This window comes from Micromonospora sp. WMMD987 (assembly GCF_029581435.1).
Taxonomy (GTDB): domain Bacteria; phylum Actinomycetota; class Actinomycetes; order Mycobacteriales; family Micromonosporaceae; genus Micromonospora; species Micromonospora rifamycinica.
Map to the genome: position 1 here is coordinate 6379453 of NZ_CP120861.1, position 55555 is coordinate 6435007.

Consider the following 55555-nt stretch of genomic DNA (forward strand, 5'->3'; position numbering starts at 1 on the left):
CCGGGGAAGGTCGTCGATGTGCCGGACGGCCAGCCCGCTGATCATCTCGCCGACCCGGGAGGCGTCGGCGTCGAAGAGCGCCGCGATCCGGAAACCCCGGCTGGCGAAGCCGTCGTAGCCGGCCAGGGCGTGACCGAGATTACCCACCCCGACCAGGGCGACCGCCCGGCGTTGGGTGAGCCCGAGCACGAACTCGATCTGGTCGACCAACAGGGCGACGTCGTAACCGACCCCCCGGGTGCCGTACGAGCCGAGGTGTGAGAGATCCTTGCGGAGCTTGGCCGAGTTGACCCCCGCCGCACCGGCCAGGCCCTCGCTGGACACCGTCTCGTGCCCGGCGTCGGCCAGGTTGTGCAGGGCGCGGAGATACTCGGGGAGCCGCGCGACGGTCGCCTCCGGGAGGTCCGGGAGCGCCGGTACGGCACCGGCGCGGTCGGACGCGCCTGGGTGACGGTGCTGACTCATGAGACTCCGTGCGGTGCGATCCTCGGCCGACTCCGGTGCCCGGCCCGTGGGGGACCCCCGCCGGAGGCCGGGAGAACCGGCCGTGCTAGCAGGGCGCGTTGGAACTACAGAGTAGGCGCTTGTGAAGACGTGCACAAATCGCGATCTTGCCGACTCGCGGCACCCCTCCACCGGTTCCTCCATCCCACAAGATCGATCGGGCACCGCAGCGGGCCACCGCGCGATTATTGCTCAATCGCGACTTCGCTCACCAATCGCGCGCAGCCGCTGACCCAGGGTGATCCGCGCCACCCTAGAGCTGGGGGGTGGTCAGGTCGCGCAGCAACCGCTCCTCCTCCACCCGCCAGTACCCGTGCTCCCTGCCGTCGAGCAGCACCACCGGCAGCCGGTCGCCGTACTCGCGCTCCAGCTCGACGTCGCCGGTGACGTCCTTCTCCACCCACCGGTCGCCGGTCACCGCGACCACCCGCTCCAGGGCGGCCTTGGCGTCCTCGCACAGGTGGCAACCGGGCCGGGTGATCAGGGCGAGCCGGGCGTCAGTGGACATCGGGACCTCCGGGTGAGGGCGGCCGGGCTCGGCCGCGACTGGGGGCGCGGTGGACGGGGCCGCTGCACACCCGGCGCACCGGGTGCCCGGCGTCGCGCCACGCCCGCCCAGTCTCGCCCGTCCCCGGATGCGGCACACCCCGGACGGCCGAGCCGGGCGTCGACCCGCCGCCGCGCGGTGGCTGAGTCTGACACGCCGCCGGCCGCCCGGCCAGACCCACACACCGTACGGTCACCCTGCGTCAACCACGACGGCCCACCGACCCGGCCGACCGACCGCCCGACACCCCCGCGTGGGGCCGGGAAACGCCGCCGGCCGACCCCGTCACGGGCCTCGTCGACACCCGGACGACCCCACTCTGAACTGGCCATTCACCCCCAAGCAAGCAGCGACGTGAAAGTCAACCGACGGCGACGGACAACCGGTCCGCCAGGTGTGTGCGGAGCACGCAAATACTTTGGCCCTGTGTAACGGACTTGCCACGCGCGGGTGACGTTGGCCCTATCATCACTCGGGTCGGCTCACCCCATTTGCCGTGAGTCGACACCCCTCAGCCCGAGGAGGCCCCCGTGCCTGTGCGCGCATTGGACCAGCACCTCAAGGGGAACTGCCGCGCGTCGGCACACCCCCACACGGCCCTGCCCGTCAAGGGCAGACCCGGCGCGGCGGCCTCCCGCCGCCACCCGGTCCCGGTCGTGGCGCACCCCGGGGAGGCCCGGTGACCGCCTTCGGCTACGCGGACCACTCCCCCGGTCTCACCGGGCCGGCACCCCGCGCCTCGGTCAACGAACGGATGGATCCGGCCCGCCCGGACCCGGCCTCCCGTCGGGTCCACCCGCGCCCGCACCACAACGAGGCGGCACCCCGGTCCACCGCGCCGGGCGGCAACGCCGCACCGGGCAGCCGGACGACCCTGTCCGCCCCGCAGCACGTCATGCCGACGCAGAGCAGACGGGCCGGCGAACCACCCGCCCCCGCCGACCCGGCCAGCGGCGAGACCGCCGTGATCCCGGCCGTCCCGGCCGACGACACCGCCGTGATCCCGGCCGTCCCGACCGGGGACGCCCCGCCGGACACCGCCCTGATCCCCGTCGTCCCGGCCGACGACACCGCGCTGATCCCGGCGGTTCCGGCCGACGGTCCGCCGGCCGCCGGCCCGCCCGCCGACGGCCCGCCGCCCACCGGCACCCCGCCCACCGGTTTCCCCAGCCGACCCGACCCGTCCGACCCGGCCACCGAGGTCTGGATGCTGGTGGAGCGGGCGCAGGCCGGCGAGTCCGAGGCCTTCGGGCTGATCTACGACCGGTACGTCGACACGGTCTTCCGGTTCGTCTACTTCCGGGTCGGCAACCGCCAACTGGCCGAGGACCTCACCTCCGACACCTTCCTGCGCGCCCTCAAGCGGATCGGCAGCTTCACCTGGCAGGGCCGCGACCTCGGCGCCTGGCTGGTCACCATCGCCCGCAACCTGGTCGCCGACCACTTCAAGTCCGGCCGTTACCGGTTGGAGGTGACCACCGGCGACGTGCTCGACGCGGACCGGGAGGACCGCGGGCCGGAGGGCAGCCCCGAGGCGGCCGTGGTCGAGCACATCACCAACGTGGCGCTGCTCACCGCCGTCACCCGGCTCAACCCGGAACAGCAGGAGTGCATCGTGCTCCGCTTCCTCCAGGGCCTCTCGGTGGCGGAGACGGCCCGCGCGATGGGCAAGAACGAGGGCGCGATCAAGGCGTTGCAGTACCGGGCGGTCCGGGCGCTGGCCCGGCTCCTGCCGGCCGGTTTCCAGCCCTGACCTGCGACGACGCTCACTGGTAGTGATTTCGCCCCCGGCTGCCCCGTAACCGGTACCCGCCGCGGAGCGTTTCTCCGGATGCGACCGGTGGTTGTCCGGCGCCCCCGGACCCGTCCCGGTCCGGAGCAGCGCCGCCGACCCCGACCCGGGTACGACGGCGCACGCCGCCACCGGTCGTGGGGAACCACCGCGGCCGACCGGCCGTCACCAGCGAGAGGGGGTGCCTGCGGTGGACAGCGACCTCTTCTCCCGTCGTCGGGCCGTACGCTTCGCCCAGCTTCTCGACGAGGCCGACGGCGGCCGACGCCACCACGTCCGCTCCCGCGCCGACGACCAGCTCACCGCGCTCGTCGCGGTCGGGCGACGGCTCGTCGCCGAACGACCCGTCGTCGAGGTGGACGCCGAGTTCCGGGCCGGCCTGCGGGCCATGTTGGTCGCCACGGCCGAACGGGACGGCACCGCCGACCCGGTCGCCGGGGCGGCCCCGAAGACCACCGTCCGGGGTGCCCTGCTGGGCGGGGCGACCGCCCGACGCGCCCGCGCCCGGGGGGCCATCCTGGTCGGCATCGCGGCCGGGGCGGTCGCCGTCTCCGGCATCTCCGCCGCCAGCGAGAACGCGGTACCGGGCGACGCCCTGTACGGCATGAAGCGCTCGACCGAACGGGCTCAACTCGCCCTGGCCAGCTCGGACGTCAGCCGGGGGCAACTCTTCCTCGACTTCGCCCGGACCCGGCTCGACGAGGCGGCCACCCTGCGCGACGACCCGGCCGGGTTCAGCGCGGTGCTCGACGACATGGACACCGACACCCGGCAGGGCGTACGGCTGCTCACCACCGCGGCGGCGCAGCACGCCGACCCGGCGGCGCTGGACGCGGTGAACACCTTCGTCACCGGCCAGCGCCGGGCGGTCGGTGGTCTGCTCGACGGGGCCGGTTCCGCCGAGCGGGACCGCACCCGGCAGTCCCTCGCCCTGCTCGACGCGATCCGCCGGCGCTCCGACGCGCTGCGCGCCGCGATCGCCTGCACGCTGCCCGCCCCGGTCGGCAGCGACGCCCTCGGCCCCACCCCGGCCACCTGCCCCGTCGGCCGCTGAGCGACACCGAGCCGCCCGCCACACTTCCCGTCTCGGCCGGTCGACCGGGGTCAGCCCCGGACTAGGCTCGACACCGGAGGGTCGGCCCGTCGCCGGAGGGAGGTGCGATGGTCAGCAACCGCAGGGTCACCGTCAGCACCGACGGCCGGGGCCACACCGCCGGTTGGGCGGACACCACGGTGCCCCCGGTGCCCACGGATTCCCGCGCCGCCGCGTTCTTCGACATCGACAACACGATGATGCGGGGCGCGTCGATCTACTGGTTCGCCCGTGGGCTGGCCGCCCGCAGCTACTTCACCACCCGTGACGTGGCCCGGTTCGCCTGGCAGCAGGCCCGGTTCCGGCTGCTGGCCACCGAGCACGCCGGCGACATGTCGCGGGCCAGGCAGGTCGCGCTCGCCTTCGTCGAGGGCTGGCGGGTCGACGACGTGGAACGGCTCGCCGAAGAGATCTTCGACGAGTTGATGGCACCGAGGATCTGGGCCGGCACCCGTCGGCTCGCCCAGCGCCACCTCGACGCCGGCCAGCGGGTCTGGCTGGTCAGCGCGGCGCCGGTGGAGATCGGCCGGGTGATCGCCACCCGGCTCGGCCTGACCGGTGCGATCGGCACGGTCGCCGAGATCGTCGACGGGGCGTACACCGGCCGGCTGGTGGGTGACCTGATGCACGGGCCGGCCAAGGCCGAGGCGGTCACCCGGCTCGCCGCGGTCGAGGGGCTGGACCTGGCCCGCTGCACCGCCTACAGCGACTCCCGCAACGACCTGCCGATGCTCGTCGCGGTGGGCCGGGCGGTGGCGATCAACCCGGACGGCGCGCTGCTGCGGACCGCCCGCAGGCGGGGCTGGGAGGTTCGTGACTTCCGCACCGGCCGCCGGGCGGCACGGATCGCCCTACCGTCGACCGCCGCGCTCGGGTTGCTCGCCGGCGCGGTCTCCGCCGGCCTCGCACTGCACCGACGCCGCCGCCCGGCCTGACCCGGGCACCCGGGACGACCGGGGCCGGTCAGGGGCCGAACGGGTCGGGGCGGCGTTCGAGCAGCTGGTGCAGGGTCTGCTGGATGGTCTCGCGGACCTGGTCGGCGAGGTTGAACACGACCAGCGGGTCGTCCGCCGAGTCGGTCAGGTGGGCGGTCGGGATCGGCGGACAGAACTCGATCAGCCACTTGCTCGGCAGCGGCACCATGCCCAGCGGCCCCAACCAGGGGAACGTCGGCGTGACCGGGAAGTAGGGCAGCTTGAGCAGCCTGGCCAACGGCTTGATGTCGGCCAGCATCGGGTAGATCTCCTCGCCGCCGACGATGGCGACCGGGACGATCGGGGTGCCGGTGCGCAGCGCCGCCGAGACGAAGCCACCCCGTCCGAAGCGTTGCAGCTTGTAGCGGTCGGAGTAGAGCTTGCCGATCCCCTTGAAACCCTCCGGGAAGACACCGACCAGCTCGCCCTTGCCGAGCAGCCGTTCGGCGTCCGGGTTGCAGGCGACCGTACCGCCGGTCTTGCGGGCCAGCTCGGAGACCACCGGCATCCGGAAGACCAGGTCCGCGCCGAGCAACCGCAGGTAGCGGCGGGTCGGATGCTGGTCGTGCAGGGCGGCGGAGAGGATCAACGCGTCCAGGGCCACCGTGCCGGAGTGGTTGCCGACCACCAGGCCGGCCCCGTCGGTGGGCACGTGCTCCAGGCCGGTCACCTCGGTCCGGAACCAGTCGCGGTAGAGCAGCCGCAGCAGCGGGTGGAAGACCGCCCCGGTCAGCTCCGGGTCGAAGCCGAACTCGTCCACCTCGTACTGGCCGGAGAGGCGGCGGCGCAGGAACGCCAGACCGGTGGCGACCCGCCGGTCCCACACGTCACCGGACCGGTCCGGGACCGCCGCCCCGGCAGCAGCCGGGTCGACGGCGGGCAGGTCGGCAGTGGTAGCCGCGTCGGCAGCCGCAGCCGGGTCGGCAGCGGCGGGCGGGTCCGGGACCGCCGGGGCGGGGGCGGCGGGACCGGAAGCGGTCGGGGCCGGCGGTGGGGCGGGGGCGGGCGGGACGGGTGGTGCCGACCCGTTGCGGGCCGCCCCGTCGTGGGCCGGTGGGGTGGGCACGGGTGGCGTGGTGAGCCGGCGGTGGCCGTTCGGTTCGGTCACGTGCGGTCCCGGACGGCGGAGCGGATCTGCCGGATGCTCTCCAGCACCGCCTGCTCGGCGACGGCGAGCTGTTCCCGGTCGACCACGACCCCGCCGTGGTGTGCCCGGATGAAGTCGTCGAACGCGGCGGCCGTGGAGCGCGGGGTGAAGCCGTACTCCCGGGTCAGCCGGCTGGTGTCGACCACCCGGCCGTGCACGATCAGGTCGACCTGGTCCAGGCCGTAGCGGCCGAAACCGAGGTTGCGGGCGATCGCGGCGGCTCCGGACAGGCCCGGCTCCCACACCGGCACGGCCACCCGGCCGGCCCGGCGGATCGCCTGGGACAGCGAGAGCACCCCCGGCCCGGCCACGTTGTACGTCCCCGGGTGGTCCTCGGCGATGGACCGGTGCAGCACCTCCAGGGCGTCGTCGAAGTGCACGAACTGGAGCCGGGGGTCGCGGCCGAAGACGGTGGGCACCACCGGCCGGGAGAAGTAGCGGGTGAGCGTGGTGTCGGCGGTGGAGCCGATGAACGGGGCGAACCGCAGCACCGTCGCGGTGACGTCGGGGCGACGGCGACGGAAGCCGCGCACGTACCCCTCGATGTCGAGGATGTCGCGGCCGAAACCGCCGCGCGGCACCTCGCGGGGCTCGGTCTCCTCGGTGAAGACCGCCGGGTCGCGGAAGGACGCGCCGTAGGCGGCGGTCGACGACCGGACCACGAGCTTGCGCAGCCGGGGTGCCCGCTGGCAGGCGGCGAGCAGCTGCATGGTGCCGATGACGTTCTGTTCCTTCATCGCCGACCGGCCGCCGTGCTGGGGGTCGGGGGCGGTCGCCAGGGCCAGGTGGACCACGGCGTCGACGTCCAGGTCGGCCAGCAACCCGCCGAGCGAGTCGAGGTCCAGGCGGATCCGTTCGACCCGGTCGAGCAGGCCGGTGATCTCGGGGCCGGGGGTGGCCGGATCGACACCGATCACCCGCTCGATGCGGGGGTCGGTGGCGAGCCGGGCGGCGACGTGCGCACCCAGGTAGCGGCCGACCCCGGTGACGACGACGACCCCCGGGGCACCTGGGGTGCCTCCGGGGGTCATCGCGCACGCCTTGACCGGCAGGAGGGACCGAGCCGGGATGTCCGCGGCCTGATCACCTGAGCCTCCGAGGGTCGACAGTTGGCAAGCGGCACCGCACGCCGGGTGGTGGCCCGGCGACGGGTCACTTGCCGAGACGGCGACGCTGGACGCGGGTCTTGCGCAGCAGCTTGCGGTGCTTCTTCTTAGCCATGCGCTTGCGGCGCTTCTTGACCACCGAGCCCATACGACAGCCTTTCAATGCAACGTTCGGGGCGGACCCTCGGCGTCGAGATGGTGACGCCGGTGGCCGCTTGCGGACAACGGACCTGGACCAGCGTGGTGGCAGCGGGGCGCACCGGCGTACGGTCAGGATCGACTCCAGGGTAGCCGGAGGGCCTCACCCGGACCAACGCGCCCCCGTCGATGCCCGTTACGTCACCCTCGGCGAGGTCAGGCCGTCTCCTGGAACGCCCCCCGCAGATAGTCGTGCACCGCGTGCTCGGGCACCCGGAACGACCGGCCCACCCGGACCGCGGTGAGTTCACCGCTGTGCACCAGGCGATAGACCGTCATCTTGGAAACCCGCATCACCGAAGCCACCTCGGCGACCGTGAGGAACCTGACGTCCGACAACCGTCCGTCGGAGGACTGCGACCCGGCCATGGCTCACCGACCCATCCCATGCCCGGCGCGCGCCACCCGACGGAGCTCCCGTGCGGGCCGGCAACGCGCGTGTTACCAGTACGGTAGCGGGACGCTTGTGACCTGCGCGATCCCTTCCGGCAACTGATCCTGGGAGAGCTCGCGTTCACCCGGTCGTGACCTGGCGTTTTCCACCCGGGTGCGCGGTACGTCCGAAACGACGGCCCGCTCCCGGCTCACCGGCGGACGGGCACCCGGCCGGCTCACTTCTTCGAGGCCAGCGCCCGGCCGAAGAACACCAGGTTCGCCGGACGCTCGGCCAGACGGCGCATCAGGTAGCCGTACCAGTCGTCCCCGTACGGCAGGTAGGTGCGCACCGTGTAGCCCTCGCCGGCCAGCCGGGCCTGCTCGTCGGGCCGGATGCCGTACAGCATCTGGAACTCGAACTCGTCCGGCCCCCGGTCGAACCAGCGTGCCCGGTCCTCGCCGATGGCGATCAGGCGCGGATCGTGGGTGGCCAGCATCGGGTAGCCGGCACCGGACATCAGCACGTTGAGACAGCGCACGTACGACTTGTCCACCTCGCGGGCCGACTGGTACGCCACCGACTCCGGCTCGGAGTACGCGCCCTTGCACAGCCGCACCCGCGACCCCACGCCGGCCAGCTCCCGGCAGTCCGACTCGGTGCGCCGCAGGTACGCCTGGAGCACCGCCCCGGTCGACGGGTGGTCCTTGCGCAGCTTGGTCAGCGCGTCCAGGGTCGAGTCGGTGGTGGTGTGGTCCTCCATGTCCAGGGTGACCGTGGTGCCCGCCCGGTCGGCCGCCACGCAGATCGCCCGGGCGTTGTCGTACGCCAGTTGCTCGTCGAAGCGCTGGCCGAGAGCGGACAGCTTCACGCTCACCTCGGCGGCCGGGGTCAGCCCGGCGGCGGCGAGCGTCCGCAGCAGGGCGAGGTACTCGTCCCGGGTGGCGACGGCCTGCTCGGGGGTGACGGTGTCCTCGCCGAGGTAGTCGAGGGTGACCGCGAGGCCGTCGGCGACGAGTGCGCGGGTCGCGCGCAACGCGTCGTCGGTGCCGGTGCCGGCGACGAACCGGCGGACGACGTCCCGGGTGAGCGGGGCCGTCGCGACGAGCCGCTCGACCTGGGATGACCGGGAGGCGGCGAGGATGACGGAACGGAGCATGGGCCGAGCGTATCGCCCGACGGCCCGACGACGCCCGGCGGCGGCCGGACCGTACCGGGCCGGATGCCCACCGCCGCACCGGGCCGGATGCCCACCGCCGGGCCGGGCCGCGTCGGGGCGGACGTCCACCGCCGGGCCGGCCAGGTTCCAACCGCGTCACAGGCCACTGTCCGGGGGCGCGCGGATGGCACCGATCGGTTACAACCATGAACGTGGAACGACACCCCCGTCGCCGGCTGCGGTCGGCCTCCGTGCAGCTCGGTGCGCTCACCGCCCTGGCGCTCGCCCTGTCCGGCTGCAACCTCACCTCCGACGACGACGATGACGACTGCGCTCTCGGCCCGGTCGGCGGTGGGGACACCGTCGCGCTCGCCATGCGGGTGCCGACCGCCGGCGGCCAGTCCCGGGCCGCCGCACCCGACCCGGGGGCGGGGGTGCTGCCGGAACGCGGTGGCTTCGGCACCCACCTCGCCTCCTGCGGAGGCTGACGGTGCGTCGGGAACGGGTCACCCCCCGGCCGGACTTCGCCGCCGTGATCCGCACCCAGGGCCTGGTGTACGCCGAAACCGAGCTGCCCGACGGCGAGCTCATGTCGTACTGGGACGAGACCGCCGCGTACGCCTTCGACCTCGACGAGGTGCTGCGGTTGGAGGAGGCCACGGAGGAACTGCACCGGATGTCGGTGGCCGCCGCCGAGCACGTGGTGGCCCGCCACCGGTACGCCGAGTTCGGCATCCCGGCCTGGGCGGCGCAGGCGGTGGCCCGGTCGCTGCACGAGCGCCCGCCCACCCTGTACGGCCGGTTCGATCTCGCCTACGACGGCTCCTGGCCGCCGAAGCTGCTGGAGTACAACGCCGACACCCCGACCGCGCTGGTCGAGGCGAGCATCGTCCAGTGGTACTGGCTGGAGGAGACCCGCCCCGACGCGGACCAGTGGAACAGCCTGCACGAGCGGCTGGTGGGGGCGTGGGCGAAGATCGGCGCCGGACTGCACGACCGGCGGGTGCACGTGTGCTGGTCCAACGAGGAGGAGTCCGGCGAGGACCAGATCACCGCCGGCTACCTGGCCGAGACGGCCCGGCAGGCCGGGCTGGACGTGACGCTGCTGCCGATCCAGCACGTCGGCTGGGACGGCCGGCGCTTCGTCGACGCCGCCGACCGACCCGTCACCACCTGTTTCAAGCTCTACCCGTGGGAGTGGATGCTGGCCGAGCCGTACGGCCGACCGGCGCTGGACCCGGGCACCCCGACCACCTGGATCGAGCCGGCCTGGAAGCTGCTGCTGTCCAACAAGGCGCTGCTGGCCGTGCTCTGGGAGCTGTTCCCGGGGCACGAGTACCTGCTACCGGCGTACCTGGACTCACCGCGTGGCATGCCGGAGTACGTGGCGAAGCCGCTGCTCGGCCGGGAGGGCGGCTCGGTACGCATCGTCACCGGCGACACGGAGATCAGCAATCCGGGGATCTATGGCGACGAGGGCTTCTGCTATCAGGAGTTCCGGGCGTTGCCGCAGTTCGACGGGGGTCGAATGGTGCTGGGAAGCTGGATCGTCGACGGCGAGTCGGCCGGGGCCGGCATCCGGGAGAGCGAGAGTCTGATCACCGACGGTTACGCGCGTTTCGTGCCGCACTACATCGACGCACCGCGCGTTCCGTGAGTCGTCTACCGTTGGTCGGGTGAACTTCGACGCGTACGCCCGGACCGGGGTCGACCTCGTCAACTCCCGGCTGGACGGCCTCGACGACCTGCGTGCCCTCTTCCCGGACGACAACGCCTGGATGCGCGACGAGGTCGCCGACCGGGACCTGGCGGTCTTCCGGCGGGCGCAGAAACGGCTGCGGGACGTCTTCGAGTACGGCACCTCGGGCCGCGACGCCCAGGCGGTGGCGGAACTGAACGCCATGCTGGAGGCGTTCCCGGTGCAACCGCGGATCTCCGGCCACGACTCCAGCGACTGGCACATGCACGTGACCAGCCGCGGCGCCTCGGTCTCGTCGGAGTACCTGGCCGGCGCGGTGTGGGGCCTGTCGGTCTGGCTCTGCGAGTACGGCAGCGCCCGGTTCGGGGTCTGCGCCGACGACCGTTGCGGCAACGTCTACCTGGACACCTCGTCCAACTGCTGCCGCCGGTTCTGCTCGGACCGCTGCGCCACCCGTTCCCACGTGGCCGCCCACCGCGCCCGCAAACGCGCCGCCGAACAACCCGCCCTCACCCCGGTCCCCTGACCCCTCTCGATCACCGGGGCGGGCCTGCGGAGGGCAGGCGCGGGTCAGGCGTTGAGGGGGCGGTGAGGTGGGCGCGGGCGAAGGCGAGCGACTCGCGCAGGTCGGCCTCGCGGACGGCGCGGCTCTTGGCGCCCCGGGTGGTGACCTCCACCGCGACCGAGCCGGTGAAGCCGCGCCCGGCCAGGGAGCGGAGCAGCTCGGCGCAGGGTTGGCTGCCCCGGCCGGGGACCAGGTGCTCGTCGCGGCCCTCGCCGGTGCCGTCGCCGAGGTGGACGTGGGCCAGGCCGGCGCCCATCCGGTCGGCCATCGCCAGCGGGTCGCTGTGCGAGGCGGCGCAGTGCGACAGGTCGAGCGTGTACGCCGGGTAGCCGACCTCGGTCGGATCCCAGCCGGGCGCGTACGGCACGAACTGCCGCCCGGCCATCCGGACCGGGTACATGTTCTCCACCGCGAAGTGCAGCCCGTCGAACCGGGTGGCGACGGTGCGCAGCCCGTCGGCGAAGTGCCGGGCGTAGTCGCGCTGCCAGGTGAACGGCGGGTGCACCACCACCGTCGGCGCCTCCAGCGTGTCGGCCAGCTCGGCGGCCCGGCGCAGCCGCTCCCACGGGTCGGGGCTCCACACCCGCTGGGTGACCAGCAGGCAGGGGGCGTGCACCGACAGCACCGGGACACCGTAGTGCGCGGCGAGCCCGCGCAGTGCCCCGGCGTCCTGGCTGACGGCGTCGGTCCAGACCATCACCTCGACGCCGTCGTAGCCGAGTGCCGCGGCGAGCTGGAACGCCGCCGCGGTCCGTTCGGGGAAGACCGAGGAACTGGACAGGAGCACCGGGACGCGGGAAGTCACATCCCCGAGGGTAGCCCGGTGTGCCACCACGCTTCGGGACGAGCAACCGCAAAAGCCCCGGGACCACCGGCGTACGTCACATCGGCACGAGCTGATCCAACCGTCTGAGGATGACACCCTCACGCAGCGCCCACGGACAGATGTCCACCGCCGACAGGTCGAACCGGCGCAGCACCGCCTCGGCCACCACCGCGCCGGCCAGCAGCTGGTGCGCACGGCCGGCGCTCACCCCCTCCAGCTCGGGGAGCTGGGCCGGCGGGATGTGCCGGACGAACCCCAGCACCTGCCGCACCCCGGTCCGGGTGAGGCTGCGGCGGGTCCACAGGCCCGCCGAGGAGGGTGCCGCCCCGGCCAGCCGGGCCAGCGTCCGGAACGTCTTGGAGCTGGCCACCGGGCGGTCCCAGCCCACCCCGGACAGCTTCTCCACCACCGCGTCGAGCTGCGCGTCGACGTACTCCCGCAGCTCCTCCACGGCCTCGGCGGTCGGTGGCGTCGACCCGGACGGGTCGACGTGCAGCCGCTCCCGGCTGAGCCGGCCGGCCCCCAGCGGCAGCGACACCGCCACCTCCGGGTCCTCGTCGATGCCGGCGGCCAGCTCCAACGAACCGCCGCCGATGTCCATCGCCAGCAGCCGCCCCGCCGACCAGCCGAACCAGCGCCGGACCGCGAGGAACGTCGCCCGCGCCTCGTCCGCGCCGGAGAGCACCTCCAGCCGTACACCGGTCTCCTCCCGGACCCGGGTCAGCACCTCGCCCGCGTTGGTGGCGTCGCGCACCGCGCTGGTCGCGAAGGCCAGCAGGTCGTCGGCGGCCAGGGCGGTGGCCGCCGCCCGGGCCGCGCCGACCGCCTCCACCAGCCCGTCGGCCCCGGCCCGGGTGAGTGCGCCGTCCGGCCCGATCTGCTCGGCCAGCCGCAGCACCACCTTCTCGGAGTGCGCCGCCCAGGGGTGCGCGCCGTGGTGGGCGTCGACCAGAAGCAGATGGACCGTGTTGGAACCGACGTCGAGCACACCCAGCCGCATGAGACGACCCTAGGGCCAATTCGTTTCCACGGCTCGCCGGCCCGGTCGACCGACCCCGCGTACCCTGGTCCGGGTGACGAGCCAGGTGGAGCTGCAGGTGCTGGTGGACGACCCCGGCGATCCGCGGAGCCGGGAGGTGCCCCTGGACTTCCCCCGGGAGTGGATCGAGTTCGTCGACCCGGGCGACGAGCGGCACCTGGTCCGCGCCGACCTCACCTGGCTGCTGTCCCGCTGGACGTGCGTCTTCGGCCGGGGTTGCCACGGCATCGTCGCCGGCCGGGCCGCCGACGGCTGCTGCTCGCACGGCGCGTTCTTCACCGACACCGACGACGAGAAGCGGGTCCGGGCCGCCGTCAAGCGGCTCACCCCGCAAACCTGGCAGCACTTCCGTCGGGGTACGAAGAACTGGACCGCGACCGACACCCTCGACGGCGAGAACCCGGCCCGGCGGACCGCCACCCGGGGCGAGGACGCGCCCTGCGTGTTCCTCAACGACGCCGACTTCCCCGGTGGGGGCGGCTGTGCCCTGCACGGCCAGGCGCTGCGCGACGGGGTGCACCCGCTGGAGTACAAGCCGGACGTCTGCTGGCAGCTGCCGGTCCGTCGGGACCAGCAGTGGACCACCCGGCCCGACGACAGCAAGGTGCTGGTCTCGACGCTGGCGGAGTTCGACCGGCGGGGCTGGGGCTCCGGCGGGCACGACCTGGACTGGTGGTGCACCTCGTCCACGGACGCGCACGTGGGCACCGAGCCGATGTACCTGTCGTACGCCCCGGAGCTGACCGCGCTGATCGGCGGGCCCGCGTACGCGAAGCTGGCCGAGCTGTGCGCGGCCCGGCTGCGCCAGGGCCAGGTCGCCCCGCACCCGGCCAGCGGCGGGCGGTGAGCCGGGGCGACGCTCCGTCGCCCCGGCGCACCGGACGGCCTACGGCTCGAACTTGTAGCCCAGTCCCCGCACGGTGACGATGAACCGGGGGGCGGACGGCTCCGGCTCGATCTTGGAACGCAGCCGCTTGACGTGCACGTCGAGGGTCTTGGTGTCGCCCACGTAGTCGGCACCCCAGACCCGGTCGATGAGCTGGCCCCGGGTGAGCACCCGGCCGGCGTTGCGCAGCAGCAGTTCCAGCAGCTCGAACTCCTTGAGCGGAAGCTGCACGGCCGTCCCGTCGACGGTCACCACGTGCCGTTCGATGTCCATCCGGACCGGGCCGGCGGCCAGGGTCGGCGCACCGGACTCGGTCACCTCGGGGGTCTGCCGGCGCAGCACCGCCCGGATCCGGGCCACCAGCTCCCGGGGCGAGTACGGCTTGGTGACGTAGTCGTCGGCGCCGATCTCCAGCCCGACCACCTTGTCGATCTCGCTGTCCCGGGCGGTCACCATGATGATCGGCACGTGCGAGCGCTGTCGCAGCTGCCGGCAGACCTCCGTCCCGGACATCTCCGGGAGCATCAGGTCGAGCAGCACGATGTCCGCGCCGGTCCGGTCGAACTCGGTGAGGGCGGAGGTGCCCGTCGCGGCGACGGACACCTCGAAGCCCTCCTTGCGGAGCATGTACGACAAGGCGTCGGAGAACGACTCCTCGTCCTCGACCACCAGTACGCGGCTCACAGGGGGTGTTTCCTTTCGTACGGTCAGGCCTGGCGGAGTTCGGCCGGGCCGGGCTCGATACCAGCGGACGGCAGTATCGTCTCCAGGTCGTCCGGAGGGCTGGCGGGTAGCCGGAGGGTGAACGTCGAACCCCCTCCCAGCGTGCTCGCCACCTCCACCCGGCCGCCATGGTTGCTGGCGATGTGTTTGACGATGGCCAGGCCGAGGCCGGTGCCACCGGTGGCGCGGGACCGGGCCTGGTCGGCCCGGTAGAACCGCTCGAAGATCCGGTCGACGTCGGTGGGGGCGATCCCGATCCCCTGGTCGGTGACCGAGACCGTGACGTGGTCGGCGTCGGCCCGGGTGGCGACCCGCACGACGGTGTCCTCGCCGGAGTAGGTGATCGCGTTCTCCACGAGGTTGGACACGGCGGTGGCGAGCTGGCTGTCGCTGCCGTAGGCGGTCAGCCCGCGCTCCCCCTCGGTCACCACCTGGATCCGGCGGGCGGTGGCCGAGGTGCGGGTCCGGTCGAGCACCTCGGCGATCACCCAGTCGACCGCCACGGGCTCCGGCGCGGGTTGCGGTTCCGCGCCCTGGAGCCGGGTCAGTTCCAGCAGCTCCTGCACCAACCGGCCGAGCCGGGTGGACTCGTGCTGGATCCGTTCGGCGAACCGGCGGGCGGCCAGCATGTCCTCGGAGAGTTCCGGTGCCCCGTCGGTCGGTTCGGTGGCGTCGACCAGGGCCTCGCCGAGGAGCTGCAACGCCCCGATCGGGGTCTTCAGCTCGTGGCTGACGTTGGCCACGAAGTCCCGCCGCACCCGGGCCAGCCGGTGCGACTCGGTGACGTCGGCGGCCTCGACGGCGATGTACCCGCCGCCGATGCCCATCGCCCGCAGGTGCACGCCGAGCGGGTTCTCCCCGGCGTTGTCGCGGCCCCGGGGCAGGTCCAGCTCGATCTCGCGCCGCACCCCGGTCCGCCGCACCTGCCCGGCGAGGGTACGGATCAGCGGGTGGGCCGCGATGGAGCCGGGGGTGGCGCCGGTACGCAGCAGGCCCATCGCCCGCGCGGCCGGGTTCACCAGCACCGGCACGTCGTCCGGGCCGAGCACCACGACGCCGGCGCGCAGCGAGTCGATGGTCTTGCGGCCGAGTCCGCTCAGCCCGCCGGACTGGTCGTCGGGAATCGCAGGCCTCCCCATGTTCCGGCGGGAGCTCTCGCCCCCGGCCGACGCCGGACGGCGTAGCCGGTCGCGGGCGGATCCCGGCAGCAGCAGCCCGGTGACCAGTCCGGTCACCAGAGCCACCACGATCGCCACCGCCCATTCCACCCGGCGATCGTAGGGTCATTGTTAACCTGGCTATCGCCCAGAACGGGACGAAAGACACTCGCTTCGGAAGAAATTCACTCGCGGTCCCCGCGCCGTTCATCCGGGTTCATCTCGGGTCCGCCACCCCCGCCTACCGTGGGTTCCGCACCTGCTCAACCCGTACGCCGATGGCCCGGAGGGCGGTCGGCGGCACCGACCCCAGGAAGTGACGATGCGCGACGAGTTCCGGGCCGACCTGCAGATTGTCAGCCAACTGCTGGTGGACATGGCGGAGGGGGTGCGCGCCGCGATGCGCCAGGCCACCCGCGGCCTGCTCACCGCCGACCGCGAGGCGTCCGAGGCCGTGATCGCGCGGGACGCCGAGATCGACAACCTCTACCAGCACGTCGAGGAACGGGTCTGCGACCTGCTCGCCCGGCAGGCGCCGGTCGCCTCCGACCTGCGCGCGATGATCACCGCGCTGCACGTGGCGGCCGATCTGGAACGGATGGGCGACCTGGCCGACCACGTGGCGAAGACCGCGCTGCGCCGGCACCCCTCCCCGGCGGTGCCGGCCGAGCTGCGGCCGGTCTTCACCGACATGGCCTCGGTCGCCGACCGGATGGCCGAGAAGATCGGCAAGGTGCTGGCCACCCCCGACGCCGACATCGCCGCCGAGTTGGACCGCGACGACGACGTGATGGACGACCTGCACAAGAGCCTGTTCGGCGTGCTGCTCGGCGACGACTGGCCGTACGGGGTGGAGACGGCCATCGACGCCACCCTGCTCGGCCGCTTCTACGAGCGGTTCGCCGACCACGCGGTCAACGCCGGCGAGCGGGTGGTCTACCTGATCACCGGCGAGACCGCCCCCGCCACGAGCTGACCGCACCGCCCGACCACGGGAAAGGGCTCCCGACCCGGCGGAGGTCGCCGGGGCCGGGAGCCCTTCCGGGTCGGGTCAGCGGCCCTGGTTGGCGACCGCGGCGGCGGCCTCCTTGGCGGCGTTGGGGTCGAGGTAGGCACCGCCCAGGGTGATCGGGCGCAGCTGCGGGTCGAGGTCGTAGCGCAGCGGGATGCCGGTGGGGATGTTCAGCTTGGCGATCGCGGAGTCGGAGATCTGGTCGAGGTGCTTGACCAGGGCGCGGAGCGAGTTGCCGTGCGCCGCCACCAGCACCGTCCGGCCGGCGAGGATGTCCGGCACGATCGAGTCGTACCAGTAGGGGAGCATCCGGGCCACGACGTCCTTGAGGCACTCCGTACGCGGCATCAGCTCGGTCGGCAGCAGCGCGTACCGAGGGTCACCGACCTGCGAGAACTCGTCGTCGTCGGCGATCGGCGGCGGCGGGGTGTCGTACGAGCGACGCCAGAGCATGAACTGCTCCTCGCCGTACTCGTCCAGGATCTGCTTCTTGTTCTTGCCCTGCAGGGCGCCGTAGTGCCGCTCGTTGAGCCGCCACGACCGGCGCACCGCGATCCAGTGCCGGTCGGCGGCGTTCAGCGCCAGCTCGGCGGTACGGATCGCCCGGCGCATCACGCTGGTGTGCACCACGTCCGGCAGCAGGTCGTGCTCGCGCAGCAACTCGCCGCCACGGCGTGCCTCCGCCTCCCCCTTGGCCGTCAGGTCGACGTCGACCCAGCCGGTGAAGAGGTTCTTCGCGTTCCAGTCGCTCTCGCCGTGCCGCAGCAGGACCAGCGTCCCGACGGTGGGCCCCTCGCTCGCAGTCATGCCGATCATCCTGCCGCACCCGGCGCGCGGACACGCGGGCGGTGGTGGTGACGACCACCACGTGGAAATTCCGGTGCCCGGGACCGTGCCCCGAAACTAGGTTGTAAGGCGCTTGAAGGAATACGGTCATTACCGGAGCGGGGGCGGGCGTGCGCGGGGTGGGAAACTGGTTCCGGGACACCACCGGCGGACTGCCGAGGACCTTCTGGTACCTCTGGGCCGGCACCCTGATCAACCGGCTCGGCTCGTTCGTGCTGATCTTCCTGGCCATCTACCTGACCCAGGCCCGGCACTTCTCCGCCGCCCAGGCCGGTCTGGTGATCGGCCTGTGGGGGGTCGGCGGCGCGGTGGGCACCACCGTGGGCGGCACCCTCGCCGACCGGTGGGGGCGGCGGCCCACCCTGCTCACCGCCCACCTGGGCGCAGCCACCATGATGCTCGCGCTCGGCTTCGCCCGGCCGCTCTGGGCGGTGGCGGCGGGCGCGCTGCTGCTGGGCACGTTCGCCGAGGCCGCCCGCCCCGCCTTCGGGGCCATGATGATCGACGTGGTGCCGGAGCGGGACCGGTTGCGGGCCTTCTCGCTGAACTACTGGGCGATCAACCTGGGCTTCGCCTGCGCCGCCGTGCTCGCCGGACTGGCCGCCGAGGCCGGCTACCTGCTGCTGTTCGTGGTCGACGCGGCCACCACCCTGGTCACCGCGCTGATCGTCTTCGTCCGGGTCGGCGAGACCCGACGTGCCCCGACGACCAGCGCGCTCAGGTCACCGGCCGGCGGGCCGCCGCGGGCGGGCGCGCTGCGCACCATCGCCGCCGACCGGGTGTTCCTGGGGCTCGTCGTGCTCAACCTGCTCGGTGCGCTGGTCTTCCTCCAGCACATCTCGATGCTGCCGATCGCGATGGGGGACGCCGGGCTCTCCCCGGCCACCTACGGCGCGGTGATCGCGCTCAACGGCGTGCTGATCGTGGCGGGCCAGCTCTTCGTCCCCCGGCTGATCCGGGGGCGGAGCCGGTCACACGTGCTCGCCCTCGCCGCCGTGGTGATGGGGGTCGGCTTCGGGCTGACCGCGTTCGCCGACGCCGCCTGGTTCTTCGGGCTCGCCGTGCTGATCTGGACGCTCGGCGAGATGCTCAACTCCCCGTCCAACGCCACCCTGATCGCCGAGCTCTCCCCGGCCGAGCTGCGCGGTCGCTACCAGGGCGTCTTCTCCCTCTCCTGGCAGCTGGCCGGCGCGATCGCCCCGGTGCTCGGCGGGCTGGTCCGGGAACACGCCGGCAACGCCACGCTCTGGCTGGGCTGCGCCGGGATCGGCGCGGTGACCGCGCTGGGCCACCTGCTCTCCGGGCCGGCCCGGGAACGGCGGGCGAGCATGCTGCGCGGCCCCGCCGCGCCGGTCGCCGACATCGCGCCACCGGTCCCCCAGGCCGCCGAGGCCGCGGTCACCGCACCTCCCGCGCCGGCCCCGTCCCGCGTCGCCGGCTGACGCCGACGGAGAGCGGGCAGACCCCGGCAGGGCGGGGTGGCGGGCCCGGGAGAGCGGGAAAAAACGGCAGAGCGCCCACCGTCGACCGGAACGTCGCGGTGGGCGCTCGTACCGCCTGCCCGGCGGCGGCGGGCGACCCTCACCCCCGTAAGCGTCGCCCGCTCGCGCCGCCGGTTCCCGGGTGGCACCGTCCCCCAACGGTGTGCTCCACCCATGTGCGCCCCGCTCGGTGCACGGATCTGATCGATCCGCCGCTCCCCCGAACGTTTCCGAGCGTAGCGCGGTGCAATAAAGTTAGTTCGCCCGGTTTCCGGATACAACCCGCGAGCACTGTCTCGCCGGTCACAACACCCCCGCCCTGAGCTGCGGTGTCGCCGTTCCGGGTCATCTGACTGCCAACACGCGGCTACCCGGCAGCCATTCCGGTAAACGCCTCAACCGTCTTCCCGATCGGGTGACTCGGTCCGGAAGAAGTTGCTCTGCCGGCCGTCCCGCAACTGCTCCTGGAAGATCAGGTTCAGCCGGCGGCCGTCGAACGTCCGGAACCAGTCGTCCCAGCTCACCACCTGCACCCGGCGGCTCTCCCGGTAACCCGGGAGGTCGAAGGTGAGCACCCCCGGCCGGCCGTCACGCTCGGTGCCGGCGATGGTCGCCGGCCTGGCTCCCCGGGCCGCGGCCCAGTTCCGGATCACCTGGTGGTTGGTGGTGACCAGGCTGCGCCCGGGCCGTTCCGGCCGGTCCGCCGGGGAGGAGATGAGCTGCGCCGACCGGACCGACCGGGAGGTGGACCGCCCGGTACGGAGGCCGGCTCCGGCCTTCGCCGCCGACCGGGCCGGGCTGCTCCGGCGGGCCGGGGCGGCCTTGGCCCGGGCCGGGGTGGCCCTGCGCGCCGGGGTCGCCGTGGCCCGGGCCGGGCTGCTCCGGCGGGCCGGGGCGGCCTTACCGGCGGCGGCCGTCCCGCCGGCGCTCCTGCGGGCGGGCGCCCGGCCGGACGGGCCGGTGCTACGCCGCGCCGCGCCGCCGGCCCGGACCTCCGAGCGCAACGTCCGGACGAGGGTCTTCACCAGTTCCGGCTTACGCAGCGCCGAGATCCCGGAGATCCCCCGACGACGCAACTGGCCCCGGAGGTCGTCGACCTTCATCCGGGAGATCTCCGCCTCGGAGATGCCCGGGGTGCCCGGGGTCCGGTTACCGCTCCGACGCGTGGTCGAGGTCGCCGTCGCACCGCGACCTGAGCTGTTCCGCTGAGCCATCGCACGCTCCTCGACAGTCCGTCCTCGGCCTGCGGCGGGTCTCCACACTGCCGCACCGCAGCGGTGCGGCATACCCGTCAGGACCGGTCCGAACCTCCGGGGGACGGTTCGAAGAGGTGGGCGAAGGCGGCGAGGTTGGCGGTCGACTCGCCCCGCTTGACCCGCCACTCCCACTCCCGACGGATGGAGCTGCCGAACCCGATCTCCAGCATGGTGTCGAAGGACTCGTCGGCGTAGCTGAGCACCGCCCCGAACAGCCGGTCCAGCTCGTCGGCGTCGACGCCGGACGGGTTGACCCGGCCGGTGAGGTAGACGTCCCCGACCGCGTCGATCGAGAACGCCACCCCGTACATCCGGGCGTTGCGCTGGAGCAGCCACGCCCACAGCTCCTCGCGCCGCTCGTCGGGCTGGCGCATCACGAACGCCTCGACCCGCAGCGCGTGCTCGCCGACGATCAGGTTGCAGATCGTCTTGAGCTTGTGGGTGCCGGGCAGGGTGACCGCGTAGGAGCCCTCGCCGGTGGCCTCCCAGTCGAGTTCCCGCTCGGTGCAGACCGACTCGATCAGGGCCGCCAGCTCGCTCTTCGCGCTCATCGCACCCACTGTACGGCCGCGGTGGCGAGCCCACCGGACGACGCCGGGGTGGCCCGGGTCACCACGAGCCGGTGAGCGCCGGTCCCCCGGCCAGTCGGGCCGCCAGCCGCTCCCGGTGCCCGGTGACCGCCTCGCCGTAGACGGCGAGCAGCCCGGAGACGGTGCGTTCCCAGGAGAAGCCCTGCGCGTGCCGGGCGGCGGCCCGCCCCAACGCCTCCCGACCCGCCCGGTCGGGGAGCAGCCGGGCCAGCGCCCGGGCCCAGTCGGTGGGGTCGTGGCCGTGTACGAGCACGCCGCTGACCTGGTCGCGTACCGCGGTGACCAGACCGCCCACGGCCGCGGCGACCACCGGGGTACCGCAGGCCTGCGCCTCCAGGGCCACCAGGCCGAACGACTCGTTGTGGGAGGGCACCGCCACCAGGTCGGCGGCCCGGTAGAGGGCCGGCAGGTCGTCACCGGTACGCGGCGGCAGGAAGCGCACCCGGTCGGCGACGCCCAGCGAGCCGGCCAGCTCGATCAGCGAGGTGGGCCGGTCCAGGCCGCTGCCGCTGGGGCCACCGCAGATCACCACGGTCACCTGGTCGGCCAGGGCCGGATCCCGCCGCCGCAGCGCCGCGACCGCGCGGACCAGCACGTCGGGGGCCTTCAGCGGCTGGATCCGGCCGACGAAGGCGACGACGTACCCGGTGGTGGGCAGGCCCAGCCGGCGGCGGGCGGCGTGGGACGCGGCGACCCGGTCCCCGGCGGCGGGGCGGAACCGGTCCAGGTCCACCCCCGGCTCGACGACCGCGACCCGGGCCGGGTCGGCGGCGTACCGGTCGATCAGGTCGGTCGCCTCCACCCGGGTGTTCGCCACCAGCCGGTCGGCCTCGGCGACCACCTGCTCCTCGCCGATCACCCGGGCCTTCGGCTCCGGTCGGTCACCGGCGGCGAGCTGGGCGTTCTTGACCTTGGCCAGGGTGTGCGCGGTGTGCACCAGCGGCACCCCCCAGCGCTCCTTGGCCAGCCAACCGACCTGCCCAGAGAGCCAGTAGTGCGAGTGGATCAGGTCGTAGTGCCCCGGCGGGCGGGCCGCCTCGGCCCGCAGCACCCCGGCCGTGAAAGCGCAGAGCTGTCCGGGCAGTTCCTCCTTGGTCAGCCCCTCCAGCGGGCCGGAGGTGACGTGCCGGACGTGCACCCCGGGGGCCATCTCCACCACCGGCGGCAGGTCACCGGAGGTGGCCCGGGTGAAGATCTCCACCTCGACGTTGGCCTCGGCGAGCCGGCGGGCGACCTCCAGGATGTAGACGTTCATGCCGCCCGCGTCCCCGGTGCCGGGTTGGTGCAGGGGCGAGGTGTGCACCGACAGGGTGGCGATCCGGCGGGGCCGCGGCCACGGCAGGGCACCTCGCTGACGACCGACACCGGTGTGCTGATCCGCCACGTCCGCTCCTTCTGTCACGGTTGATGCCGTCCCGCACGACCGGCGCTCCTCGGTCAACCCGCGCGCCGGGTGTCATCTTCCCCATCGGGCTTCGGAAATGCGTCACCCCGGGTCGCGGGCGTGACGGACCTCATCACCGGACCTCGGGGGACGGGACCTCGCGGCGGGGTGAGAATGGCCTGATGACCTCTGTCGCGATCGTCACCGGGGCGTCCAGCGGGATCGGCGCGGCCACCGCCCGCCGGCTCGCCGCCGCGGGTTTCCATGTGCTCGCCGCCGCCCGGCGTGCCGACCGGCTCGCCGCCCTGGTCGCCGGGATCACTGCCGCCGGCGGCAGTGCCACCGCCGTGCCCTGCGACGTCACCTCGGACGAGTCGGTGGCCGGGCTGGCGCGGGCCGCCGCCGGGGCACCCGGCCCGGTCACCCTGCTGGTCAACAACGCCGGAGGCGCACGGGGGCTGGACCCGGTGGAGTCCGGCTCGATCGCCGACTGGCAGTGGATGTACGACGTGAACGTGCTCGGCACGCTGCGGGTCACCCAGGCCCTGCTGCCGGCCCTGGAACGCTCCGCCGCCGGGACCGTCGTGGTGGTCTCCTCCACCGCCGGCCTGACCGTGTACGAGGGCGGCGGCGGCTACACCGCGGCCAAGCACGCGCAGACCGCGGTGGCGGGCACCCTACGGCTGGAGCTGTGCGGTCGACCGGTCCGGGTGGTCGAGATCGATCCCGGGATGGTCCGGACGGAGGAGTTCGGCCTGAACCGCTTCGGCGGGGACGCGGCGAAGGCCAAGGCCACCTACGCCGGCGTGGCGCAGCCGCTGGTGGCCGAGGACGTCGCGGAGTGCGTCGCCTGGTGCGCCACCCTCCCGCACCACGTCAACGTGGACCGGCTGGTGGTCCGCCCGCTGGCCCAGGCCGCCCAGCACAAGGTGCACCGGGTCGGCCGGTGAGCCGCCGACCGACCGTCAGACGGCGCAGTTGACCAGGACCGGTTCGGGGTGCAGGGGGACGCCGAACCGGTCGTGCACGCCGTCGCGGATCTGCCGGGCGAGGGCTACCAGGTCGGCGGTGCGGGCGCTGCCCCCGTGGTTGGTCAGGGCCAGGGTGTGCTTGCCGGAGATGGCGGTGCCCCCCGGTCCGGGGTGCCCCTTGGCGAAGCCGGCCCGGTCGATCAGCCAGGCGGCGCTCACCTTCACCAGGTCACCAGGGCAGGGCCAGGACGGTGGCTCGCCGACGTCGGCGGCACGCTCGCGCAGCAGCTCGTACGCCGCCCGGTCGAGGACCGGGTTGGTGAAGAACGAGCCGACCGACCAGGTGTCCGGGTCGGTCGGGTCGAGCACCATGCCCTTGCCGGCGCGCAACCGGAGCACCGCGTCCCGGGCGGCGGCCAGGGGCACCCGGTCGCCGACCTCGACCCCGAGCGAGCGGGCCAGTTCGGCGTAGCGCACCGGCCCGGACAGCGGCGAGCGGTCCAACCGGAAGTCGACCGAGAGCACCACCCACCGGTCGCTGTACTTGAAGATGCTGCCCCGGTACGCGAAGCCGCAGTCCGCCGCGTCGATGGTGGTCAGCCGGTCGGCGGCCCGGTCGTACACCTGGACGCCGGTGATCCGTTCGGCGACCTCCTGCCCGTACGCGCCGACGTTCTGGATCGGGGTGGCGCCGGCCGAGCCGGGGATGCCGGAGAGGCACTCCAGGCCGGACCAGGCGTTCCCGACGGCGGCGGCGACCAGGTCGTCCCAGGGCTCGCCGGCTTCGACCCGTACGGTGACGGTGTCGGGGTCCTCGGCGACCACGGTGCGGCCCCGTGACCGGACCAGCACGACGGTGCCGGGGAATCCGGCGTCCCCGACGACCACGTTGCTGCCGCCGGCCAGGAGCAGCACCGGTTCGTCGCGCCGGTGCGCGGCGCGGACCCCGGCGACGATCTCGTCGGCGCTGGTGGCGGTCTCCAGGCGGGCGGCCGGACCGCCGAGCCGGAGGGTGGTGTATTCCGCCAGGACGGCCGGATCGGCGGGTTCGGCGCCCGTTGTCGGTTTGGCGTAGACGTCTGACACGCCTTTCACCCTAGGCTGAGGGGTAGCCACGGCACCCACTGGTCGCCGGGTCACCCCGGGGAGGATTTGCGATGAGCAGACTGCACGCCACGAAGGACTTCTGGATCGGAGCGCTGCGGGTCGACGGCCCGGCATTCGCCGCGGCCGTGGCCGAGGCTCCGCCGGAGACGCCCGTGTTGTCCTGCCCGGGGTGGACGGTGACCGATCTGACCCTGCACCTCGCCGGGGTCTACCACTGGGTGCACTCCTTCGCCGGTTCCGGGGACACCGCCCAGCCAGCCCGCCGCGACCACGTCGCCGAGCTGCCCGCCGGGGTGTCCCCGCTCCAGCTCTGGCAGCACCAGTACGACCAGCTGATGACGCTCTTCGACACGCTCGACCCGGAGGCCCCGGCCTGGAACCCGATGCCGCAGCCCAAGAAGGCCGGCTTCTGGCCGCGCCGGATGGCCCACGAGACGGCGGTGCACCGGTGGGACGCCCAGCTCGCCATCGCCGCCGGTGACCCGATCGAGACGAAGCTCGCCGCCGACGGGGTCGGCGAGGTGCTGGACACCTGGTTGCCGGCCGGGCGGCGGCGGGCCTCGGGGCAGTGGCAGGGGGTGGTGCACCTGACCGCCTCCGACGCCGCGCAGGACTGGTACCTGCGGATGCGCGGTGAGGGGGTGGCTCTGCTGGACACGGCCACCGTCTTCGGGCACGACGACCACCATGCCCGGGTGCAGGTGACGGGATCGGCCAGCGACCTGCTGCTGGCGCTCTGGGGCCGGGTCAGCTTCGACACCCTCGGGGTGACCGGGGACCGGTCCCTGCTGGAAGGGCTGCGGGTGGGCTGACCGTCCCGCACGCCTGGCGACCTGCCCACGGCAGACACGCGCACCCAGTGGCCGTCCCGCCCGGGGACGGCCGCTCCGGTCGTGGTGCCGGGTCTGCCGGACCGCCGAGAGAGCGCTCTCTTGACAGCGGGTCCGCCGGCCCGGCACGCTGTCAAGAGAGCGCTCTCTACTGCGGGATGTGCCCCCGCTGGCCGTACGCTGTGCCCGACGCCCCGAGGACCCGGCGGTGCGGCCGTCGCCGCCCGCCTGCCCCGACGGTGACCACCAGCGCGCAAGGAGGAAACCGCGTGAGCGAGCTTCGATTCCCGGAGAACTTCGTGTGGGGCGCGGCGACCGCCGCGTACCAGATCGAGGGGGCGGCCCGCGACGACGGGCGCGGCGAGTCGATCTGGGACACCTTCAGCCGTACGCCGGGCAAGGTGTTCGCCGGGCACACCGGTGACGTCGCCTGCGACCACTACCACCGGTACGCCGACGACGTGGCGCTGATGGCCGAGCTGGGGCTGGCCGCGTACCGGTTCTCGGTGGCCTGGCCCCGGATCAGGCCGGACGGTACCGGCCCGGTCAACCCGCGCGGCCTGGACTTCTACGACCGGCTGACCGACGCGCTGCTCGGCCGGGGCATCGACCCGATCGTCACGCTCTACCACTGGGACCTGCCCCAGACGTTGCAGGACCGGGGGGGCTGGACCAGCCGGGAGACCGCCGAGCACTTCGCCGACTACGCGCTCGCGGTGCACGCCCGGCTCGGCGACCGGGTGCGCACCTGGACCACGCTCAACGAGCCGTGGTGCTCGGCCTACCTGGGGTACGGCAACGGGGTGCACGCTCCCGGTGTGCAGGACGCCGGGGCCGCCTTCCGGGCCGTCCACCATCTGCTGCTGGGGCACGGCCTGGCCGCGCGGGCACTGCGGGCGGCCGGCGCGCGGACGATCGGGATCACCCTCAACCCGGCGGACGTCGCGCCGGCCGACCCGGGCAGCGCCGCCGACGCCGCCGCGGTACGCCTGGTCGACGGCCTCCAGAACCGGATCTTCCTGGACCCGTTGACCGGTGCCGGCTACCCGGCCGACGTGCTCGAACACGTCGCCCGGATGGTGGAGCCCACGTTTGTCCGGGAGGGCGACGAGAAGATCATCGCCGCGCCGCTGGACCTGCTCGGTATCAACTACTACTCCCCCACCTACGTCGCGGGCCGCCCGGACGGGGCCGGCAGCAGCGCCTACCCGGGCACCGAGGGCGCGGTGGAGTTCCTCCCGGCCGCCGGCCCGGTGACCGAGATGGGGTGGCAGATCGAGCCGGCCGGGTTGACCCGGCTGCTGGAGCGGATCGCCACCGACTACCCGGGGCTGCCGCTCATGATCACCGAGAACGGCGGCGCGTTCCCCGACGACACCCGCGACCCGGACCGGGCGGACCGGGTCGACGACACCGACCGGATCGCCTACCTGGACGGGCACCTGCGGGCCGCGCACGAGGCCATCTCCCGCGGGGTGGACCTGCGCGGCTATCTCGTATGGTCGTTGCTGGACAACTTCGAGTGGGCCGAGGGCTATCGGAAGCGGTTCGGGATCGTCCACGTCGACTATCTGGACCAGCGGCGCACCCCGAAGTCGAGCGCCCGGTGGTACCAGGAGGTGATCTCCCGGAACGGGCTGTGACGAGGTGGTGGTAAGGGGTATGACGGCGGCGCAGCGGCCCACCCTGGAGGCGGTCGCCCGGCAGGCCGGCGTGTCCCGGGCGACGGTGTCCCGGGTGGTGAACGGCTCCACCACGGTCGCCGAGCCGATCCAGGAGGCGGTCCGCCGGGCGGTGGCCGAGCTGGGGTACGTGCCCAACCTGGCCGCCCGCAGTCTGGTCACCCAGCGGACCGACTCGATCGCCCTGGTGCTGCCGGAGGTCGCCACCCGGGTCTTCTCCGACGACCAGGTCTTCCCCGGGCTGATCCGGGGTGCGGCGCAGGAGTTGGAGGCGGCCGACAAGCAGCTCGTGCTGATGCTGGCCGGCTCGCCCGCCGGGCACGACCGGGTCACCCGGTACACCACCGGCCGGCACGTCGACGGGGTGCTCTTCGCCTCCCTGCACGGCGAGGATCCGCTCCCCGGGCGGCTCGCCCGGCTGGGGATACCCGTGGTGTGCAGCGGTCGGCCGCTGGACGCCGCCGACGTGCCGTACATCGACGTGGACCACGTCGGCGGGGTCGCCACGGCCACCCGCTACCTGATCGACCACGGTCGCCGCCGGATCGCCACCATCGCCGGCCCGCAGGACATGGTCGCCGGCATCGAACGGCTCGCCGGCTACCGGGACACCGTGCTCGCCGCCGGCCTGCCCCCGATGGTCGAGTACGGCGACTTCACCCGCGAGTCGGGGACCATCGCGATGCGTCGGCTGCTCACCGCGTACCCCGATCTGGACGCGGTCTTCGCCGCCTCCGACCTGATGGCGCACGCCGCCCTGCGGGCGCTGCACGAGGCGGGCCGGCGGGTGCCCGAGGACGTCGCGGTGATCGGTTTCGACGACATCGAAACGGCCGCCTACACCGAGCCGCCGCTGACCACCGTGCGGCAGCCGATCGTCGAACTGGGCCGGAAGATGACCCGGCTGCTGCTGGCCCTCGCCGACGGCGCGGACGTCGAACGGGTCGTGGTGCTGCCGACCGAGCTGGTGGTCCGGCAGTCCGCCTGACCTCACTGGCCCCGCCCTGTTGGCCCCGCCCCCACTGGCCCCGCCCCCCGCAGGTCCCAATCCCTGCTGGCCCCGCCCCCACTGGCCCCCTGCTGGTCTCGACCCCTGCTGGCCCTGCCCACCGGGCGGGTCGGCCTCTCGGGACCGGCTACGCCCGCCTGGCGGGCACCAGCCCACCAGCCAACCCGATCCATTACTCGGAGCAACACCACGGTCGACCTAACCAGACCCTCTCGCCCACTTTGCTCTGCTGCCACGCAGGCGACAGGCACCCAGAGTGACCGATGGGCGTGACAACGGCCCGCACCGCCTGCCCTGAAACAGCAGCTCAATCACGTGTCGCTCTTATGGCAGCAGAGCAAAGGCACCGGAGGTGGCATGACCGGGTGGAGCAAGGATCGCGCAGCGTGATTACCCTCGGTGCCGAGAACTGGCACTACTGAGAGTTAGATTCGAGCGGCCGGGTGAGGAAAAGCTGTGGCAGTCGGCTTCGTCCGACGCCTACCGTCGCGGGCATGGTTGACCCTGCCCCATCGTGTCGCCCCACCACCGTGCCGCCCACCACCGTGCCGCCCACCACCGTGCCGCCCACCATGGTCCTGCCCGTCACCGCGCCGTCCGCCATCGTGCCGTCCACCACGGTGCCGCCCCGCGCCGGGAAGCGGCGGCCGGGCTCGGGATGGCGCGGGTGCTGATCCGTACCGTCCGGCCGGAGGACGCGCCGGGGGTGGTGGCGCTGCGGTCGCTGGTCCACCCGTACCTGGTCCGGGGAGTCGCGTCGACCCGGCAGATGATCGCCCACCCGCCGGCCGGCGAGGACTGGGCAGCCTGGATCGCCGAGGCGGACGGGCAGGTCGTCGGCTGGGTGTCGGCGTACCGGAACGCGCAGACCTCGGAGCCGGACTTCGGGGAGATCTCCACCCTGCACGTGCACCCGGAGCACCGGGGCCGGGGCACCGGGACGGCGCTGCTCGACGCGGCGCTGGCGCACCTGCGCACCCTCCGGATCCGGCGGGTGCGGACCTGGGCGCAGACCGGTTCGCTGCCGTACGCCCGCCGGCACGGGTTCACCCCGAGCCGGGAACTGCGCTACTCGGCGCTCGACCTCCACCCGGCCCCGCCGATGCCGGAACCGCCGCCCGGGGTACGGCTGCTCCCGCTCACCGGGCTCGATCCGTACCAGGTCTATCTCCTCGACCTGGCCTGCGCGCCGGGTGAGCCGGGCGACGTGCCGGTGGACGCGACCAGCTACCCCTACTGGCGCTCGGAGTGCTGGGAGAACCCGGGGCTGGACCGGGTGGCCAGCACGGTCGCCGAGGTCGACGGCGGACTGGTCGCCCTCAGCCTGGTCAAGCGGGACGGCGACCGGATGTGGTCCGACTTCACCGCGACCCGGCCGGAACACCGGGGTCGGGGGCTGGCCCGGCTGACCAAGCAGGCCGCGCTGCACCGGGCCGCCGACCGGGGCGTACGCACGGCCTACACCTCCAACGACGAGGCCAACGCCCCGATGCTGGCGGTCAACGACCGGCTCGGCTACCGACCGGTGGCCTCCGGCTGGTCCTGCCTACGCGACCTGTCCTGACCGGTCGCTCAGCCCTCCTCGATGTGCTGCCCCAACGACCTGCGGGCGAGCAGCGCCGCCCCGGCGACGGCCGCCGGCATCACCAGCACCGCGCCCAGCGGGATCAGGAAACAGAGGAAGACCGCCACGCCGAAGCCCAGCGAGGTCGCCCGGTCCGCCTTCAGCCTGGCCCGCCGGTCCGGTAGCCGCAGCCCTCGGCGGGAGAACGGCGCCCCGACCAGTTCCACGGCGAGCAGCCAACCCCCCACCGCCGCGCCGACCACCGGCACCACCGTCTGCCCGACCACCGGGATGAACCCGGCCACGAAGAGCGGGATGCCGAACAGCACCGAGAGCCCGACCAACCGCAGCGAGTCGACGATGCTACGCCGCAACGACGCGCCGAACGGCACCTCCACCGCGCCGGGGGTGCCGCCGAGCCGGTCCTCCACCCGCTCGGAGATCTTCTCGTAGAACGGATCCCCGATGACCAGGGTGACCGCGGTGAAGCCGACCACGGTCAGCAGCCCGCCCAGCCCCAGGAAGGCCAGTCCGGCGATCACCCGGACCAGGCTGCGCGGGGTGTCCGACCAGTCGTCGGCGAACGGGGTCACCCACGCCGCCAACTCGTCCACGAAGTACACCAGGGTGGCGAACGCGGCGACGAAGAGCACGGCGGACAGCAGTGCCGGCACCACGCCGAGCAGCATCAGCCCCGGGCTGCGGACGTACAGGCCGAGGCCGCGCAACAGCAGGCCGACACCGCCGAAGAAGCGGCGGGCCGCGCCGGTGACCGGCGCGGCGAGGGTACGGGGTCCGTCCACGACCGCAGAGCCTACTGGCCACCGGCCACCGCCGCCCGGCACCCGACGGTGCCGGCCGATGGGCCGGGACGGCAGGATACGGGGGTGCGCGCCGCCCGGTTGATCTCCCTGGTGCTGCTGTTGCAGGCGCGGGAGACGATGACCGCCGCCGAACTCGCCCGCGAGCTGGAGGTCTCCGAGCGGACCGTCTACCGGGACGTGCTGGCGCTCTCCGCCGCCGGGGTGCCGGTCTACGCCGACCGGGGCCGCTCCGGCGGCTACCGGCTGCTCGGCGGCTACCGGACCCGGCTGACCGGGCTGACCCGGGACGAGGCGGAAGCACTCTTCCTCGCCGGGCTGCCCGGCCCCGCCGGTGACCTGGGGCTGGCCGAGGCGGTGGCGTCCGCCGAGCTGAAGGTGCTCGCCGCGCTTCCGCCGAGCCTGCGCGACGCGCCGGCCCGTACCGGGCGGCGGTTCCACCTGGACGTGCCGGGCTGGTTCCGCGACTCCACCCCGCCCCGCTGGCTGTCCGAGCTGGCCCGCGCGGTCTGGCGGGACGGGGTGGTCGAGCTGCGGTACCGGCGCGGCGACCGGGAGGTGACCCGCCGGGTCGAGCCGTACGGGCTGGTGCTCAAGAGCGGCACCTGGTACCTCGTGGGCCGGGTCGACGACGCGATGCGCACCTACCGGGTGGACCGGGTGCTCCACGTCGTCGCCGACCCGGCGACGTTCGTCCGGGACGACGGCTTCGACCTGGGCGGCTACTGGCGGGAGCAGGCCGGGGCCTTCCTGCGGGGCATGCTCGCCGAACGGGTCACCGTGCGGGTCAGCCCCGCCGGTCTGCGCCGGCTCCGCTTCCTCGCCGACACCCCCTTCGCGTACGAGGAGGCGGTGGCCGCCCTCGGCGCACCCGACGGGCAGGGGTGGGTGGTGACCCGGCTGCCCGTCGAGTCCGTCGAGGTGGCGTACGCGCAACTGCTCGGCCTCGGCCCCGAGGTGGAGGTGCTGGAACCAGCGGAACTACGCGCCCGCCTCGTCGACGCGGCGGCCCGCTCGGCGGCCCTCTACGGCATCGGCCCCGACCACACCCCCCGCTGACGGCCGGTCGACCGGGCCGACGTGCCGACGGCGGTGGCCGGTGACATCGGCGATCCGTCAGCGGTAGCCGGTGACATCGGCGGGGCGGTCCGTCTCGACCACCTCGGTGAGGTAGCGGAAGGCATCGGGCCGGCTGCCGTCGAGGTCGGTGAAGCCGTACACCTGAGCCAGCTCACCGGCCGAGACGGACGCCTGGTTCCAGCGGTCCCGGTCGTCGTCGGCGGCCAACGCGGCGACCGCCCGCCCGACGAACGCCGGGGTCTCCGAGATGAGGAAGTGCGGGTCCTGCGCCGCGCCGTCGCGCCACCGTTCCTCGGTCACCCCGAAGTGCTCCAGCATCGCCTCGGAACGGATCCAGCCGGGGGTGAGCGCCACCGCGGTGCACCCGTGCGGCTTCAGCTCGTGCCCCCAGGAGTACGCGAGCCGGGTCACCGACACCTTCGCCAGGTCGTAGAAGACCGACAGCCGGTAGTGCGTGTCGTTGTACACCCGGGTGCCGTCGCCGACCTCGACGACCAGCCCGCCGGGGCGACGGATCAGCAGCGGCAGCGCGAAGTGGCTGGTGACGATGTGGGTGTCCACCGCCAGCCGCAGGGTGCGGAACCCGGCGTCCAACGGCTGTTCCCAGACCGGCTTGTCCCAGGTGATCAGCGGGTCGGCCCCCCACACGTCGTTGACCAGCACGTCGAGCCGGCCCTGTTCGGCGTCGATCCGGGCCACCAGGTCACGCACCTGGTCGGGCACCAGGTGGTCGACCCGTACCGCGATGCCGGTGCCGCCGGCGGCGGTGACCAGCTCGGCGGTCTCCTCGATGGTCTCGGGGCGGTCCAGCTCGGAGCGGCCGGCCCGGCTGCTGCGCCCGGTGGCGTAGACCGTCGCCCCGGCCGCGCCGAGCTGGACCGCGATCTGCCGGCCCGCGCCCCGGGTCGCGCCGGCCACCAGCGCGACCTTTCCTTCCAGCGGTGTCGTCGTCATGACGTCGAGGGTGTCAGCGATACCTGACAGCCGAAGTCCGGTTTCGCGGAGCGGTTCCGTCCGGCATGCTCCGGGCATGCACCTGTTGCTCTCCGGGATCGTCGGCTCGGTCGCCTACGGGCTGGCCGGCCCCGGCTCCGACGTGGACCGGATCGGCGTCTTCGCCGCCCCGACGGTGGACTTCCACGGGCTGCGGCCACCTCGGGAGTCGGTGGTCACCACCCACCCGGATGTCACCCTGCACGAGGCCGGCAAGTACGCCCGGCTGGCGTTGAGCGGCAACCCGACGGCCACCGAGCTGATGTGGCTTCCCGACGACTGCTACGAGACCCGTACCGCCCTCGGCGAACACCTGATCGCCATCCGGTCGGCGTTCCTCAGCGCGCCGCGCGTCCGGGACGCCTACCTCGGGTACGCGAGCCAGCAGTTGCGCAAGCTGGCCACCCGCGACGCGACGGTGGACGGGAGACGCCGCTCGGCGAAGCACGCCCGGCACCTGGCCCGGCTGCTGCACCAGGGGCGCACGCTCTACGCCACCGGTTTCCTGGAGATCCGGCTGGCCGACCCGGGATGGTTCCGGGCGTTCGGCGAGCGGGTCGCGGAGGGTGCGCCGGGCGCGGCGGAGGAACTGGTCGCCGCGGCGGAACGGGACTTCGACCGGCTCCACACCCCGCTGCCCGACCGACCGGACGAGGTCACGGTGGAGCGTTGGCTGCGCGAGGTACGCGCCGCGCACCTGCCGTCGTCGGACTGACCCACGGCAGCCGTGGCCGATGCCCCCCGGTCCGCCAGCTCGACGGGTACGGCGGTCGCCGGGTTCCGGGCCGGGACGCGCGATCCGCACCGGGCCTAGTCGTTGAGGAAGGTCGAGATCCGTTCCCGCAGGTCGGCGCGGTCGGTCCAGGCGAACCCGGGGCGGTCGTACACGTGCAGGGTGGCGGCCGGCAGCGCGGCGGCCAGCTCCGCGGCGATGTGGGTGGGGTGCAGGTCGTCGCCGACGCAGCCGATCACCAACGCCGGAGCGGTGACCCCGGCCAGGGCGGCGACGTCGGGCAGCGGGGACTGCTCCACCAGGTCGGCCAGCCCGGTGGCGAGCCCGTCGCGGAGCAGCTGGTCGAGCCGTTGACGCAGGTGGGACCAGCCGGCCGGGGTGTTGCGCACCGACGGCGGCAACTCCAGGGCGACCACGTCCGCCACCGCCGAGGCGTCACCCCCGGCCACCGCGTCGAGCAGGTCGGTCAGCCGCTGCCGCGCGATCGGGCCGCGCGGCCGGTCGAGGACGGCGGGCAGCAGGAAGACGAGCTTCTCGAACCGGTCCGGGCTCTCGACGAGCAGCCGGCAGAGCGCCCCCGCGCCGAGGCTGGCCCCGAACGCCCGGGTGGCGCCGCTGAGATCCGCCACGGCCCGCAGGTCACGGGCCAGGTCCAGGTAGCTCCACGGGCCGGGGGGCGCGTCGGAGCGGCCGTGCCCCCGGAACTGGAAGAAGACCCGACGGCCGGTGACCGCGCTGCCGAACGGGCGGGTGGTGGCGATGCCGTTGCCGAGCCCGTGGGCGAACACGGTGACCGGGTCACCGACGCCGGTGACCAGCCGTTCCAACTGCACGTCGTGCGGGGTGTCGACCAGCTCGGTCTCCGGCTCCGGCAGGGCCGGTCGCCCGGTACGCGGTGCGCCGGGGCCCGGTCCCCAGCTGCGGGGTCCGCCGTCCGGTGGGGGTGGCCAGCGGAAACCCCTCACCAGAACCCTTTGCCGTCGTGCAGGTCGCGCAGCCCGACCCGGACGTCGAGCAGATAGATCAGACCGGCCGCGATGCCGATCAGCCCGAAGATGCTCAGCGCGCCGAAGCCGAGCAGGGTGAGCAGCAGGCAGACGGCCAGGATGGCGATCCAGCCCCCCTTGGGGAGGGTGCCGATCGCCGCGAAGGCGTCCGATCGCTGGGTGATCGCGTGCACCAGCGAGATGCCCTGCACGACGAGCGCGAAGAAGAGCAGGACGCGGTCGATGATGAAGACGGCGTCGAAGACGAAGATCGGCGCGGCGATGGCCATGCCGGCCAGCATATGCCGACGGCCCCGGAAACGTCCGTCAGGACGCCTCCGGGACCGGTGTCGGCATTGGTCACTCGGCGGTCGGGCGGGTCCGCTTCGTGGCCTTCGGCTTCGCCGTCCCGGTGGCGGCCGCCTTGGTGCTGGCGGCGGCCGGCTTGGCAGCGGCCTTGGCGGCGGCGGCCGGCTTGGTGGCGGCCTTGGCGGCGGCGGCCGGCTTGGTGGCGGCCTTGGCGGTGGCGGCCGGCTTGGTGGCCCGTGGGCGGGTCGTCCCGGCCGGGGCCGGGTGGGCACCGACGGCCTCGGCCACGTCGGCCGGGGTGGGCGGGTGCTCCGCGGTGGCCCCGGTCAGCCCGGTCGGGGTGGGCGTCCGGTCCGGGCCGGTCACCGCCCGCGCCTCGGCCGGAACGGTGGCGTCGGTGGCCTCGATGTCGGCGTTGACGGTCTCGGCGGCCTCCAGCACCCCGGCGCCGACCACCCGCTCACCCCGGGCGATCAACGCGCCGTACGCGGCCAGCGCCCGCTCCTGGGCGGCGTGCGCCCCGGCGAGCACCACGGCGGCGTTGCGGGTGGCCGCACCGCGCAGCTTGTCGAGGTCCAGCTCGGCCCGGAGCTTGTCGAGGTCCAGTTCGGTGCGCAACTTGTCGAGGTTCAGCTCGGTGCGCAACCTGTCCAGGTTCAGCTCGGCCGGGGTGGCGCGGTCGCGCAGGCCGGCGGCGGTCAGGTTGGCGGTACGGAAGGTCTCGGTGGCCTTCTGGCGCAGCTCGACACCGGTGACGACGGCCCGGCCGCCCAGCTCGGTGACGACCTTGGTGCCGTCGGCGACGACCCGGTTGCCCAGCTCGGTCACCACGGTCGGCAGCTTGCGTAGCTGTTGGAACGCCAGCTCACCGGCGCCGGCTGCGGCGTAGACGGGGGCCGGGATGCGGTTGGTCTTCGGCTGGGTCATGACAACTCCTCCTCGGCCGCTGCGGCGGCCCTGCTGTTGCTGGTCGTGGGCGCGGCATCCGTGGTGCGGGTGCCGGCGACGGGTGGGTCGGCCGCCCGGCCCGGCGTGGGTGTGCCGGCCGGTGCGCCGGGGGCGGACGCGCCGCCCGCCTCGGTGACGGAGACCGATTCGAGGACGGCCTCGGTCGGGGTGCCCGCCGGGGTGGTGGGGCCGGTGGCGGCCGGGGTGATGACGCCCGCCGCCTCGGTCGGCTCGGTCGGGGTCGGTTGGTCCGGGGCGGACGGGGCGGCGGTGGCCTCGGCCAGGCGGGTGTTCTCCCGGCGGAAGGTCTCGTAGATCTGGCTGAGCGACTGCTTCTGGGCCATCGTCAGGTCCGGGTCCACCGCGATCGCGGCGAGCACGCCCTGACCCTCCTTGTCGTCGAGCAGCCCCGCCCGCAGGTACATCGCCGGGGTGGAGACCCGCAACGCGCTGGCGAGCTGCTGGAGCACCTCGGCGCTGGGCTTACGCAGACCCCGTTCGATCTGACTGAGGTAAGGGTTGCTGACCCCCGCCTGCTCGGCGAGCTGGCGGAGCGAGATCTTGGCGTTCCGCCGCAGGTCACGGATGAATCCGCCGACGTCGGGTAGATCCTTGGGTGCGGCCATGCCCCCACGGTAGTTCGCCCTGCTAGCTCCAGCAAGCAAAACGCTAGCCAGAGTTAGCAAGGTAACAACGGACCCGGGCGACTCCCTGAATCCGCAGCTCAGCGGTGGAAAATCACCAGACGGGACGGACCGCACCGACCGGCAGGGCACCGCCCGAGAGGGGGATTTCGGCGTACTCGGTGAGAATGGGCGCCTGCACGCCGAGCCGGCGCAGCGCGGAGACCAGCACCGGCATGCGCGCCCGGCCCGCGCCATCGTCGATCTTGAGAGCCACCGCGCCGACGCCGGGCAGCGCCGCGGCGAACACCCCCTCCGCGCCGATCTTGGCCAGCATCCCGGGCACCCCGCGCATCAGCCGGGTGTCGTCCGCCCCGGTGCCACCCACCAGCTCCGGGTACGCCCGCATGGCGTCCGCCACCGCGCTCTCCTCACCACCGCCTCCGGCGGTCACCAGTCGCAGGTAGGCCCGCGCCAGTCCGGTCAGCGAAACCGCCAGCACCGGCGCTCCGCAGCCGTCCACCCCGACCGCCGCCGCCGGCTCCCCGGTGAACTCCTCAATGGTGGCGGTCAGCCGCTGCTGAAGGGGGTGCCCGGGTCGCCAGTACCCGTCCAGCGGCCAGCCGGCCGCGAGGCAGGTCAGCAACATGCCGGCGTGCTTGCCGGAGCAGTTCATCGCCAACCGGCTCGGGCCGCCGCCGGCCCGCAGGACGGCCTCCCGGGCCGCCTCCCCGAACGGCAGGTCCGGTGGGCAACCCAGCGCCGCCGGCTCCAGACCGGCGGACCGCAGCAGGGCCGCCACCCGGGCCAGGTGGAACTCCTCGCCGGCATGGCTGGCCGAGACCACCGCGACGTCGGCGGGATCGGTCAGCGTCAACCCGGCCCGCAGCATCCCCAGCGTCTGCAACGGCTTGCTGGCCGACCGGGGGAAGATCGGCGAGGTGCCGTCCCCCGCACCGGCCACCGGGGCACCGGAACCGTCGAGCACCACCACCGAGCCACGGTGCACGCCCTCCACGAACCCGGACCGGACCACCTCGGCGAGCGCCTCGCCACCCTCGTACGTCTTGGCCACCCTGGCACGGTACCGACGCGGGCCGATCCGCCCGACACCCGGGGCGACCTGGGACGTCAGCCGCCGACGTAGGGAGCGCCGGGCCGGGCGCGGCTTACCGTCAGGCCCAGCGGGCCGGCTCGGCGGTGCGGGCTACCGGCCGAGCAGCCGACGGGCCTCGACGGTGGTCAGCGGGGGACGCTGGGCGAGCTGCGCGAAGGCGGTCGCCCGGGCCACCAGCTGCATGTTCGACTCCACCGGTCGCCCCTTGGCGTACGTCACGGTGTCCTCCATGCCGACCCGCAGGTGGCCGCCGGTGGAGAGCGCGGCCAGCATCACCGGAATGGTGCTGCGGCCGACCCCGGTCGCCGAGAAGGTGGTGCCCGCCGGCAGGTCGCGCAGCATCTGCTGGGCGGCGACCAGGGTGGCGGTCGTGCCCGGCATGCCACCCGGCACACCCATCACGAAGTCGACGTGCACGTGGCCGCCGTGCGGCAGGCCGTACCGGTCGAGCAGGCGGTACAGGGCAGAGAGATGGCCCAGGTCGAAGATCTCGTACTCGGGGAGGATGCCGCGCTCCTGCATCCGGGTGTGCAGGTCGACGATGAACTCCCACCGGTTGAGGAAGACGTCGTCGCCGAAGTTGACAGTGCCCATGGTGCAGGAGGCCATGTCCGGCGCGGCCTCCAGCACAGCCAGCCGGTCGGCCTCCGGATCGGTCACCGCGCCGCCGGAGGAGAGCTGCACGATCAGGTCGGTGGCGTCCCGCAGCGCCGCCACCGTCTCCCGCAGTCGCCCCTGGTCGAGGGTGGGCCGGGCCTGGTCGTCACGGATGTGGACGTGGATCACGGAAGCGCCGAGCGCCTCGCACTCCTTGGCGGTCAGCAGCAACTCGTCGAGGGTCACCGGCAGCGCCGGCACCTCCGCCTTGGCCGACTCCGCGCCGGTCGGGGCAACCGTGATCAACGTCCCTGTCGTCATGCCGGCGATGGTATCCGCCCCGGCCCCCTGCGGTCGATGGCGCAGCGCCAGCACGGCAGGAAGAACCGCACGATGTACGGTTTGACCCCGGAGAAATTCCCGCCCATGGCGTGAATCGTGGGCATCCTTGCTCCGCGATCCCAGGGCCGGAGGCCGACGAGCCCAGGGCCGGAGGCCGACCGGAACACCGGCGGGTAGGGCTACTCCGGGTCGATGGCGGCGGTGGACTCACCCACCGACAGGCGGGCGTCGTCGGCGAGGTTGCGCTTGACCACGGCGAGCGCGACCTGACCCCACTCGAAGTGGTGCACGGCGGTGCCCACGAAACCGACCGTCCGACCGTCCAGGGTGACCGGGGTGCCGGCCGCCGGGAGCTGGTCGGTGGTCACCCCGTCCAGGTGCAGCAGGACGAGCCGACGCGGCGGCCGGCCCAGGTTGTGCACCCGGGCCACCGTCTCCTGCCCCCGGTAGCACCCCTTGTCCAGGTGCACCGCCGGGGCGATCAGACCCGCCTCGGCCGGGATCGTCCGGTGGTCGGTGTCCACCCCGACCCGGGCCCGACGGGCGGCCACCCGCACCGCCTCGTACGCCCACAGCCCGGCCGCCGGCACCCCCTGGTCGCGCAACCCGGCGGCCACCTCGTCGAGGGCCGACCGGGGCACCAGCAGGTCGACCCCGAGCGGCACCCGGCGGGCCCACCCACCACCGGGCAGCGCCCGTACGTCGTAGGAGACGGTGGGTCGGGGGGGCAGCTCGCCGGAGCGGAACTTCGGACCCGGCACCGTGAGCACCTCGGGCGCGGCCAGGTCGGTGACGCCGAGCGTCGCCACCGCGTCGGTGGCCTGCGGCCCGACCAGCGACAACAGCGCGTGGTCGGCGGTGGCGTCACGGGGCTCCACCTGGCTGAAGAACCGCATCTTCTCCAGGTGCGTCAGCAGCCCGGCGGTCATCCCCGGCTCGGTGTCCAGCCAGGTGGTCACGCCGTCCTCGGCGACCATCGCGTGCTGCTCGACGTGCCCGTGCGGGCTGAGCACCAGCAGCTCGGTGCCCTGGCCGGGGCCGAGCGCGGCGAGGTGCTGGCTGGTTAGGGTGTGCAGCCAGCCGATCCGTTCCGGGCCGGTGACGGCGACGACGCCCCGGTGCGAGCGGTCCACCAGACCGACCCCGGTGGCCAGGGTGCGCTGCTCGCGCATCGGGTCACCGTAGTGCGCGGCGACACCCCGCACCCCGGCCGCCCGGTGCTCGGCGTCCGGCTGGTCCCGGCTGGCCTCGTCGATCGCCTCGACGGCCACCGCTCCCGCGATGTCGATCATGTCGGTCCCCCGTCCTCGCAGTTGCCGCAGACGCCGAAGAGCGCCACGTGCCCGATGTCCACCCGGAAGCTCCGTTCCGTGGCGAGCCGGTCGGCCAGCGGGCGCATCAGCTCCGGGTCGATCTCGTCGACCGCGCCGCACTCCCGGCAGACCAGGTGGATGTGCTGGTGCTCACCGGCCGCGTGATAGGTCGGCGAGCCGTGCGACAGGTGGGTGTGGGTCACCAGTCCGAGCCGTTCCAGCAGCTCCAACGTGCGGTAGATGGTGGTGATGTTGACTCCGGCGGCGACCTCCCGGACGGCGGTGTGCACCTGTTCCGGTGTGGCGTGCCCCAGATCGAGCACCGCCTGCAGGACCAGTTGCCGCTGCGCCGTCAGCCGCAACCCACGGGAGCGGAGCATTTCCGCCAGGGAGGATTCGGACACCGTCCGATCATAGTTCGGCCGTCGCCGATCACCGCCGGCCCCGCCGCCCGCGCCGGGGTACGCCGCTAGGCTCGGCGGTCATGGTGGCGTCGAGGATCGCCGTGCTCGGTCGGGGCGTCGTCCCCGCGGCGGAGCCGGTGCTGCGGGGGGACGATCTCGGCGTACTGCACGGCGACGGGCTCTTCGAGACCATGCACCTGCGCGGCGGACGCCCCTGGCTGCGCACCGCCCACCTGGCCCGGCTGCGGGCCGGGGCCGCCGCCCTGGAACTCCCGCTCCCCGCCGACGAGGCGCTGGTGGAGCTGCTGGACAACCTCGCCGCCGGCTGGCCCGCCGGGGTCGAGGGCGCGTTGCGCCTGGTCTGCACCCGGGGGCCGGAGGGCGGCGGGCTGCCCACCGTCTACGCCACCCTGGCCGAGGTGCCGGCCGCCGCGAAGCGCCTGCGCCGCACCGGGGTCACCGTCGCCACCCTGCCCCTCGGGGTGCCGGCCACGGCCCGACCCGCACTGGCCTGGCTGCCGACCGGCGTCAAGTCCATCTCGTACGCCGCCAGCAGCGCCGCCCGCCGCTGGGCCGCCCGCAGCGGCGTGGACGACGTGCTGTGGGTCTCCGCCGACGGCTACGTGCTGGAGGCACCGGCGGCGAACGTCGTCTGGCTGGACGGCGACACGCTCTGCACCGTGCCGGCCGGTGCCACCGGCATCCTGCCCGGCACCACCGGCGGCTGGCTGCTCGACCACGCCGCCGAGGTGGGCCTGGGCCGGGCCGAACGCCTGGTCACCCCGGCCGGGCTGCACGCCGCCGCCGGGGTCTGGCTGACCTCCTCGGTACGCGGCCTGGTCGAGGTCAGGACCCTCGACGGCACCGGCCGCCCGCCGGCCCCGCACACCTCCCGCCTCCAGGAGCTGCTCGGCTTCGGGTGACCGGCGGGCCACCCCGGGCGGCGCGGCTCAGCCGCCGACCCGGACCAGCCGGGCGGACAGGTGCGGGGAGAGGCTGTGACCCATGCCCGCCATCTCCTGCGCGTAGAGCAACGCCCCCTCGACGATGCCGAAGAGCCGGGCGCCCGCCGTCACCTCCTTGGCGGTGGCGGTCCGCACCACCGCGTCGGTGGCGAACTCGATCTGGGTGCCCGTGCGCTTGCCGATGTGCAGCTCCATGATCCCGGTCGGCGTGGTCATCAGGGCCTCCAACTCGTCGGTGACCCGCTCACCGTCCAGCACCGGACGCCACCAGCCCACCTCGCGCCCGGCCGGGCGGACCGGGCGGCTCTCGTCGTCCAGCAGCCAGGCCCGCGACTCGTAGAACAGGAACGGTCGGCCGTCGTGACTGATCCGGATCTCCTGGGCGTAGTCGAAATCCTCGATGGTGGGGAAACCACCCCGGCCCCGCCCGCGCCACACCCCGACGTACGGCAGCAGGCCGTCCAGCGACGGGTGCAGCTTCGGGCCGACCCGCAGGTCGTGGCTCTCCTGGTACGGATACTCCTCGACCGGAGGCGCGTTCAACCACGGCGGCTGAAGGGGATTCTCGTCGCTCACCGGTTCACCTCGGTTGTCACCATTTACCTCTCGACAGGCGTACGGCCAGGTAGACCAGGCCACCGGCGAGCGCGCCCAGGCCGGCGACCAGCAGGCTGACAAACCCGATCTCGGTGACCATCGTGGCCATCCTATGCTGGGTCCATGGGACGCACTCTCGTCGTCAAGGCCACCGCCGGGGCGGACGCCCCGGAGCGGTGCGCGCAGGCGTTCACGGTGGCCGCCACGGCCGTCGCCGCCGGGGTGCCGGTGTCGCTCTGGCTGACCGGTGAGTCCACCTGGTTCGCCGTGCCCGGCCGGGCCGAGCAGTTCACGCTGCCGCACTCCGCGCCCCTGGCCGACCTGCTCGGCGTCGTCCTCGCCAACGGGCAGGTGACCGCCTGCACGCAGTGTGCCGCCCGCCGGGAGATCGGCCCGGACGACGTGCTGCCCGGCGTCCGGATCGCCGGGGCGGCCGTCTTCGTCGAGGAGGCGACGGCCGAGGGAGCCCAGGCCCTGGTCTACTGACCTGTCGGGCATGACGCCGATAACGCCCCTGCTTGGCTGCATTTTTCCTACCATTCTGGGGTGAGTCAGGCGACGGAGGAGTTCTTCGCAGCACTGCCGACGCGCGCCCCGGCCGTCCTGCGCGCCCCCGTCGCCGGAACGCTCCAGATCGATCTCGCCTCCGGCAACCGCACCGAGCACTGGCTGGTGCGGCTCAGCCCCGGCACGGCGACGGTGGAGCGCGACCGGGGTCCGGCCGACGCGGTCTGGAGCAGCAGCGCCGACCTGTTCGAACGGCTGGTCACCGGCCGGGCGCAGGCTGTCTCGGCGGTGCTGCGCAACGAGTCCACGTTCAGCGGGAACGTGATGCTGTTCCTGGTCTTCCGGCGCTTCTTCCCCACCCCGCCCGGGGTGCGGGATCCCCGGGAGACCGCCCGCGAACAGGTCGGGCGGGCATGATGCAACAGCGGGTCAGCATCCTCGACGGCAACACCTTCCTGGTCTGCGACCGCAGCGGCGACGTCGAGCCGTCGTTCGACTTCCCCACCGGGATGTTCTCCTTCGACACCCGGTTCCTCTCCACCTGGCTGCTCACCCTCGACGGGGAGCGCCTGCACCCGCTCTCCGTCGACGACGCGCACTCCTACCAGACCCACTTCTTCCTGGTCCCCGGCGAGCCGACGCACTATCTCGACGCCAAGGTGTCGGTGATCCGCAGCCGGTCGATCGGCGGCAACCTCGTCGAGGAACTCACCGTGCTCAACCACTCCGGCCAGGAGATGCGGTTCAACCTGCGGCTGGAGATGGGATCGGACTTCGCCGACCTCTTCGAGATCAAGCACCAGCGGCCGAAGAAGGGCCGCACCAGCGCCGTGGCGGGGGAGAACACGCTGCGGCTGACCTACCGCCGGGACGCCTTCCACCGGGAGGCCACCGTCACCAGCAGCACCGACGCCCACGTCGACCAGGCCGGGATGACCTGGGCGGCCGTCGTCGGGCCACACGCCGAGTGGAGCACCCGGCTGACCGTGACACCGGTCATCCACGGCGCCCGGGGCGAGGACGTGCGGGCGATCACCGCGTTGGGCGCCGCGCGCGGCCCGGCCGTGATCCGCGACGAGCAGGAGGAACTGGTCGCCCGGGCGCCGCAGCTCGGCTGCGACTGCGAGCCGCTCGCCGGGGCGTACCAGCAGAGCCTGCACGACCTGGCGGCCCTCCGGTACGAGTCGATCACGTTGGGCGTCCGGCTGCTCGCCGCCGGGCTGCCCTGGTTCATGACCCTGTTCGGGCGGGACAGCATGCTCACCTCGTTGCAGGTGCTGCCCTTCCTGCCGGAACTGGTCCCGCCGACGATCATGATGCTGGCCGGGCTCCAGGGCTACCGGCTCGACGACTTCCGCGACGAGGAACCCGGCAAGATCCTGCACGAGCTGCGGTACGGCGAGACCGCCGGTTTCGAGGAGCAGCCCCACTCCCCCTACTACGGCGCGGCCGACTCGACCCCGCTCTTCGTCATCCTGCTCGACGAGTACGAGCGCTGGACCGGCGACGCCGCGCTGGTCAAGCAGCTGGAGACCCCGGTGCGGGCCGCGCTGCACTGGATCGACACCTACGGCGACCTGCTCGGCACCGGCTACGTCTGGTACCGCAGCCGCAACCCGGAGACAGGGCTGGAGAACCAGTGCTGGAAGGACTCCTGGGACGCCATCTCCTACGCCGACGGCCGGCTGCCCGGCTTCCCCCGGGCCACCTGCGAGATCCAGGGGTACGTCTACGACGCCAAACGGCGCGGCGCACGGATGGCCCGGCTGTTCTGGAACGATCCGGAGTACGCCGACCGGCTGGACCGGGAGGCGACTGGACTCAAGGAACGCTTCAACCGGGACTTCTGGATCCCCGAGAAGAACTACTACGCCCTCGCCCTGGACCCGGACGGCCGGCACGTCGACTCGCTCACCTCCAACATCGGCCACCTGCTGTGGAGCGGCATCGTCGACGAGCATCGGGCCGCCGCGGTCGCCGAACACCTGCTCGGCCCCCGGCTCTACTCGGGCTGGGGGGTGCGCACCCTGGCCGTGGGCGAGGGCCGCTACAACCCGATCGGCTACCACGTCGGCACCGTGTGGCCGTTCGACAACGCCTTCATCGCCTGGGGCCTGAGCCGGTACGGCTTCCGCGAGGAGGCCGGGCGGATCTGCGAGACGATGCTCGCCGCCTCCCGCTTCTTCGAGGGCCGGCTACCCGAGGCGTTCGCCGGCTACGAGCGCGACCTCACCGACTATCCGGTGCAGTACCCGACGGCGTGCAGCCCGCAGGCCTGGTCGGCCGGCACCCCCCTGCTGCTGCTCCGGGTGCTCCTCGGCCTCGAACCGCAGGGCGAACACCTGATCATCGACCCGATGGTGCCGGAGGGGATGGGCCGGGTCGAGCTGCTGGACATCCCGGGCCGGTGGGGTCGGGTCGACGCCCTGGGCCGCAGCCGCACCCCCTCCGACGACCGTCGCCGGCTCTGACCCCGACAGTCCCACCCCACCCAGCCCAGCCCCACCCCGCGCCCCGCGCCCCGCGCCCCGCGCCCCGCTAGATCGTGCTCGATCCACGATGTAGTGGCCTCTCGATGGCTTCGAGGCCACTACATCGTGGATCGAGCACGATCTTGGCTGCCCTCAGGTCGCCGCATGAGTCACGGTGGCGGGTTGGCACGCATAGGTGACGGGGTGCAGGCGGGACAGGGTGGAGGCGTTCGGTCAGGCGGGACAGGGTGGAGGCGTTCGGTCAGGCGGGACAGGGTGGAGGCGTTCGGTCAGGCGGGACAGGGTGGAGGCGTTCGGTCAGGCGGGGCAGCCGGTGGAGGCGGAGAGGCGTACCTGTGCGCCGGTGCCGTCGACCAGCACGGTCGCCGGGCCGCTGCGGTAGGCGTACACCTCGGGGAGGTCGACCACCGGGGAGCCGGCGGCCAGCGGGCGGAGGCCGGTCAACGCGACCGGCGCGTCGCCGGCCGAGACGACGACGGTACGGGCCGTGCCGCCCCCGGGGCAGGGGGCGCTCACCGGTTCCGGGGCGGACCGCGCGGAGCGCCCCAGCGCCCGCAACGCCCCGTCCAACATCGATTCGACCGAGGCAGCAGGTACCGCCGGGCCTGACGCCGCAGCCGACGAGGTGGCCGGGGCAGCGGAGGCAGAAGTAGCAGGGGAGGCAGGGGTAGCAGGGGAGGCAGGGGGGACCTTCGAACCGTTCGGGGCGGCCGACGGCCCGGGGTAGCCGTCGCCGACCGGGCGGCAGCCGGTGTCGGCGGTGAACCGGACCCGGCCGCCGCTGGTGACCCGCCCCTGCACGGCGACGAACTCCCCGGCGTCGGCGCGCAGCCGGGGGCCTGACGCACCGGCCCGTACCCCGGCCCGCCAGTCGGCCGGCAACCGGTCGGCGACGCGTTCCAGCAACGCCCGCTCGCCGCCCTCGGCGACCAGCACGTCCAGCCCCCGGTTGAGGATCGCGCCGTCGGCCATCGGGGTGAGCCGGCAACCGCGCTCGACCTCCGGGACGGTCAACACCCAGGCGTCGTCACCGACCGCCGCGACCAGGCGACCGAGCGCCCGGTCCACCACCGGACCGGCCTGGGTGAGGGTGCGCTGCTCGCGCACGGTCGGCGGGTCCTCGCGCGCCGACCACCAGGTCAGCGCGCCCAGCAGCACCGCCCAGGCCACCGTCGCGGCCAGCAGCCAGGGCAGCCGGCGACGCGGCGCGGACGGACCGGTCGGTGGGGCGTACCCCGGGTGGACGGCACCGCTCACCGGCTCATCGTGTCACGGCCGCACCGCCGGCCCGCACCGCACCGGCCGGCACCGACCCGCACCACACCGCGCCGGCCCGCACCACGCCGGCCCGCACCACACCACACCGCGCCGACCCGCACCACACCACGCCGACCCGCACCACACCACGCCGACCCGCACCACACCACGCCGACCCGCACCACACCACGCCGACCCGCACCACACCGCACCGGCCGGCACCGCGCCACACCACGCCGCGCCGGCCCGCACCACGCCGGCCCGCACCGCACCACGCCGGCCCGCACCGCCGGCACCGCGCCGGCCCGCGCCGGCCGCCCGTCAGCCGCACGGCGTGGCGAGGCGGTAGCCGACCCCGCGTACGGTCTGCACCTGGGGGCCGCCGGACACCGCGCGCAACTTGCGCCGCAGCCGCTTGACGGCCGAGTGCAGGATAGCCGCGTCGCCCAGCCAGGCCCCGCCCCAGACCGAGCCGAAGATCCGCTCGTAGCTCCAGACCACCCCCGGGTCGCCGGCCAGCCGGGCCAGCAGCTCCCGCTCCAGCCGGGTCAGCGCCAACGGCTCCCCCCGCCAGGTGACCAGGTGACCGGCCGGGTCGACGACGAGATCGCCGCAGCGCACCGAACCGGGCTGCGTGGCGACGGGCTGCGTGGGAGTGGGCGGCGCGGGGGTGGGGAAGAGGATCGCCCGCAGCTCGGCCAGGTCGGCGCAGATCACCACCGGCCCCAGGTCGTCGAGTCGACGGACCACCCGTTCCCGGACGGAGACGTCGGCGCTGACACAGACCACGAACGGGATGTCGACACCGGTCACACGTCCTCCCCAGGACCGCACCTGCCGCCCGCTACCGACGTTCCCGTCTGCCCCCGACAGGTGCCGACGCGGCTGGACGCCAGCCTAACGGTCAGCGCGGCGTCAGGTTACTGACCGAATACTGACCGACCCGATCCATTGATCAGCTTGGTTCCCCGGCTGAGCATGATGCACAGCGGCCGGGGGCTGGCCCGCCAGCACCCACCACCGGCCACCTCCCCAGTCGCTCCGCGTGGCCGCGACCCCGGCACACGCGGCCGGACCCGAACCGATCGGGTCCGCTCAGTGGGGAGGAAACGTGCTCAGACGACCGACCGGACGACCGTCCCGGTGGCGATTGGTGGCCGCGCTCGCGGCCGGACTGCTGGGCCTCACCGCCCAGCCCGCACTGCCCGCCGGGGCGACGCCGGCCGCACCCCGGGCCACCGTGGACCGGCAGGTCCTCGACGGGCTCGCCGACGGCACCGGGACCTTCCTGGTCTACCTGCGCGAACAGGCCCCGCTCGCGCAGGCGGCCCGGCTGCGCAGCCCGGACGCCCGAGCCGCCGAGGTGCACCGGCTGCTCACCACCACCGCCGAACGGACCCAGCAGGGCCTGCGGACGGTGCTGGACGACCGGAAGGCCACCTACACGGCGTACTGGATCGCCAACGCGCTGCGGGTGACCGGGGACCGGGCGCTGCTGGACACCATCGCCGCCCGGCCCGAGGTCGACCGGATCGCCGCGACCCGCAGCTACCCGCTGATCCGGCCGGTCCGCAGCACCGCCGCCCGCGCCGGCACGAACGCCGTCGAGTGGGGGCTGACCAACATCGGCGCACCCCGGGTCTGGGACGAGTTCGGCGACCGGGGCGAGGGCCTGGTGGTCGCCAACATCGACAGCGGCGTGCAGTTCGACCACCCGGCCCTGGTCAACTCCTACCGGGGCAACCTCGGTGGCGGGACGTTCGACCACGACTACGACTGGTTCGACCCGGCCGGGGTGTGTCCACAGGATGCCCCCTGCGACAACAACGACCACGGCACACACACCATGGGCACCATGGTCGGCACCGACGGGTCCGCCAACCAGGTCGGGGTCGCCCCCGGCGCGAAGTGGATCGCCGCCAAGGGCTGCGAGTCCAACAACTGCTCGGACGCCTCGCTGCTGGCCGCCGGCCAGTGGGTGCTCGCTCCGACCGACCTGAACGGGCAGAACCCCCGACCCGACCTGCGCCCCGACATCGTCAACAACTCGTGGGGCGGCGACGGCGGCGACCCCTGGTACCAGCAGACCGTGGCCGCCTGGCGGGCCGCCGGGATGTTCCCGGTCTTCTCCGCCGGCAATGACGGCCCGTCCTGCGGCAGCGCCGGCTCCCCCGGGGACAACCCCAACGCGTACGCGGTCGGCTCGTACGACGTGAACAACGCCATCTCCGGGTTCTCCGGTCGGGGCGACGCCACCGACCCGGCCGGGCTGAAGCCGAACATCGCCGCGCCCGGCAGCAACGTGCGCTCCAGCGTCCCCGGCAACGGGTACGCGTCGTTCAACGGCACCTCGATGGCCGCCCCGCACGTCGCCGGCACGGTGGCCCTGATCTGGTCGGCCGCGCCCAGCCTGCGCGGGGACATCGCCGGCACCGAGGCGCTGCTCGACCGCACCGCCACCGACGTCGACGCGACCACCTGCGGGGGCACCGCCGCCGACAACAACGTCTTCGGCGAGGGTCGGCTCAACGCGTACGAGGCGGTCCGGCAGGCCCCGCGCGGTCCGGTGGGTCAGGTCGCCGGCCGGGTGACCGACGCGGCGACCGGCGACCCGGTGGCGGGCGCCACCGTCGCCGTCGGCGCACGCAGCGTCGTCACCGGCACGGACGGCCGGTACTCGCTGACCGTGCCGGCCGGCGAGACCACGCTGACCGTCTCCGCGTACGGCTTCCGCACGGCGACCGGCACGGTGACCGTTCCGGAGGACGGCTCGGTCACCCGCGACTTCGCCCTGACCGCCACGCCGACGGTCACCGTCTCCGGTCGGGTCACCGACGGCTCCGGGCACGGTTGGCCGTTGTACGCCACGATCGAGGTCGCCGGCCGCCCCGGCGCACCCGTCTTCACCGACCCGGTGACCGGCCGGTACTCGTTCACCGTGGCCGGCAACACCGACTACAAGCTGACCGTCACCGCGAAGTACCCGGGCTACCGGACGGTGACCAAGGACCTGACCGTCGGGTCGACGGCCACCACGGCGGACGTCGCGGTCCCGGTCGAGGCGGCCTGTGCCGCCGCCGGCTACACCGGCAGCCTGAGCGCGCCGCTGCTGTCGCAGAGCTTCGACGGCACCACCACGCCCGAGGGCTGGACGGTGCGCAACCGCACCGAGAAGGGCGGCTGGGTCTTCAACGACCCGGGCGCGCGGGGCAACCTGACCGGCGGGTCCGGCGGGTTCGCGATCGTCGACAGTGACAAGCTGGGCACCGGCAACACCCAGGACACCGACCTGGTCGCCCCGCCGGTCGACCTGTCCGCCTCGGCTGCGCCGGTGCTGCGGTTCCGCAGCGACTGGCGGGCCGTCGGGATCACCGACACCGCCGACGTGGACGTCTCCACCGACGCCGGGACGAGCTGGACGAACGTCTGGCACCAGACGTCGAGCCGGCGCGGCCCCCGGGTCGAGGAGGTGCCGCTGACCCCGGCGGCCGGCGCGACGCAGGCGCTGGTCCGGTTCCGGTTCAAGGGCACCTTCGCCTGGTGGTGGCAGGTGGACGACGTGCAGCTGGTGAACCGGGACTGCACCCCCGTCCCGGGCGGGCTGGTGGTGGGCAACACCACCGACCGCAACACCGGCGCGGCGGTCAACGGGGTGACGGTGACCAGTGTGGACCGGCCCACCGACACGGCCGTCTCGGCGGCCACCCCGGACGACCCGAACCTGCCGGACGGCTTCTACCACCTCTTCTCCGGGCTGACCGGCACCCACCCGTTCACCGCGGCCAAGCCGCCGTACACGGCGGTCACCCAGCAGGTGACGGTGGTGGCGGACAGCACCCGCCGGGCCGACCTGGCCCTGGCCGCGGGGCGGCTCACCGTCAGCACCACCACGATCGAGGCCCACCAGCCGTACGGCAGCACCCGCACCGCCAAGGTGACGGTACGCAACACCGGTTCCGCCCCGGCGACCGTGGAGCTGCTGGAACGCGGTGGCGGGTTCGAGGTGCTGTCGACCGCCGGCGCTCCGCTGCGGGAGCAGGTGGTCAAGGGGATCAGCACCGGGCGTACCGGGGTCCGGTACGGCGGCGGAAACGCCGACGCCGCGCCGCAGGCCGACGACGCCTGGACCCGGATCGCCAACCTGCCCGCCGCGATCTACGACAACGCGGCGGCCGACCTGGACGGCAGGATCTACTCGGTCGGCGGCGGCGGGGACACCGGCAACGAGCGGAAGGCCTGGGTGTTCGAGCCGGCCACCGGCGTCTGGACGGCGCTGCCCGACCTGCCGCACGCCCGGTCCAAGCCGTCCGCCGTCGGCATCGGCGGCAAGCTGTACGTGCTCGGCGGCTGGGGCGCGGCTGACGGCACCGAACCGTCGGTGGACGTCTTCGATCCGGGCGTCGGGGCGTGGAGCACCCTGCCCGGGGCGGTCAACCCGGCCCCCGCCGCCGCAGCCGGCACCGCCGTGGCGGGTGGCAAGGTCTACCTGGTCGGCGGCTGTGTCGACGCCACCTGCACGGAGTCCGCCAAGGTGACCGTGTTCGACCCGCGTGCCGGGACGTTCCGGGCCGGCGCGGCCTACCCGCACCCGGTCTCCTGGCTGTCCTGCGGCGGGATCGGCGCGCAGGTCTACTGCGCGGGCGGGGTCGCCGCCGACGAGTACACCGACGCCTGGCGGTACGACCCGGCGTCGGACACCTGGAGCGCGCTGCCGAACCTCCCGGTCGAGCTGTGGGGTTCCCAGTACGCGTCGGCCGGCGGCATGCTGGTGCTGGCCGGCGGGGTGACGGCCGGTTCGACGTCGGTGACCAACCGCACGGTCGGCTTCGACCCGGTGGCCGGGGCCTGGAAGAACCTGCCGAACGCCCAGTTCAGCAGGTACCGGGGTGCCGCCGCCTGCGGGGCGTACAAGATCGGTGGTTCGCCCAGTTCGTTCGTCGGCTCGGCGGACAGCGAGCGGCTCGGCGGGCTGGAAGGCTGCACGGACGCCAGCGACCTGCCGTGGTTGTCCACCGCACCGACCAGCTTCACGCTGGCCCCTGGGGCGTCCCAGACGGTCACCGTCACGCTGACCGCCACGGCGGCGGCCGGGGTGGCCCAGCCCGGGGTCTACTCGGGTGAGCTGGGATTCACCTCCAACACGCCCTACCCGGTGTCGGCGGTGGGGGTCGAGATGAACGTCTCGCCGCCGAACAACTGGGGCAAGATCCAGGGCACGGTGACCGGGGTGACCTGCGGCGGTCAGACCGTCGGCGTCCCGGCCACGATCCGGCTGAACCTGGTCGGGTCGACCACCGGCGTCACGCTCACCGCCGACGGTCAGGGCCGCTACGCCTGGTGGCTGCCGAAGGGCCGGTACGAGGCGATCGTGGCGAAGGACGGCTGGGTGCCCCAGGCCCAGCGGACGGTCGTCGAGGCCGGCATCGTCGGCACCCTCGACTTCCGCCTGGCACCCACGTCCACCTGCGCGGGAGCCCGCATCTCCGGCAGCTAGGCCGGTAGCCGCACCAGACGGTGGCCGTCGACCCAGCTCGGGTCGACGGCCACCGCCCTGTCCACACCCCAGCCCGATCGCCGCCGGCAGATCCCCACCGCCAGTGCCAGTGCACCTGTGCCTCACACCCGCATGTCAGGGGGTCGGAAGGGTCATGACTCAGCGACCCCGATCCTCGCTTACCGGTGTTCTCCACAGATCACCCCAGCGGCGGACCGGCAGGGACCGACCTGAAGCCTGCGCACCCTCGGCCACCCCTCGGGGTGCCCATATAGTTCTTCGAACGTTCTATGACTCTGCGTCATAAATATGACGGAGAGGCATAGACACTGTTGGTGAAATAGTCTCCCTCTGACTCCGCCCGGGCCGACCGTAAACCAGCCGACCGCGGGCAGCCGACGCTTAACCAGCTCGACCATGGCCCGGCCCGAACCACCTGCCAGCAGGGGAAGCGGATCCCGAGATGCGACCCTTAACCAGCAACGGGCTTCCCGCTGCCCGACTCGCCGAGGGGGTTCTCCTCAGTCGGATCGCCCAATTCAAGGCTTTTCGTGCCGGGCCTGTGGGCGGTATGGAGGATCTTGGAGCGAAATGGCCCCCCGGGGGGTCGAAATCTTCCAAGATCTCGCAGGCCGACAGATCATCGCTTGAGCCGGAGTGAGTAACTTCCGTGTCGGGCACGGTCCGAGGGGGTGGGCGATCCCCGTAAGCGTCAACAACCCTCAGGGCTTGCGCAGCCACGTCGCCGGGTCGGTGACGAAGATACCCTTGCCCTGGTGACGGTTGATCACCCCAAGCGCTTCCAGCCGCACGTTGACAAGGTTGATCGTTGACGGACTGACCTTGAAGCGGCTGCACTGTTCGCTGATCGAGGGCAACTTGTCGCCCGGCTTGTACTTACCCGACCTGACGTCGGCAACAATCTCGTCGGAGATCCGGATGTAGTCCGGGGTCGCAGGCATGGCACTCCTCGCGTGGCACCTGCGATTCGATCACGCCCCCATCACGACGTGCAACTACGCACTGCAACCAATCGTTGACTCTTTCCAGTTCTTCCAATAAGTTGGGCGGCGAGCACTCCTCGCGTGGCAACGAGCAGGGCTCTCCCCGGTCGGGGCGGGTGTCGTGGAAGGGAACCCGCCCGCCCCGGCCACCTTCCACGGCAGCGCGATCCCCGCTGCCCCTGCGGAGAGGCGGTCCCATCGTGTGCAGGTTCCTCCGGCTGTTCCGCCGGCCCCGGTCCCGGTCGACGGCAACCGACCGGCCCCCGACAACAGGACGGCCCGCGCCGGCCGAGCGACCCACGGCAGCCCGGCGGCCCTCCGCCCGGCACCGCGTCACCAACCGGCCCCTGAACAGCCGACCCCCAACCAACCAGCCCAGCAGCAACCGGCCCTCCACCAACCAGCCCAGCAGCGACAGGCCCTCCACCAACCAGCCCAGCAGCAACCGGCCCTCGAACAGCCGGCCCTCGACCAACCAGGCCCCGGGCGGCCGGGGCGACGGTCATGGCGCCGGGCGGTCCGGGCCGGCGGGCCGGCGCAACGGTGGGCAGCACCACCGGACGGTGGCGTACCGGCCGCTCTGCGCGAGTCAGGTGCGGCAGCAGTGGTTCGGGCGGTCCCGCGACGGGCTCGACCCGGGCGAGGTGGACGGGTTCCTGCACCGGGTCGCCGACGAGCTGGCCGTGCTGCACGCCGAGCTGGCCCGTACCCGGGAGGAGAACGCGCGGATCAAGGGCGCGCTGCGCGACTGGCAGTCCCGGTTCGGGCCGCGCGTGGTGTACCGGTGACCGCCACGACCGAGCGCGAGCGGTACGTCGTACACCTGACTGTCGCCGCCGACGACCTGCCGGCGGCGCGGCTGCTGGCCCGCGCGATCGGCCGGTCGCTGGCGTTCCTGCCGGAGCTGGTGCTCGGCGAGACGACGGTCTCCGAGGAGGGCGCGACCGACCGGCAGCACGCGGTGTTCTGCGACCGGCGGCTCGGTGGGCGTCGCCGCTGCGTCCGGCGGGTCGGCCACCAGGGCGGCTGCACCTCGTGACGCTGGCAGGCGGGGCCGACCCCGCCAGAACCGCCCACCGGGCCGGGCGGGCGACGGCGGGCGGCGGGCAGGCGGCACGGCGGCGGGGCCAGTCGGTGGATCGGCCCGGGGCCGGTCACCCCGGGTGGGGTGACCGGCCCCGGGCCGATCGAGAGCGTGGGTCAGGCCACCGTGACGGAGACCTCGTTGATGCCCCGGTTGGCGGTCACGGCGGTGTCGCCGTTGCCGTGCCGGGACAGCGCCCGCAGGGTCCAGTTACCGGGCGCGGCGAAGAACCGGAACTGACCGGCCGGGGAGGTGACGACCTCGGCGGTGAACTCACCGGTCGAGTCGAGCAGCCGCACGTACGCGCCGGCCACGGGCTCACCCGACGCGGCCAGCACCTGGCCGGTGATGACGGTTTCCTTCTCCAGGTCCAGGCTGGCCGGCAGCGGCGCGGACTGGTCCGGGGCGGCGCAGCCGGCCGCGGTGGAAGCGGTGGGAGCGGTCATGGCTCAGGCCTCCCCGGGCTCGTCGCCGAGCGCCACCGGCACGCCGACCAGCGAGCCGTACTCGGTCCAGGAACCGTCGTAGTTCTTCACGTTGGTGTGGCCGAGCAGCTCCTGGAGGACGAACCAGCTGTGCGAGGAGCGCTCGCCGATCCGGCAGTAGGCGATGGTCTCCTTGCCGTCGTCCAGCCCGGCGTCGGCGTAGATCTTGCGCAGTTCGTCGTCGGACTTGAAGGTGCCGTCCTCGTTGGCCGCCTTGGACCACGGCACGCTGATCGCGGTCGGGATGTGCCCGGCCCGCTGCGCCTGCTCCTGCGGCAGGTGGGCGGGGGCCAGCAGCCGGCCGGCGAACTCGTCGGGGCTGCGCACGTCGACCAGGTTCTTGGTGCCGATCGCGGCGACCACCTCGTCGCGGAACGCGCGGATCGAGGTGTCCGGCTCCTGCGCGACGTACTGGGTGGCCGGGCGGGTCACCGTGTCCTTGACCAGCGGACGGGCGTCCAGCTCCCACTTCTTGCGACCGCCGTCGAGCAGCTTGACGTCGCGGTGGCCGTACAGCTTGAAGTACCAGTACGCGTACGCGGCGAACCAGTTGTTGTTGCCGCCGTAGAGGACCACGACGTCGTCGTTGCTGATGCCCCGCTCGGAGAGCAGCGCCTCGAACTGGGACTTGTTGACGAAGTCCCGGCGGACCTGGTCCTGGAGGTCGGTCTTCCAGTCCAGCTTGATGGCACCGGCGAGGTGACCGGTGTCGTAGGCGGAGGTGTCCTCGTCGACCTCGACGAAGACGACGCCCGGGGCGTCGAGGTTCTTCTCGGCCCATTCGGCCGAAACGAGTGCGGTGTCGCGACTCATCAGATCACTCCCTGGTGAGGATGGGTGGTGAGCCAGCGCGGGCGGAGATCGGTGATGTCGCACCATGCGCAGGACCCATAGAGGAACGGATCACGGGTTCGTGCGACGGCGCCGCTGCCGGGCGTTTTTTCGGAGGGTGGCACCGGAGATCAGGAGACCTCGGGTGCGGTTGCCGCTAAGCGGCCGGAGACAGCCCCGCCGTCAGATGACGGAGCGACACAGGCAGGTGGCCACGCGGCACAGGTCGACCGCGCGCCGTTTGGTGAGGTGCGTCCCCATGGTCAGCGAGCCTACCAGCCCTTCCGCAGAGTGCCAGGGGCCGACCACCATACGAGACGCGGCCCCACCTGCCGGGAAGCCCTGCCAGGCCGGGCCGCGTCGTGCCCGGTGCCGGGTCGCGCCCGGCGTCCGACGGCGGATCAGCCCGCCGAGTTGATCGGCACGTCCCTGGCGTCGGCGGTCACCGTCAGCCCCTCCGGGCGCGGTTCGACCTTGCGCACGTTGAGCTGGAACGGCAGCTCCGGCAGGGGCACGTCGACCGAGATCCCCCGGGCGTAGTTGTTCAGCAGGGTGCGGGCCAGCGGCACCGCCGGCAGGCCCTGGGCGTTCAGGTCGCTGAACTTCAGCGCCACCTTGCCGCCCTCGGCCACCGTCACGTCGGCGGTGCCGGTGACGGTGAGCTTCTGGCCCAGGATGTCGACCGGCGCGGTGACCGCCAGCTTGCCGTTCTGCTCACCGAGCTTGAGCCCCGGGCGGTCCAGCAGCTTGGCCAGGCTGTCGTAGGTGACGGTGCCGGTGCCGGCCACCGTCTCGGCCACCACCTCCCCCTGACCGGACCGGATGGTGTCCAGCGAGGCGCGCACGTTGCGGGCGTCCACGTCGAGCCGGGGGAGGCTGAGCGCGTTGCCCTCCACGTTGCCCCGCACGTCGGTCAGCACGATGGAGATCCGCTCGTACCGGCCGTCGACCACCTGGGTGAGGAACGGGAAACCCCCCACGTCCACCTGGGGCGGCGCGGAACTGGCGTCCTGCTTGGTGATCTCCTGCTGCACCTGGTCGGCGATGGCCCGC

The 55555-nt window shown here is 73.4% G+C and carries 59 protein-coding genes (2 of these 59 running past the window's edge); 24 read left to right on the top strand and 35 right to left on the bottom strand.

The genetic code is table 11. The features are described from left to right. Together O7612_RS27160 and O7612_RS27165 are read right to left on the bottom strand one after the other, a co-directional pair. Window positions 1–465 carry the 5' portion of a redox-sensing transcriptional repressor Rex gene (locus tag O7612_RS27160; RefSeq protein ID WP_282268545.1) on the bottom strand. Its footprint begins 306 nt before the window's first position, so the window shows 465 of its 771 coding nt (coding positions 1–465); it begins with the start codon at window positions 463–465; its stop codon lies beyond the left edge, outside the window. Window positions 466–757: 292 nt separating this feature from the next. After that, on the bottom strand, window positions 758–1012 hold the full coding sequence (locus O7612_RS27165) for a glutaredoxin family protein (protein WP_282268547.1): 255 nt from the start codon (window positions 1010–1012) through the stop codon (window positions 758–760). Window positions 1013–1730: 718 nt separating this feature from the next. On the opposite strand from O7612_RS27165, the gene O7612_RS27170 reads away from it, so the two are divergent. The 3 genes from O7612_RS27170 to O7612_RS27180 all read left to right on the top strand — a co-directional run bounded on the left by O7612_RS27170 (window position 1731) and on the right by O7612_RS27180 (window position 4871). Continuing rightward, window positions 1731–2804, top strand: a complete 1074-nt coding sequence (locus tag O7612_RS27170; protein ID WP_282268548.1) for an ECF subfamily RNA polymerase sigma factor, BldN family — start codon at window positions 1731–1733, stop codon at window positions 2802–2804. A gap of 229 nt (window positions 2805–3033) precedes the next feature. Then, window positions 3034–3897, top strand: a complete 864-nt coding sequence (locus O7612_RS27175) for a DUF5667 domain-containing protein (RefSeq protein WP_282268549.1) — start codon at window positions 3034–3036, stop codon at window positions 3895–3897. Window positions 3898–4004: 107 nt separating this feature from the next. After that, complete coding sequence (locus O7612_RS27180) at window positions 4005–4871, top strand: HAD-IB family hydrolase (RefSeq protein ID WP_282268550.1); 867 nt, start codon at window positions 4005–4007, stop codon at window positions 4869–4871. A 28-nt stretch (window positions 4872–4899) separates the two neighbouring features. Here O7612_RS27180 and O7612_RS27185 read toward each other — a convergent pair whose 3' ends face one another. The 5 genes from O7612_RS27185 to O7612_RS27205 form a co-directional block, all read right to left on the bottom strand. Continuing rightward, a complete protein-coding gene (locus O7612_RS27185; protein ID WP_282274070.1) occupies window positions 4900–5793 on the bottom strand; it encodes a lysophospholipid acyltransferase family protein in 894 nt (297 codons plus the stop codon). A gap of 221 nt (window positions 5794–6014) precedes the next feature. Next, window positions 6015–7088 carry an NAD-dependent epimerase/dehydratase family protein gene (locus O7612_RS27190; protein ID WP_282268567.1) on the bottom strand — a complete coding sequence of 358 codons (1074 nt, stop codon included), beginning with the start codon at window positions 7086–7088 and terminating at the stop codon, window positions 6015–6017. A 121-nt stretch (window positions 7089–7209) separates the two neighbouring features. Continuing rightward, window positions 7210–7311, bottom strand: a complete 102-nt coding sequence (locus O7612_RS27195; protein WP_007465623.1) for an AURKAIP1/COX24 domain-containing protein — start codon at window positions 7309–7311, stop codon at window positions 7210–7212. Between the two features lie 206 nt (window positions 7312–7517). Then, window positions 7518–7730, bottom strand: a complete 213-nt coding sequence (locus O7612_RS27200; protein WP_088646105.1) for a helix-turn-helix domain-containing protein — start codon at window positions 7728–7730, stop codon at window positions 7518–7520. 242 nt (window positions 7731–7972) lie between these two features. Next, entirely contained in the window at window positions 7973–8893 is a 921-nt protein-coding gene (locus O7612_RS27205) for a proline dehydrogenase family protein (protein ID WP_282268571.1), read from the bottom strand. A 206-nt stretch (window positions 8894–9099) separates the two neighbouring features. Here O7612_RS27205 and O7612_RS27210 point away from each other — a divergent pair, with 206 nt between their 5' ends. The 3 genes from O7612_RS27210 to O7612_RS27220 are packed head-to-tail and all read left to right on the top strand — an operon-like array spanning window position 9100 to window position 11118. Next, entirely contained in the window at window positions 9100–9381 is a 282-nt protein-coding gene (locus O7612_RS27210; protein WP_282268573.1) for a hypothetical protein, read from the top strand. 2 nt (window positions 9382–9383) lie between these two features. Beyond that, window positions 9384–10550 (top strand): glutathionylspermidine synthase family protein, encoded by a 1167-nt coding sequence (locus O7612_RS27215; protein WP_282268575.1) that lies wholly within the window; start codon window positions 9384–9386, stop codon window positions 10548–10550. A 19-nt stretch (window positions 10551–10569) separates the two neighbouring features. Further along, window positions 10570–11118 (top strand): CGNR zinc finger domain-containing protein, encoded by a 549-nt coding sequence (locus O7612_RS27220; RefSeq protein ID WP_282268577.1) that lies wholly within the window; start codon window positions 10570–10572, stop codon window positions 11116–11118. 10 nt (window positions 11119–11128) lie between these two features. Here O7612_RS27220 and O7612_RS27225 read toward each other — a convergent pair whose 3' ends face one another. Both O7612_RS27225 and O7612_RS27230 read right to left on the bottom strand, forming a co-directional pair. Then, complete coding sequence (locus O7612_RS27225) at window positions 11129–11962, bottom strand: sugar phosphate isomerase/epimerase (protein WP_282268579.1); 834 nt, start codon at window positions 11960–11962, stop codon at window positions 11129–11131. Between the two features lie 76 nt (window positions 11963–12038). Continuing rightward, window positions 12039–12983: a hypothetical protein gene (locus tag O7612_RS27230; protein WP_282268581.1), complete on the bottom strand. Its 945-nt coding sequence runs from the start codon at window positions 12981–12983 to the stop codon at window positions 12039–12041. Window positions 12984–13056: 73 nt separating this feature from the next. On the opposite strand from O7612_RS27230, the gene O7612_RS27235 reads away from it, so the two are divergent. Further along, the gene (locus O7612_RS27235; RefSeq protein WP_282268583.1) at window positions 13057–13869 is read left to right on the top strand and encodes a hypothetical protein; all 813 of its coding nucleotides are present in this window, start codon (window positions 13057–13059) and stop codon (window positions 13867–13869) included. A 39-nt stretch (window positions 13870–13908) separates the two neighbouring features. On the opposite strand, the gene O7612_RS27240 is transcribed toward O7612_RS27235, so the two are convergent. Beyond that, the gene (locus O7612_RS27240; RefSeq protein ID WP_282268585.1) at window positions 13909–14592 is read right to left on the bottom strand and encodes a response regulator transcription factor; all 684 of its coding nucleotides are present in this window, start codon (window positions 14590–14592) and stop codon (window positions 13909–13911) included. A 23-nt stretch (window positions 14593–14615) separates the two neighbouring features. Beyond that, entirely contained in the window at window positions 14616–15899 is a 1284-nt protein-coding gene (locus O7612_RS27245; RefSeq protein WP_282268587.1) for an ATP-binding protein, read from the bottom strand. Between the two features lie 211 nt (window positions 15900–16110). On the opposite strand from O7612_RS27245, the gene phoU reads away from it, so the two are divergent. After that, window positions 16111–16764 (top strand): phosphate signaling complex protein PhoU, encoded by a 654-nt coding sequence (gene phoU / locus O7612_RS27250; RefSeq protein WP_282268589.1) that lies wholly within the window; start codon window positions 16111–16113, stop codon window positions 16762–16764. Window positions 16765–16839: 75 nt separating this feature from the next. Here the strand turns inward: phoU and O7612_RS27255 are convergent, their stop codons facing one another. After that, window positions 16840–17607 carry a phosphoglyceromutase gene (locus O7612_RS27255; protein ID WP_282268591.1) on the bottom strand — a complete coding sequence of 256 codons (768 nt, stop codon included), beginning with the start codon at window positions 17605–17607 and terminating at the stop codon, window positions 16840–16842. Between the two features lie 149 nt (window positions 17608–17756). On the opposite strand from O7612_RS27255, the gene O7612_RS27260 reads away from it, so the two are divergent. Further along, window positions 17757–19088 carry an MFS transporter gene (locus O7612_RS27260; RefSeq protein ID WP_282268592.1) on the top strand — a complete coding sequence of 444 codons (1332 nt, stop codon included), beginning with the start codon at window positions 17757–17759 and terminating at the stop codon, window positions 19086–19088. Between the two features lie 434 nt (window positions 19089–19522). Here the strand turns inward: O7612_RS27260 and O7612_RS27265 are convergent, their stop codons facing one another. The 3 genes from O7612_RS27265 to mshA form a co-directional block, all read right to left on the bottom strand. Continuing rightward, window positions 19523–20341: a hypothetical protein gene (locus tag O7612_RS27265; RefSeq protein WP_282268594.1), complete on the bottom strand. Its 819-nt coding sequence runs from the start codon at window positions 20339–20341 to the stop codon at window positions 19523–19525. Between the two features lie 77 nt (window positions 20342–20418). Beyond that, on the bottom strand, window positions 20419–20934 hold the full coding sequence (locus O7612_RS27270) for a YbjN domain-containing protein (protein WP_282268597.1): 516 nt from the start codon (window positions 20932–20934) through the stop codon (window positions 20419–20421). A 58-nt stretch (window positions 20935–20992) separates the two neighbouring features. After that, a complete protein-coding gene (gene mshA / locus O7612_RS27275; protein ID WP_282268599.1) occupies window positions 20993–22357 on the bottom strand; it encodes a D-inositol-3-phosphate glycosyltransferase in 1365 nt (454 codons plus the stop codon). 182 nt (window positions 22358–22539) lie between these two features. Between mshA and O7612_RS27280 the strand changes: the two genes are divergently transcribed. Further along, window positions 22540–23307: an SDR family NAD(P)-dependent oxidoreductase gene (locus O7612_RS27280; protein WP_282268601.1), complete on the top strand. Its 768-nt coding sequence runs from the start codon at window positions 22540–22542 to the stop codon at window positions 23305–23307. A gap of 15 nt (window positions 23308–23322) precedes the next feature. On the opposite strand, the gene O7612_RS27285 is transcribed toward O7612_RS27280, so the two are convergent. Beyond that, the gene (locus tag O7612_RS27285) at window positions 23323–24414 is read right to left on the bottom strand and encodes a UDP-N-acetylmuramate dehydrogenase (RefSeq protein ID WP_282268603.1); all 1092 of its coding nucleotides are present in this window, start codon (window positions 24412–24414) and stop codon (window positions 23323–23325) included. Window positions 24415–24485: 71 nt separating this feature from the next. On the opposite strand from O7612_RS27285, the gene O7612_RS27290 reads away from it, so the two are divergent. The 5 genes from O7612_RS27290 (at window position 24486) to O7612_RS27310 (ending at window position 29520) form a co-directional block, all read left to right on the top strand. After that, window positions 24486–25247 (top strand): maleylpyruvate isomerase family mycothiol-dependent enzyme, encoded by a 762-nt coding sequence (locus tag O7612_RS27290; RefSeq protein ID WP_282268604.1) that lies wholly within the window; start codon window positions 24486–24488, stop codon window positions 25245–25247. Between the two features lie 287 nt (window positions 25248–25534). Then, a complete protein-coding gene (locus O7612_RS27295) occupies window positions 25535–26908 on the top strand; it encodes a GH1 family beta-glucosidase (protein ID WP_282268607.1) in 1374 nt (457 codons plus the stop codon). 19 nt (window positions 26909–26927) lie between these two features. Continuing rightward, window positions 26928–27935 carry a LacI family DNA-binding transcriptional regulator gene (locus O7612_RS27300; RefSeq protein WP_282268609.1) on the top strand — a complete coding sequence of 336 codons (1008 nt, stop codon included), beginning with the start codon at window positions 26928–26930 and terminating at the stop codon, window positions 27933–27935. Window positions 27936–28450: 515 nt separating this feature from the next. Then, window positions 28451–28630, top strand: coding sequence for a hypothetical protein (locus tag O7612_RS27305; RefSeq protein ID WP_282268611.1), 180 nt, complete (start codon window positions 28451–28453; stop codon window positions 28628–28630). Then, complete coding sequence (locus O7612_RS27310) at window positions 28624–29520, top strand: GNAT family N-acetyltransferase (protein WP_282268613.1); 897 nt, start codon at window positions 28624–28626, stop codon at window positions 29518–29520. The genes O7612_RS27305 and O7612_RS27310 overlap by 7 nt, the downstream gene beginning before the upstream one ends. An 8-nt stretch (window positions 29521–29528) precedes the next feature. On the opposite strand, the gene O7612_RS27315 is transcribed toward O7612_RS27310, so the two are convergent. Further along, window positions 29529–30323, bottom strand: a complete 795-nt coding sequence (locus O7612_RS27315) for an EI24 domain-containing protein (RefSeq protein ID WP_282268615.1) — start codon at window positions 30321–30323, stop codon at window positions 29529–29531. Between the two features lie 84 nt (window positions 30324–30407). On the opposite strand from O7612_RS27315, the gene O7612_RS27320 reads away from it, so the two are divergent. After that, window positions 30408–31400, top strand: coding sequence for a YafY family protein (locus O7612_RS27320; RefSeq protein WP_282268617.1), 993 nt, complete (start codon window positions 30408–30410; stop codon window positions 31398–31400). Between the two features lie 57 nt (window positions 31401–31457). Here O7612_RS27320 and O7612_RS27325 read toward each other — a convergent pair whose 3' ends face one another. Next, window positions 31458–32375 (bottom strand): SDR family oxidoreductase, encoded by a 918-nt coding sequence (locus O7612_RS27325; protein ID WP_282268619.1) that lies wholly within the window; start codon window positions 32373–32375, stop codon window positions 31458–31460. 76 nt (window positions 32376–32451) lie between these two features. On the opposite strand from O7612_RS27325, the gene O7612_RS27330 reads away from it, so the two are divergent. Further along, window positions 32452–33129, top strand: coding sequence for a nucleotidyltransferase domain-containing protein (locus O7612_RS27330; RefSeq protein WP_282268620.1), 678 nt, complete (start codon window positions 32452–32454; stop codon window positions 33127–33129). Window positions 33130–33224: 95 nt separating this feature from the next. Here the strand turns inward: O7612_RS27330 and O7612_RS27335 are convergent, their stop codons facing one another. From O7612_RS27335 to O7612_RS27370, 8 genes are all read right to left on the bottom strand, one after another. Continuing rightward, entirely contained in the window at window positions 33225–34112 is an 888-nt protein-coding gene (locus tag O7612_RS27335) for an alpha/beta hydrolase (RefSeq protein ID WP_282268622.1), read from the bottom strand. Beyond that, window positions 34109–34423: a DUF2516 family protein gene (locus O7612_RS27340; RefSeq protein ID WP_067311829.1), complete on the bottom strand. Its 315-nt coding sequence runs from the start codon at window positions 34421–34423 to the stop codon at window positions 34109–34111. Before O7612_RS27340 ends, O7612_RS27335 begins: the two co-directional genes overlap by 4 nt. A gap of 70 nt (window positions 34424–34493) precedes the next feature. Next, window positions 34494–35369 carry a hypothetical protein gene (locus O7612_RS27345; RefSeq protein WP_282268627.1) on the bottom strand — a complete coding sequence of 292 codons (876 nt, stop codon included), beginning with the start codon at window positions 35367–35369 and terminating at the stop codon, window positions 34494–34496. Beyond that, a complete protein-coding gene (locus tag O7612_RS27350) occupies window positions 35366–36016 on the bottom strand; it encodes a helix-turn-helix domain-containing protein (RefSeq protein WP_282268629.1) in 651 nt (216 codons plus the stop codon). The genes O7612_RS27345 and O7612_RS27350 overlap by 4 nt, the downstream gene beginning before the upstream one ends. Window positions 36017–36128: 112 nt before the next feature. Continuing rightward, window positions 36129–37088, bottom strand: a complete 960-nt coding sequence (locus O7612_RS27355; RefSeq protein ID WP_282268631.1) for an asparaginase — start codon at window positions 37086–37088, stop codon at window positions 36129–36131. A gap of 132 nt (window positions 37089–37220) precedes the next feature. After that, window positions 37221–38048: a 3-keto-5-aminohexanoate cleavage protein gene (locus O7612_RS27360; RefSeq protein ID WP_282268632.1), complete on the bottom strand. Its 828-nt coding sequence runs from the start codon at window positions 38046–38048 to the stop codon at window positions 37221–37223. A 200-nt stretch (window positions 38049–38248) separates the two neighbouring features. Beyond that, window positions 38249–39361, bottom strand: a complete 1113-nt coding sequence (locus O7612_RS27365; RefSeq protein WP_282268634.1) for a folate-binding protein — start codon at window positions 39359–39361, stop codon at window positions 38249–38251. After that, complete coding sequence (locus tag O7612_RS27370; RefSeq protein ID WP_282274071.1) at window positions 39358–39762, bottom strand: Fur family transcriptional regulator; 405 nt, start codon at window positions 39760–39762, stop codon at window positions 39358–39360. The genes O7612_RS27365 and O7612_RS27370 overlap by 4 nt, the downstream gene beginning before the upstream one ends. A 104-nt stretch (window positions 39763–39866) precedes the next feature. Between O7612_RS27370 and O7612_RS27375 the strand changes: the two genes are divergently transcribed. Then, window positions 39867–40709: an aminotransferase class IV gene (locus tag O7612_RS27375; RefSeq protein ID WP_282268636.1), complete on the top strand. Its 843-nt coding sequence runs from the start codon at window positions 39867–39869 to the stop codon at window positions 40707–40709. 27 nt (window positions 40710–40736) lie between these two features. Here the strand turns inward: O7612_RS27375 and O7612_RS27380 are convergent, their stop codons facing one another. Both O7612_RS27380 and mtfM read right to left on the bottom strand, forming a co-directional pair. Beyond that, entirely contained in the window at window positions 40737–41327 is a 591-nt protein-coding gene (locus tag O7612_RS27380; RefSeq protein ID WP_282268638.1) for an FABP family protein, read from the bottom strand. A gap of 16 nt (window positions 41328–41343) precedes the next feature. Next, on the bottom strand, window positions 41344–41448 hold the full coding sequence (gene mtfM, locus O7612_RS27385; protein ID WP_067315095.1) for a small membrane protein MtfM: 105 nt from the start codon (window positions 41446–41448) through the stop codon (window positions 41344–41346). Between the two features lie 23 nt (window positions 41449–41471). Between mtfM and O7612_RS27390 the strand changes: the two genes are divergently transcribed. The 3 genes from O7612_RS27390 to O7612_RS27400 are packed head-to-tail and all read left to right on the top strand — an operon-like array spanning window position 41472 to window position 44326. Next, window positions 41472–41834, top strand: coding sequence for a DsrE family protein (locus O7612_RS27390; RefSeq protein WP_282268640.1), 363 nt, complete (start codon window positions 41472–41474; stop codon window positions 41832–41834). A gap of 60 nt (window positions 41835–41894) precedes the next feature. Then, window positions 41895–42272, top strand: a complete 378-nt coding sequence (locus tag O7612_RS27395; protein WP_282268642.1) for an SCP2 sterol-binding domain-containing protein — start codon at window positions 41895–41897, stop codon at window positions 42270–42272. Further along, a complete protein-coding gene (locus O7612_RS27400) occupies window positions 42272–44326 on the top strand; it encodes a glycogen debranching N-terminal domain-containing protein (protein WP_282274072.1) in 2055 nt (684 codons plus the stop codon). Before O7612_RS27395 ends, O7612_RS27400 begins: the two co-directional genes overlap by 1 nt. Before the next feature lie 318 nt (window positions 44327–44644). Here the strand turns inward: O7612_RS27400 and O7612_RS27405 are convergent, their stop codons facing one another. Then, window positions 44645–45541, bottom strand: a complete 897-nt coding sequence (locus O7612_RS27405) for a hypothetical protein (protein ID WP_282274073.1) — start codon at window positions 45539–45541, stop codon at window positions 44645–44647. Between the two features lie 384 nt (window positions 45542–45925). Further along, on the bottom strand, window positions 45926–46417 hold the full coding sequence (locus O7612_RS27410; RefSeq protein WP_282268644.1) for a winged helix-turn-helix domain-containing protein: 492 nt from the start codon (window positions 46415–46417) through the stop codon (window positions 45926–45928). A gap of 298 nt (window positions 46418–46715) precedes the next feature. On the opposite strand from O7612_RS27410, the gene O7612_RS27415 reads away from it, so the two are divergent. Further along, window positions 46716–51098 carry a S8 family serine peptidase gene (locus O7612_RS27415; RefSeq protein ID WP_282268646.1) on the top strand — a complete coding sequence of 1461 codons (4383 nt, stop codon included), beginning with the start codon at window positions 46716–46718 and terminating at the stop codon, window positions 51096–51098. 722 nt (window positions 51099–51820) lie between these two features. Here O7612_RS27415 and O7612_RS27420 read toward each other — a convergent pair. Next, the gene (locus O7612_RS27420; protein ID WP_282268647.1) at window positions 51821–52060 is read right to left on the bottom strand and encodes a winged helix-turn-helix domain-containing protein; all 240 of its coding nucleotides are present in this window, start codon (window positions 52058–52060) and stop codon (window positions 51821–51823) included. Between the two features lie 605 nt (window positions 52061–52665). Here O7612_RS27420 and O7612_RS27425 point away from each other — a divergent pair. Both O7612_RS27425 and O7612_RS27430 read left to right on the top strand, forming a co-directional pair. Next, window positions 52666–52890 (top strand): DivIVA domain-containing protein, encoded by a 225-nt coding sequence (locus O7612_RS27425; protein WP_282268648.1) that lies wholly within the window; start codon window positions 52666–52668, stop codon window positions 52888–52890. After that, window positions 52887–53141 carry a hypothetical protein gene (locus tag O7612_RS27430; RefSeq protein WP_282268650.1) on the top strand — a complete coding sequence of 85 codons (255 nt, stop codon included), beginning with the start codon at window positions 52887–52889 and terminating at the stop codon, window positions 53139–53141. The genes O7612_RS27425 and O7612_RS27430 overlap by 4 nt, the downstream gene beginning before the upstream one ends. Before the next feature lie 161 nt (window positions 53142–53302). On the opposite strand, the gene O7612_RS27435 is transcribed toward O7612_RS27430, so the two are convergent. From O7612_RS27435 to O7612_RS27445, 4 genes are all read right to left on the bottom strand, one after another. Beyond that, window positions 53303–53632, bottom strand: a complete 330-nt coding sequence (locus tag O7612_RS27435) for a DUF1416 domain-containing protein (RefSeq protein ID WP_282268652.1) — start codon at window positions 53630–53632, stop codon at window positions 53303–53305. A gap of 3 nt (window positions 53633–53635) precedes the next feature. Continuing rightward, entirely contained in the window at window positions 53636–54484 is an 849-nt protein-coding gene (locus tag O7612_RS27440) for a sulfurtransferase (protein WP_282268654.1), read from the bottom strand. Window positions 54485–54685: 201 nt separating this feature from the next. Next, complete coding sequence (locus O7612_RS29520; RefSeq protein ID WP_348774253.1) at window positions 54686–54814, bottom strand: Ms5788A family Cys-rich leader peptide; 129 nt, start codon at window positions 54812–54814, stop codon at window positions 54686–54688. An 89-nt stretch (window positions 54815–54903) separates the two neighbouring features. After that, window positions 54904–55555: the 3' portion of a DUF2993 domain-containing protein gene (locus tag O7612_RS27445; protein WP_282268656.1), read on the bottom strand. It continues 128 nt past the right edge of the window; the window shows 652 of its 780 coding nt (coding positions 129–780); its start codon lies beyond the right edge, outside the window — the gene reads right to left on this strand; the stop codon is at window positions 54904–54906.

What these genes read in the sequence shown, in the direction of transcription:
- O7612_RS27330 (WP_282268620.1), top strand. Translation starts at nt 32,452, where the DNA reads ATGCACCTGTTGCTCTCCGGGATCGTCGGCTCGGTCGCCTACGGGCTG.
- O7612_RS27165 (WP_282268547.1), bottom strand. Translation starts at nt 1,012, where the DNA reads ATGTCCACTGACGCCCGGCTCGCCCTGATCACCCGGCCCGGTTGCCAC.
- O7612_RS27325 (WP_282268619.1), bottom strand. Translation starts at nt 32,375, where the DNA reads ATGACGACGACACCGCTGGAAGGAAAGGTCGCGCTGGTGGCCGGCGCG.
- O7612_RS27350 (WP_282268629.1), bottom strand. Translation starts at nt 36,016, where the DNA reads ATGGCCGCACCCAAGGATCTACCCGACGTCGGCGGATTCATCCGTGAC.
- O7612_RS27255 (WP_282268591.1), bottom strand. Translation starts at nt 17,607, where the DNA reads ATGACTGCGAGCGAGGGGCCCACCGTCGGGACGCTGGTCCTGCTGCGG.
- O7612_RS27420 (WP_282268647.1), bottom strand. Translation starts at nt 52,060, where the DNA reads ATGCCTGCGACCCCGGACTACATCCGGATCTCCGACGAGATTGTTGCC.
- O7612_RS27375 (WP_282268636.1), top strand. Translation starts at nt 39,867, where the DNA reads ATGGTGGCGTCGAGGATCGCCGTGCTCGGTCGGGGCGTCGTCCCCGCG.
- O7612_RS27305 (WP_282268611.1), top strand. Translation starts at nt 28,451, where the DNA reads ATGGTTGACCCTGCCCCATCGTGTCGCCCCACCACCGTGCCGCCCACC.
- O7612_RS27280 (WP_282268601.1), top strand. Translation starts at nt 22,540, where the DNA reads ATGACCTCTGTCGCGATCGTCACCGGGGCGTCCAGCGGGATCGGCGCG.
- phoU (WP_282268589.1), top strand. Translation starts at nt 16,111, where the DNA reads ATGCGCGACGAGTTCCGGGCCGACCTGCAGATTGTCAGCCAACTGCTG.
- O7612_RS29520 (WP_348774253.1), bottom strand. Translation starts at nt 54,814, where the DNA reads ATGGTGGTCGGCCCCTGGCACTCTGCGGAAGGGCTGGTAGGCTCGCTG.
- O7612_RS27265 (WP_282268594.1), bottom strand. Translation starts at nt 20,341, where the DNA reads ATGGCTCAGCGGAACAGCTCAGGTCGCGGTGCGACGGCGACCTCGACC.
- O7612_RS27290 (WP_282268604.1), top strand. Translation starts at nt 24,486, where the DNA reads ATGAGCAGACTGCACGCCACGAAGGACTTCTGGATCGGAGCGCTGCGG.
- O7612_RS27200 (WP_088646105.1), bottom strand. Translation starts at nt 7,730, where the DNA reads ATGGCCGGGTCGCAGTCCTCCGACGGACGGTTGTCGGACGTCAGGTTC.
- O7612_RS27195 (WP_007465623.1), bottom strand. Translation starts at nt 7,311, where the DNA reads ATGGGCTCGGTGGTCAAGAAGCGCCGCAAGCGCATGGCTAAGAAGAAG.
- O7612_RS27230 (WP_282268581.1), bottom strand. Translation starts at nt 12,983, where the DNA reads ATGCGGCTGGGTGTGCTCGACGTCGGTTCCAACACGGTCCATCTGCTT.
- O7612_RS27340 (WP_067311829.1), bottom strand. Translation starts at nt 34,423, where the DNA reads ATGGCCATCGCCGCGCCGATCTTCGTCTTCGACGCCGTCTTCATCATC.
- O7612_RS27180 (WP_282268550.1), top strand. Translation starts at nt 4,005, where the DNA reads ATGGTCAGCAACCGCAGGGTCACCGTCAGCACCGACGGCCGGGGCCAC.
- O7612_RS27345 (WP_282268627.1), bottom strand. Translation starts at nt 35,369, where the DNA reads ATGACCCAGCCGAAGACCAACCGCATCCCGGCCCCCGTCTACGCCGCA.
- O7612_RS27300 (WP_282268609.1), top strand. Translation starts at nt 26,928, where the DNA reads ATGACGGCGGCGCAGCGGCCCACCCTGGAGGCGGTCGCCCGGCAGGCC.
- O7612_RS27205 (WP_282268571.1), bottom strand. Translation starts at nt 8,893, where the DNA reads ATGCTCCGTTCCGTCATCCTCGCCGCCTCCCGGTCATCCCAGGTCGAG.
- O7612_RS27190 (WP_282268567.1), bottom strand. Translation starts at nt 7,088, where the DNA reads ATGACCCCCGGAGGCACCCCAGGTGCCCCGGGGGTCGTCGTCGTCACC.
- mtfM (WP_067315095.1), bottom strand. Translation starts at nt 41,448, where the DNA reads ATGGTCACCGAGATCGGGTTTGTCAGCCTGCTGGTCGCCGGCCTGGGC.
- O7612_RS27365 (WP_282268634.1), bottom strand. Translation starts at nt 39,361, where the DNA reads ATGATCGACATCGCGGGAGCGGTGGCCGTCGAGGCGATCGACGAGGCC.
- O7612_RS27360 (WP_282268632.1), bottom strand. Translation starts at nt 38,048, where the DNA reads ATGACGACAGGGACGTTGATCACGGTTGCCCCGACCGGCGCGGAGTCG.
- O7612_RS27440 (WP_282268654.1), bottom strand. Translation starts at nt 54,484, where the DNA reads ATGAGTCGCGACACCGCACTCGTTTCGGCCGAATGGGCCGAGAAGAAC.
- O7612_RS27390 (WP_282268640.1), top strand. Translation starts at nt 41,472, where the DNA reads ATGGGACGCACTCTCGTCGTCAAGGCCACCGCCGGGGCGGACGCCCCG.
- O7612_RS27210 (WP_282268573.1), top strand. Translation starts at nt 9,100, where the DNA reads ATGAACGTGGAACGACACCCCCGTCGCCGGCTGCGGTCGGCCTCCGTG.
- O7612_RS27400 (WP_282274072.1), top strand. Translation starts at nt 42,272, where the DNA reads ATGCAACAGCGGGTCAGCATCCTCGACGGCAACACCTTCCTGGTCTGC.
- O7612_RS27370 (WP_282274071.1), bottom strand. Translation starts at nt 39,762, where the DNA reads ATGCTCCGCTCCCGTGGGTTGCGGCTGACGGCGCAGCGGCAACTGGTC.
- O7612_RS27435 (WP_282268652.1), bottom strand. Translation starts at nt 53,632, where the DNA reads ATGACCGCTCCCACCGCTTCCACCGCGGCCGGCTGCGCCGCCCCGGAC.
- O7612_RS27270 (WP_282268597.1), bottom strand. Translation starts at nt 20,934, where the DNA reads ATGAGCGCGAAGAGCGAGCTGGCGGCCCTGATCGAGTCGGTCTGCACC.